The following is a 57,671-nucleotide window of genomic DNA, read 5'->3' as shown; positions in this document are numbered from 1 at the left end:
GGAGCCGGGACACTGGTATTCGAGCCAGATCAAAGTCAGGGGTGGCGCTCCGGAAAAGCCCGACTTCGTCACGCCCCTGATCCTGACGAAATGGACGCAAACCAGTGAAAATGCCCTGAAAAAAACCATGGATGACTTTGTGAGGACCTACAACCTGCACCCCGACGCATTCAGGCAGTTTGTACATACCGGCGACAACCTGACGAGTCGTGGGCGCACGATGCCGGACCGAGCAGGCACCGCGCGCACGGAAGTCACCTTTGATCATCTGGAGAGTTGGCGCACGACCTCCCAGAAAAACCGCAACACGCTCACCCTGGAGGGATTCGCCGCCGACCACAACCTGGACCCGAGGGCCTTTGCAGAGTATGTAAACCTGGATGGCAGCTATCGGGCAGCCGGAAAGGTACTCGCCCGGCATGCCAGCGGCGGGCAGTTCACCCCGGTGAACCACACCCATCTGCAAGCGTGGCACACCCTCTACAACTCCAATAATTCAAGCTCTTCCATGGCCACCTTTGTTGAAGCAAACGATCTCAACCCGTTGATCTGGCGCACCTATGTCAACGACAACGGCAGCCTGACCCGTGCGGGAAGAGAAATGCGGGTTTTCGGCTCAGGAGACATCGTCGACGAGCAGATCGCCAGGAAACGCCCTGCCCCGCCCGAGCCCCGGCCGGGCGGTTCGAAGCGGCCGCGCCTGGAAAACGATACGCCCCCCTTACGGCGCCGATCCACGTCTATCACCGCTTCCTACGATCACAGAATCAACAATAACGCGCCGATCCTTCAGGACCCGAACGATGTCCGGCACAGCCTGACCCGGGAACTCGAAGGCGCACCCGAGAAAATCAAGATCACCGATGCCAATCATTTTTTTGATGAGTTCATGGGCCACCAACATATGGAGGTCAAGAGCGCTGCAACCAAAAGCATTCGCGACTGGATCGCCAGGGAAGGCAGTCACCATCGCACGCTGGATCGATTGCTTGAGGTCAAGAAGCTCGGTGAGGGCCCGGAACGGGGTCTGTCGGTGGTCGCCAGGACCGATATCAAACGCTTCGACGTCCTCGGCCCCTACACCGGCAAGTTGCACTTGAATAAGGTGTCGATGGATGCCGAGATAATGGAAAAAAGTAAAGAGGCCGTCGGTACTTATCTATTCAGGACAAACACCAACGGCGCGTTTATCAGCGGTCACGGCAACAGCAATATCCTTAGCCTGGTTAACGCGGTCAATGTACCGGGCATCCCCAACGTCGGTATCGAGAACGTGGGTTCCTTGCATGTAGGAAAGTACATGGTGTTCCTGCTCGCGTGGAGGGATATTCCTGCCGGGACGGAGTTGCTGATGGACTATGGGAAAGATTACTGGAAGTACATAAAGCCCTGAGACCGTCCCCCCCTTGCCCGTACAGCAGGTCACTCCGGCAGGCCCAGCGGGATTGTTCACCGCATCACTCCTTTTTCCCTGGGAAACCGTTGATTCCGGGGGCGCGTCAACTCTCACATCCAGCGCTTTGAAGGGATTCATGGCGCGCGACGCTCTCCCTGTCCCCTACATCAGCGTTCCTGAACACCTCACGAGGTTTTAATGAACCGTACCCTCTCCCAACTTCTGTCCAGAACCGCACCGAGGCGGCCATCGGACATTGATCATCTACTCGATTTCGTAACAAAACTGATGTTCGACGTTCCCGGCGCAACGGCGTCCACCGCCTATTATCGGCCCCCGGTGGACTCCGAATTAGGCCGCGAATGCAAAGACGCCTTTCGCGTTCTCGGCCTCCTTGAGGCCGATGAAGATTTCCTGGCGTTTGTGAATCAAACACCGAAAACCAACAACTCTCCACTCGGTGACTTCCCTTACGACTTTCTATCCCAACTGCTGAGTTCGAGCAGGTCGCCCATTCCCTCGCTGCCCGAAGTGTTCGACATCGGCGGCAAGCCGGTGGTGCTACGTCACGCCCCGCTGTATTTCGCCAACCAGATTGATGTGTTGCTGGCGATCCACCAAACCGTCGGGAACGGGATCAAAAGCGATGGCACCGTACGGGTGGATCTGGTCCTTGCGTATTACTCGATCACCCCCTTCACACCCACCACCGAGGCGCACTGGAAGGCCGTTGAAAATAACCTGCGAGAACATCGGGCGCTGTATGCCCTGGGGCATGATGGGCATGTCAGTGACCTGGAGCACTTGCTGGACCCCGAAGATGACAAGAGCATCCTGAGCGTCATACGGCAAATAGAGAGTGAGGCGCAACAGGCGCTGTTCGCCCGGGTAATGCCCAAACTGCTCACGCCTGCACAGCAAACCGACCTCGACAGCCGGCCCACTGTGCTGCTGGAGTGGATTCTCAGTCGGCCAAGGAATTTGGCGCTGGGCCAACGTATCGCCACGGCGCTGGACTGGTATGGCGCCGAAGACGGCGAAGAGTGCCCGAGCGAGGTCAAGGTAAAGCTTCTATTGCGGGCGCTCTGGTTGACGATCACGCCCGATCCCCACTCCTACAACGATAATGAACTCAAAGCGTTCATACCTCCTGCGGTCGACTACCGGCGGATTCGTCAATCATTAATCAAGGACTACCAACGCACACTGGCGCTGAGCCCGCACGCCGCGCGTCTCGCCATGTGTGTGGCCAAGGCAAACGTTGCCAGCGAAGTGTGGGTTGAGGACGTTCCTGACGATTTGCCCTATGGCACCTCCAGTGCGTGGGTCAACTTCAAAAGCGGTTTTATCCTGGCCGAGGCCATTGCTCCCGGATCGTCTCGGCACCTGACGTTCGAGCAATTGCTCAACCTGCCGGCCGAGCTTTTACGCGTGCATGCTGACAGCCCGAGGCAGCAGGCGCTGGTGGCGGCCGCCAAAGTCACACCGACGCTGACCTGGGCAGTGGAAAACGGCGTACTTCCCGTGAGCCGCTCAGGCTATTCGCGCGGCGACATCGAAAAGGCACTGCACGCGCTGGAGCAACACGAAAGCGAAATGAAGACCGCCGTGCAGAACCTTGTACTCAAGCCGCCCAGCCGCTTTCGTTTCGCCTCGGATGTCGAGTTTGATCGGGCATTTGGTGAGTACCTGGAAACCCCCCGTGCAGCTTACAAAACCCTGATCAAGGGGTTGCTTGCGCAGTATTTACCCTTGTGGCAAGGCAACATCGACTGCGATGAAGTAACGATCTATACCCTGAGAGAGCCCTTGCATGACACGCAGCTTGAACACGAAAACAAACGCAACACCGATGCCGTACGCGGGCGCGCCGGGTTTATCATCCGCATGGAATGCCCGCTGCTTCCCGGCCCTCCCAAGTACATCGAAATGTTCCCCGGCATCGGCGCCGTTCGCCTGCGTGATGACATCAAAAACCTGCTGACAGGCGGAGAAATCAAAGTTGAACGGGTGGGTTCCAGCACCCGACCGGGCCGAGGCAGCTTCAGGAAAGGCACCGAAGTACCCTTTGACTGGAATGCTTATCGCCACGCCGCAAGACCTGCCCTCGACCAGACCGCTACCTTGATCATCGAGCAACTCGGCCAGCCTCTGCCCGGCGTCATCACCGCCCCACCCACACAGCCGCCGAGCGCATCCGGCCAGCCGGCACAGGTGCAGTCGTTTGCCCCCAACACGCTGCACTCGACGCGTGCCGAGGCGCTGGCGAGCATGATCGCGCGCGAACTGTTCTTCTGCGATGAACAAACATTGCTCGAGCAAACCCGCAAAGCCACCAGAGAGATGGATATCAGCCGCGACTTTGTGGAAGACATTTCGTTTTGGGGAAAAATGTTTGTGCCGTTCTGGGGATCAATTGATGAGCTGAGCTCCGGCGATCCACAGCGAATCGAGTCTGGAAGCCTTGGTCTTTTCACCGACATCGTGTCCTTTGGTGTGCCTGTCGGCAAATACATTGCAGGGTGCACGCGGTGGGTGGTCCACGCCGGCCAGTCGGGTATCCGTCTCGCTTTACCTCATCTGTCCAGTTTGACCAAAAAGCTGGTCATTTCCATTTTTCAGGAACTCAACCCTCTGGCGGCAGTATCCGCGATACTCAAACTGGGACGCTTCGGCCTCATCAGCCTGGGCAGCATTGCGCTGCGGCATGCTCGCCTGGGCATTGCGCAGTTGCGTGACGGAGCGGTTGCGGCCCGCCATATGGTTTCAGTCGACCCGGCGGTATGGACGCCGCGTCAGGTCGGTGATCAATTGTTTACAGTGGATGGTTTTGCGAACATCCCCATGCGCAACGTCGGCACCCTTGACGCCCCCGACTACCGGCTGATCAACGCTGACTCCAATAGCGTATTCGGCCCACGCTTTCGCGAGCCTGTGACAGTCATCAGCAACAATAACCCGCTGATCAAACAATACGCGGTCAAGCCACACTTGATCAGTGGCCTCAAGCCAGACATCCGCGGTGTGTTTTTCCGACCAGAATACAACCAGAAGTTTATCTGCAACGTCGATCACAAAGGCCGCATTGCGGTATACCAGATCAGAGAGCAGGGCTACGGTTACCTGGAGGAGATTGCAGAAGGCACGCAGAACAGTTTTTCGGTGGCCCTGGTAAACCGGCGCAACAACCTGACCCTGCCTGTCAATCTGACGTCGGTGAAATCTGGGCACTGGTACTCGGTCAGATTGCAAGGCGGGGCGCCAGACAAGGACAGCATCATCCCACCATCAGTGCTGACCAAATGGTCCGAAGAAAGTGAAAATACGCTGAATCGCGCGATGCGTGCATTCGAAAGAAAACACAAGCTGGACCCCTCTGTATTTCGACAATTCGTTCACGCTTCAGACCACTTGACACCCCTTGGGCGCAAGGTCCTCGACCGTGCAACCCATGCTCGCACGGAGGTGACCTACACCGACACAGAAAGCTGGCGCGCGCTGTCGCAAACAGAACGTAATGCACTGACCCTTTCAGGGTTCTGTGCCCAACGCAACCTGGACCCCAGACTCTTTGGCGAGTACATAAACCTGCAGGGTGTCTATAGCGCTCATGGAAAAGTCTTCGCCAAAAACGCCAAAAACGAGTCGTTCAACCTGCTGACCTACAAACACTTGAACGACTGGAACAACCTTCGAAACTCCAGGGACCTGAAGCCTTTGATGACGACGTTTGTCGAACAGCATGACCTCAACCCAGTGCAATGGAGTATCTATGTCAAAGAGAACGGCAGCCTGACCAGGGCTGGTAAAAACCTACTGCAGCTCTGGCCCAACACGCCGTCAGGGCCGTTGATCGCGCGCAAAGGTTCGCTACTTATCGACGGGCCAGGCAGTCCGAAGCGCCCGCGTACCGAAGACCCGGAAATAGCCGGCCAACTCCCCTCGACATCAGTTGCCCCGTCCTACGGTCATCAGATCAACAACAATGCTGCGATTCTCCAGGACCCCAACAACGTCGAACTCAGCTTGACGAGTCGTCTGGAAGGGCCGGTTGAAAACATCGAAATCGTTGCCGACCACAACCTGTTCAACAGCTTGCCTGCCCCGCGCCGTATGAAAGTGCGCAATGCGGTGACCAAGAGTATCCAGCAATGGGTCACCGAAGAAGGCCGGCATCATGACAGGCTCGACCGTACCCTGCAGGTGGCGAAGTTACCCTACGGCCCGGAACGAGGCCTCTCGGTAGTCGCCAGGGTGGACATTGAACCCTTTGAGGTCATTGGGCCCTATACCGGCAAACTGCATGTCAACCGGCACTCGCTGAATGAAGAAATAGTGGCGAAAGGTAAAGAGGGAGCGACAGCCGTCAGCACTTTTTTATTCGAGACGGCCACCCAGGGTGCGACCCTCAGCGGCCACGGCAACAGCAATGTGCTGAGCCTGATCAACGCGACCCGCGTGCCTAATGCTGTAAGCCAGGGGATCGAAAACGTAAGGTCCGTGAGGGTCGGCAACTATATGATTTTTCTCGTCGCCTCGAAGAAAATTCCTGCCGGGACAGAGTTGCTGATGGACTACGGCAAACACTACTGGAAATACATCGGCCAGTGATCCAGCGCCGCGCCAGCCACAACCGATTAGCCGACCGTATCAATAAACGTAGCTACAGGTTCTCATACCGGTTCATGTCCAATACGCCCTCTTCCTCGGGCGTGGTTTCGTGGATGTACCGTGACAGGTCGTGGAAGTAGTTCCAGAACTGCGGATGGCTGCGGCGCACGCCCCAGCGATCGACAATTTTCTCGAAGCGTTTGGCGCTCTTGGCCTGCTCCATCTGCGCCACAAACTCCGGCACTTGCTGGGTGGGAATGTTGAACATGAAGTTCGGGTAACTGCTCAATACGCCCGGGTAGATAGTCACAGTGTCCAGCCCCGGTTGATAGCGGTAGGCCTCGCCCAACAGAAACGCTACGTTACTGTGAGCCCGGTTGCGCAGCATGCTGTAGAACACCCGTTCGCCGCTGGGCGTTTCAATGCGCAGCATGGTGGCTTCAGGCAGTTGCTCGATAACCTTGAGACCCGCCGCCGGGCGCGATGTCAGGCGGCTCAGCGCCTGCTCCGCGTCCTGCAGGGCCGATGCGATACCGTCACGCGAGCAAAAGGCGCCGGCGCAGCGGTTGATCGGGTCCGGGCTGGCATTGAGGTTGCCGTAGCGGGCCAACAATTGGTTGGCGAAGTCGCGTTTCGGATCGGTTTCGTTGAGGTGCAAGCCGCTTGGCTTGTCGTCATCGATGGCTTCGTAGTCCAGCCACAGCTTGAGCTTGCCGCTGTTCTGGTACCAGTCATCGAGGAAATCCTCGCGGGTATCGGCCGGCATCAGGCGCAGGAAGTTCTGCTCGGCGCCGTTGCGGATCAGGTCAAAGTACAAGCGTGTCTGGGCCTGGTGCGACACATTGCCGAACACGTCGAAATTCACCGCCAACTGGTAATAGGTGCGCTCCAGCAGCGGATAGTCGAACAGCCACATTGTCTGCGGCACTGCGCCGATCAGGCCCTTGTTCACCGAGGCGCTGTCGAAATGGCGAAAGATGCTCAGCAAGGCGTTGTCATTGCCCGCCCATAGGGTCGACCAGCCTGGCGCCGGCAGGTCCGCATAGTTGTCACGGCGCAGGGCTTCGTATTGATTGCGCTTGTCGCGATAAGCCAACCACAGGTTCAGCACGCTGCCCACGTCATCGTTCTGCCCGGGCATGGCCAACAGCGGCGTGGCCTGGCCGCGATAGCGGGCGTCGGTGATGTACAGGTCGTGGTCCGGGTCCTGGAACAGGGTCCAGAAGTTGTCGCGAATTACGTCGGTCGCGATCTGCCCACGACACACCGGCCCGCGGATGAACGTGCGCACGAAGTACTCGGCATTATCCAGCATGAACTGGTAGCGGGCCTTGGCCGGGATCGCTTCGAAGGTGGCGAACGGGTTGGCACGGCTGCCGGGGCCATAGCCCGGAAGGGCTGTCACTTGCCAGTCACCGGCGTAGAACAGCGCCTTGATACGCGCCATTTTCGCGGCGCTGAACGGGTAAGTAATATGAGTTTTATGCACGATCACGCCCTGCACCGGCCACAGTCGGTAGTACACCTGGGTGCCGGGGTCGTCGTTGGGGCGCCGCGTGGCGATCAGATCGATAGGCTGGCCGCTCGGCGTGCGTGAGCGAACCCACTGGAAATAATGCCCCGGTTCACCGTTTTCGAAATAGAGGTGGGCGAGGAACAAATGCTCGAACAACCAGCGTGCCACCAGGCTTTCACGAGCGCCCGGCTGGTTGAACAGGTTTTCCCACTGCTGTACCTGCAGGGCTTCCCTGGCACTGGGGGCCAGGCCTTGCTCGTCGATCGGCGCACCGGAGGCCAGCCAGCGTTGCAGCGTCTGGTATTGCTGGTCGGTCAGGCCGGTGACCGCCAGCGGCATGCCTTCCCTGGGGTGACTACCGGCGTAGGCACTGAACTCACCCGGGGTCGCGCACATATTGGCGCGGTTCAAGCCCAGCACAATCTCGTCGGGAAGCTTGGCATTGGGTTGCAGCGGCGCGTTATGGCCCAGCTCCAGCAGGCGCGCCATCAAGGCGGCCTGGCTGCCCTGGGCATCCAGCACTGAATAGAAGCCCTTCTGCTGCCAGGCCTGTTTGCCGAACGCGTCATAAAACAAGCGCGTGGTCGGCGTGGCGGTGCTGCGCTCGCCGTCATACACCGGCATCTTGCTCGCGCCCCGCGTCGCACCCTCGGCACTGCCCAGGTTGAGCTGGCAGGCAGAGTCGTAGCAGGCATGGCACGCCACGCACTTCTCGGTGAAAATCGGTTGGATGTCGCGGGTATAGGAAATCGTCGAAGCGGGGTGATTTACCGGCACAGCCTCTGCCTGCACGGTACTGGCCATCAAAGCCAGAACGGCGCTGACAATTAAACGAAGTGACATGTATCCGGTCCCGATTCAAGGCGTGCAGTGAAAGTGGCGATGATTCTACCTAGCCATGACTGCCTGCAACATGAGCGATATTCATGCAGAACCCATCGTGCTTAAATCCGGCACAGGTTTGTTATCATTCACGCCCCCCGAAATGCCTGACCAGAGTAGTCCCATGTCCGATCGTAGCGTTCGTCTGCAAGCCCTTCACCACGCCCTCAAGGAACGTATCCTGATCCTGGACGGTGGCATGGGCACGATGATCCAGAGCTATAAGCTCGAGGAACAGGACTACCGTGGCAAACGCTTCGCCGACTGGCCGAGCGACGTCAAGGGTAATAACGACCTGCTGGTGCTCACCCGCCCGGATGTGATCGGCGGGATCGAAAAGGCCTACCTGGATGCCGGTGCGGACATTCTCGAAACCAACACCTTCAACGCCACCCGCATTTCCATGGCCGACTACGGCATGGAAGAACTGGCCTACGAACTGAACGTAGAAGGCGCACGCCTTGCGCGCAAGATCGCCGACGCCAAGACCCTCGATAACCCGGCCAAGCCGCGCTTCGTCGCCGGCGTGCTCGGCCCCACCAGCCGCACCTGCTCGCTGTCGCCGGACGTGAACAACCCCGGCTACCGCAACGTGACCTTCGATGAACTGGTGGAAAACTACACCGAGGCCACCAAGGGCCTGATCGAAGGCGGCGCCGACCTGATCCTGATCGAAACCATCTTCGATACGCTCAACGCCAAGGCCGCGATCTTCGCCGTGCAAGGCGTGTTCGAGGAACTGGGCGTCGAACTGCCGATCATGATCTCCGGCACCATCACCGATGCCTCCGGCCGCACCCTGTCGGGCCAGACCACCGAAGCGTTCTGGAACTCCGTGGCCCACGCCAAGCCGATTTCGGTGGGCCTGAACTGCGCCCTCGGTGCCAGCGAACTGCGTCCCTACCTGGAAGAGTTGTCGAACAAGGCCAACACCCACGTGTCCGCCCACCCGAACGCCGGTCTGCCCAATGAATTCGGCGAGTACGACGAACTGCCTTCGGAAACCGCCAAGGTCATCGAAGAATTCGCCCAGAGCGGCTTCCTGAATATCGTCGGCGGCTGCTGCGGCACCACGCCGGGCCATATCGAAGCCATCGCCAAGGCCGTGGCCGGTTACGCACCACGGCCGATCCCGGACATTCCCAAGGCCTGCCGCCTGTCCGGCCTGGAGCCTTTCACCATTGATCGCAGTTCGCTGTTCGTCAACGTCGGCGAGCGCACCAACATCACCGGCTCAGCCAAGTTCGCGCGCCTGATCCGTGAAGACAACTACACCGAAGCCCTCGAAGTCGCCCTGCAGCAGGTAGAAGCCGGCGCCCAGGTGATCGACATCAACATGGACGAGGGCATGCTCGATTCGAAGAAGGCCATGGTGACCTTCCTCAATCTGATTGCCGGCGAGCCGGACATCTCCCGCGTGCCGATCATGATCGACTCCTCCAAGTGGGAAGTGATCGAAGCCGGCCTCAAGTGCATCCAGGGCAAGGGCATCGTCAACTCCATCAGCATGAAGGAAGGCGTCGAGCAGTTCATTCACCACGCCAAACTGTGCAAGCGCTATGGCGCCGCCGTGGTGGTGATGGCGTTCGACGAAGCCGGCCAGGCCGACACCGAGGCGCGCAAGAAAGAAATCTGCAAGCGCTCCTACGACATCCTGGTCAATGAAGTCGGCTTCCCGCCGGAAGACATCATCTTCGACCCGAATATCTTCGCCGTCGCCACCGGCATCGAGGAGCACAACAACTATGCCGTCGATTTCATCAACGCCTGTGCCTATATCCGTGACGAGCTGCCGTATGCGCTGACCTCCGGTGGCGTGTCCAACGTGTCGTTCTCGTTCCGGGGCAACAACCCGGTGCGCGAGGCGATCCACTCGGTGTTCCTGCTGTATGCGATCCGCAACGGCCTGACCATGGGCATCGTCAACGCCGGCCAGTTGGAGATCTACGACCAGATCCCGGCCGAGTTGCGCGACGCGGTGGAAGACGTGGTGCTCAACCGCACCCCGGACGGCACCGACGCCCTGTTGGCGATTGCCGACAAGTACAAGGGCGACGGCAGTGTCAAGGAAGCCGAGACCGAAGAGTGGCGCGGCTGGGACGTCAACAAGCGCCTGGAACATGCGCTGGTCAAGGGCATCACCACCCATATCGTCGAAGACACCGAAGAGTCGCGCCTGTCGTTCGCGCGCCCGATCGAAGTGATCGAAGGCCCGCTGATGTCGGGCATGAACATCGTTGGCGACCTGTTCGGCGCCGGCAAGATGTTCCTGCCACAAGTGGTGAAATCGGCCCGGGTGATGAAACAGGCCGTGGCGCACCTGATCCCGTTCATCGAGCTGGAGAAAGGCGACAAGCCGGAAGCCAAGGGCAAGATCCTGATGGCCACGGTCAAGGGCGACGTGCATGACATCGGCAAGAACATCGTCGGCGTGGTACTCGGGTGCAACGGCTATGACATCGTCGACCTCGGCGTGATGGTGCCGGCGGAGAAGATCCTGCAGGTTGCCAAAGAGCAGAAGTGCGACATTATCGGCCTGTCCGGCCTGATCACGCCGTCCCTGGATGAGATGGTGCACGTGGCCCGTGAGATGCAGCGCCAGGACTTCCACCTGCCGCTGATGATCGGTGGCGCCACCACCTCCAAGGCGCATACGGCGGTGAAGATCGAGCCCAAGTACAGCAATGACGCGGTGATCTACGTCACCGACGCCTCCCGTGCCGTGGGCGTGGCCACCCAGTTGCTGTCCAAGGAACTGAAGGCCGGTTTCGTCGAGAAGACCCGCCTGGAATACATCGACGTGCGCGAGCGCACCTCCAACCGCAGCGCCCGCACCGAGCGCCTGAGCTACCCGGCGGCCATCGCCAAGAAGCCGCAGTTCGACTGGAGCAGCTACACCCCGGTGGTGCCGACCTTTACCGGCGCCAAAGTGCTGGACAATATCGACCTCAATGTCCTGGCCGAGTACATCGACTGGACACCGTTCTTCATCTCCTGGGACCTGGCCGGCAAATTCCCGCGCATTCTTGACGACGAAGTGGTGGGTGAAGCCGCCACCGCGCTGTACGCCGACGCCCGGGAAATGCTCAGGAAGCTGATCGATGAAAAACTCATCAGCGCCCGCGCGGTGTTCGGCTTCTGGCCGACCAACCAGGTGCAGGACGATGATCTGGAAGTCTACGGTGACGACGGCCAGCCGATTGCCAAATTGCATCACCTGCGCCAGCAGATCATCAAGACCGACGGCAAGCCGAACTTCTCCCTGGCCGACTTCGTCGCGCCTAAAGACAGTGGCGTGACCGACTACATCGGTGGCTTTATCACCACCGCCGGCATCGGCGCCGAGGAAGTGGCCAAGGCCTACCAGGACGCCGGCGACGACTACAACTCGATCATGGTCAAGGCCCTCGCCGACCGCCTCGCCGAAGCCTGCGCCGAATGGCTGCACCAGCAAGTGCGCAAGCATTATTGGGGCTACGCCAGGGACGAGCAACTGGACAACGACGCGCTGATCAAGGAGCAGTACAGCGGCATCCGCCCTGCCCCCGGCTACCCGGCGTGCCCGGATCACACTGAAAAAGCCCAGTTGTTCCAACTGCTCGACCCTGAGGCCCGTGAAATGCAGGCCGGCCGCAGCGGCGTATTCCTCACCGAGCACTACGCGATGTTCCCGGCGGCGGCGGTCAGCGGCTGGTACTTTGCCCACCCGCAGGCGCAGTACTTTGCGGTGGGCAAGGTCGACAAGGATCAGGTTGCCAGCTACACCGCACGCAAAGGCCAGGACCTCAGCGTGACGGAGCGCTGGCTGGCGCCGAACCTGGGCTATGACAACTGACGGCCTGCCCGGCTCGTCACTGCCGTGACGACGGACCCGGCTGTGGCGACGCCGGGCCTGACTGTGGTAACGCCGGGCCTGCCGCCTGCAACGCCTCGACCTCCCTGCGCGACAAATCCAGCAGCCGCTGCACCCGTGCGCTACTTCGCTCAACCTCCAGCTGGGTGATTGCCGCGTCGTAGCGCGCCTGGAGGTCGGTACCCGGCAGCCTGCCAACATATTCGTCCTCCACACCCTCATGGCGTGCGGCAGCTTCGTTGCTCAGGGTCTGAAACTCATCGGGGTAGCGTTCCTCCAGGTATTTGGCCCAATAGTCGCGGGCAACCAGGCTTTCATAGAACGCATCCGACGCTTCGGCCGCAAGCACCCGGGCACGGGTATCGATCACCAACTGCCCGCTGATCGGTCGACCAAATGCCATATGCTTGGGTTGACCCGGCAGCTCAAGCCCGTCGGGCCAGCCACGCGTCATGCCGATCCGGTATTGCAGCCTCACTTCGGCTCGGTCCCGCCCTACGGCATTGGTCTCGGCCAATCCATCGACCTGGTCCAGCCGGAACAATTGCCGGGACAGTTGCAGCAGACGTTGGCCCCTTGTCTGCAAATCGAGCGTCGCAACCCCGCTCAGCACATCCGATTCGAACACCAGCACTTCCATTGAGCTGAACGTGAGAATGCGTCCGTCGATACAGGTGCCGTGGGTTTCAGAGGCCACGAACAACAGCTCTCGCATCTGCGCATCGCCGGCAGCCGCGTCAATCACAGTCCATACCCGCCGGGTCAGGTCAGCCGCCACATACCGGTACTCATCGGTATCGCGCAGTCGTTCGAGCAGATGGAAAAACCGCTCATGCCCCGGTTCATCGACCAATTGCTGCCACAACTGCCGCCTGGAGACGGCCAGGTCCTGCGGCGAGTGCTCCAGCCACGACGCCAATACCGTCTCCCCCGTATCCCCGACTGGATCAAGAATGACTTCCAGCGGTTCGTAAGCATCGCCTTCGTCATCCTCACTGCGAGAACCCAGGCCGTCCTCATCGAACCCTGCAATCGATCCGTCGATCTCGCTCCTGCTCCACCCCATCACAGCCCCTGTGCCATACCCCCTTAGCAGTTCGAAACTTTCACGTGAAAGGGACTCGTTTTCGGACAGGTCGGTGCCCTGTACCAGTACGTCGTGGCTGCCATCGAGCAATTCCTCGGGAAATGTTTCCAGGTCGTTGCCGCACAGGTTCAGCGTGCGCAGACTCGGCGTGTTCAATGCGCCGCCTGGCCAGTTTGCAAGGCTATTGTAGCTAAGGTCCAGGTGCTCAAGCCGAGTGAAGGCCTGGGTGCTGAACTCACGCAGGTCATTTCTGGACAGGTCCAACCGGCGCAAGTGATCGCCCCCCAATTGGCGATACAAAGGCTGAGGATCGCTGATGGCATTGGAAGCCAGTTCCAGCTCCTCGAGCTGAGTCATGCGCGCCACCGCTTCAGGAACGGCGCCAAGGCTATTACCACTGAGCATCAGTTTGCGCAACGCGGGAAAACTATGCAGAAAACCTTCGGCGCCCGACACGGTGCACTGCACACCGGTTAAATTCAGCGTATGCACATTATTGAACTGCACCGTGAGTTCGGGCAGGTCACGGGCTTGCAGGCCGTGCAGGCTCAGCGCATAACCGTCCTCGGCTGAAACACCGGTTTGCCAGCACTCAACAATATTGAGCGCGATCCGTCGACGCTGGTCAGCCACCTGGCTGAAGTCTGCGAGATCGGTATCGGGCAATTCGCATTTATACAGCCAGCCGTTCAACTGGCGCGTCACAGACGTGTATTCCTCGTGCCAGGCAGTCAACAGGCTATCGATCTGTGAGTCACTCATGCCTCCCTCGCGCAGTTTCTCGATCCATTGCTGCGCGCTTTGTTCACTTACCGATGGGCTGATCTGCTGCAGTCGTGGGACAAACCCTTCAGCCCCTTCGGCCACTGCAATCGGCTCGGGCAATGGCAACAGATAACGGGCCATCGTCATGGCCGTTTCCCGCGGGGGAAATACCTGCGGTATATTTTGCGCTTCAAAACCTGCCAGTGCGCCCGCCGGTAAACCCTGGGCGCTCTCGACCCGCTGGCGCGCAGCCGCCAGCGCAGCCTCACCCGAGGTACTGAAGGGGTTACCCGACAGGTTGGTTTTCATCAGAATCGTTTCGTTGGCCAACACCTGAGGCGGCAAGGTCACCAGCCCATTGTCCCGCAGGTCCAGCCAAGCCAATTGCGGCAGACTCTCTGCGCCAATCGGCCAGGTCTGCAAGCTTGAACCGCGCATATTCAGCGCCTTGAGCTGCCTCAACGCGCTCACATCGATCCCTTCGAGCGGCGTGTTGCTACGGCTCAAATCCAGCAGTTCCAGGCTGCCCAGATCACTGAGTTGTGCCTGCAGTGCAGGCATCGCGAGGCTGTTATTAGCCAGGTCGAGCCGGGTCAAGCCGGGAAGATCGCCAGCACCAATGGGTATTTCAGTCAAGCCAACCCCGTTGAGTTCGAGGGATTGCACACCGCTGAATGTACCGATGAACGCGCGCGTCTGCTCGGGCGTTTCCCCCACCCAGCCCATGCGTAACGTGCGTACATGAGCAAAACTGGCTGCCGGTAACTGGGGCAGCTCAACGCTGCTCACTTGCCCCCCAGAGCTCATCACTGGATACACCGGTCCTGGTAATTCGAGTACTGACGCCTTGCCCACTATGCCATATCGCTCACCCACCGCCTCCCACCAATTGGCTTCAAGCTCGGTCACCACATGAGCACTGGGTCCCACCTGCCATGGCCTGGACCGTAACCTCAACTGCCGCACAGTGTTGACAGGCGGGTAGTAGAACGACTCAAAAAGGCTGGCGTACTGATCGCTTATGCCGTCAATCAGGGCCACCCGTGCCTCTGGGGTCTGCGCGGCGGCCATTATTTTTTCATTCAGTGCGTCAGCCAAAACCCTATTGCCACTCAGGGAGGCCAACTCTCCCTTGGCATAGCCACTGACCATCTGGTGCAAATCGACCAGGTGCCCGAGCTCGCGATAAGCGCTGGCATACTCAAAGGCCGGTCGGAAGGTTTCGCGGGTGAACTTCGACCAGTCCATCGACAGCCCCGCCCACAGTCGCTCATGCCCGCTATACAGCGTGTCAGGCAGCGCGCTAATTGCGGTACGGCTCAAATCGAGACGCTCCAGATGAGGCAGGTTCTCGACATTGGTCGGCCAGTGGGAAAGGCCTATAGGTGCGTCAATTTTCAGCCGGCGCAACTGCGTCAACGCGGACACGTCAAGGGGTTTGAGTGCATCCATGGAGAAGCCGCGATAATCGATATGCAACGCCTCCAGCGAAGTCAGGGTATTGAGCCTCGAGAGAAACTCCGGCGCCAGGTGCTCCGCTCCCGAGCCGAACGTCAAGCTTTTGAGACCGGTCATCCTGGAGACCGCAGGGGGCAGTGTCGTCAGCGACAATCGGGGCGTCTGGGAGAACGCCCCCCAAAATTGGGACGTATCGCCAATCGACAGCGTCTGCACTTCAGGAAAACGCACCAGGAAAGCGTCAATCGCAGCATCGTTCATCGTCCTTCCGAGTACCGTCAAATCACGAATATGGGAAAAATCGGTCGTCAAGGGCGGCAGATGCTCTTCGATATAGAGCTGCAAGCGATCGGCGCCAGCCACCTTTCCTGCCAACGGCTCCATCCGCCAGGCCTCCTTCAACTGATGTGCCAAGCGGGCTTTTTCATTGAAGAGGGCAGTGCCGGCAGCCGTGCCGCCCTGGGTACCGACCCACCCGTCGAGTGTCGACACCAGCGTGGTGTATTCACGCTCACGGGTTTGCAGATAGTTGAAGATTGTCCTGTTGTCCTTGCCCTGCGCTCGCAGGCGGCGGATATAGTCCGCGGCCGGCTCATCGCTCAAGCCATACAGCGCTTGCACGCGTGACTCAAGGCTCGGGCCCAGGCCCGCACCTCGTCCGCTGGCGTAATAGCCCAGCAACTTGTCCTTGACCCGTACGGGTGGTTTGAACCCTTTGCGCTGCGGCTCGAGCAGCCGTACTGTCTGGTTACGATAAAGGTCTGCGGACTCGATGATCTTGTCGCGCAGCAGCGCGTTTTGACTCACATCCGGCACACCCAGGCCCTGACGCACCTCATCGGGCATGGCATGCATGAGCGAGGCATAAAAGTTATCGCCCTGGGTGGGCAGGCTGTTGAGTTCTTCCCCACGCTCATTGAGCGCCTGGAAGCGCGGGCCTTTTTTCACCAGATACTTCTTGCTTCGGGCCGTATCACTGCCGATGCTGTCCAGTAACACGCCACTGTCAGTGTCTTCGCGTACTTCCAGGCGCAAGGTGTCCGGCCAACCGGGCAGTTTCTCGAGGGTGTGCAATGCCAGCCGACGGCTGTCCGCCGAGGCCATGGTTTCGCTGCGTAAACCGGCATACGCCCGCGTCTGTCGCCCTTGAAGCGCGTACCAGCGCGCCTCTTCGAGCATGGCCAAAGGCGCCCGGCGCGTCGCTTCCAGACGTTTGAGGTCAAGCGCGGAAGCGTGAGCCAGGGTGTCCTCGGCGGCAGCTTCGCTGAGCCCGGGACAGATACGTTGCAGCAGTTTGACCTGGCTGCCCGGCGGCTCGGTTCCCGCGTAAATACTGTCAAAAATATCCGGTTTGCGTGCCTGGGCATACTCGGCGATTTGCTTGCTGAACTCCTGTGGCCGCAGATCACGTACGCGAGCACCTTCGCCGCCCAGCAGACGGGTCACCTGAGCCTCATCCAGCGCGGCCAGAATCACCGAGGGCAGTTTCCCGCCCAGTACATCGGCGCGGGTGATCTGGATCGGCGCCTGCGCAACCGCTCCACGCGCCAAGCGACCAGAACCGTATTTCACCGAGTTGCCAACGAGTTCAGGCCCTTCGAATACCTCCAGTACCCGAGTCCTCGGCCAACGAGGCATCTCGGTGACCAGAGGCAGTGCAAATAAATAATGGTCGTCGATCGGTTGGCTGCCCCGCAACTGCGCGATCACCTGCGAACTGCCTGCGTCGGCCTTGAACAGACGCATGGCGTCCAGCAGTTCCGGCGGCGGAGCCGCGAGGTCCGTGTGCATCTTACGCAAAGCACTGTCGCTCACCCCGCTGACATCCGCGACCTTGAGCAACTCAGCATCGGAAAACGCTTCGGTTTCATGGCCCATGCGCCGCAACAGCGTCAGGCGATCCCACTCGGCAGGTCGCTCAAGGGTATGACGCCAAGCGCCCCGGGCGTTGCTTTGCAGAACCGGCTGGTACACCTCGGAGTTGGTTGGGTGCTTGATCCGCCACTGCTTGATCGACTCATCGAAAACCTGCTCATAAGCCTGACCGTCCTGGCGAACATAGGTCTTGCCATTGAGCGTGTATTGGCCCATCGCGTTGGGCCCTGACGCCGCCTCCAGCGTCACGGGGCTTTCATAGCCGGTCAAATCCGGCTTCCACAGGCGCATCTCACCATTGGGCAGGGTCACGGGACTGAGGTTTTCGATGACCGGTTCAGCCTTGACAGCCCGGAATTTGCTCACCGCCACTCCCACACCGGCCATGACGGCGATCTGGGCGAGATTTTCCGCCACATCCACCAGATGCGCCTTGGCCGCCCGTTTATCACCCTCGGCCCAGTCGGCCACACCTTCGATGGTCTCCGAGAGCAATTGCTCAGCCATCACTGCCAGCATGACTTCACCCAACACGGGCACGAACATGGAGACTGCGTTGAGCGCCAGCATGCCGATTTCGAACAGGTGCGCCAGCTTGGCCTCGCGCGCCTTTGCATCCACGTCAGCGGTGGGCACTGCATGGGCACGGGCGTCGGCCAGGACCTTGTCACGGTGCTTTTCGTACAGGAAGGGCCAAAGGTCGAGCAGCCCGGAAAAGGTGCCTGTACCGCGGTAAGGCATCAAGTTACCGGGCGCCAGGTAAGGGTCGCTTACCGACTCCATCTTCGCCGGCTTTTCAGGGGGCAGCTCTCTGATACGGGTGATCGGCGATAGCCCGAACACGAACTCCACGACCGATCGCCAAGGCGAGGTCAACGGGCCACTGGGAGAATCGGCAGACTTTTGCGTGAACTGGCTGAAATAGTAGGGCCTCTGATCATAGGGCAGGAACTGGCTGAAGAACTTCTGGTATGCCGTTGGCGCGGGGTCATCGGCCGCCATGCCCGCACGGTCAGTGAACTGGCGTTTGCACTCGTCGCGCATTTGTTGGCGGGAGGTATAGCGTTTGAGTGGGTGATCCGGGTGATTGGGGACGTAGAGGATCAACTCGTCGCTGTAGCGGTCACCGATTGAAAAATAGACGCAGCCCGTCAGCCTTTTTTTCATCAGGCTCATGTCGAGAAGCCAGACCCGCTTATTGCCGAGCGTGGGGTAAACGTTACCGTTGATCACCGACAGGATCATGGTGTAATCCGCAGGCTCGATATCTCCATTGACCACGGCGCTTTCAGCGGCGGCCTTCATGGCCGCTTTCTGGCTGGCGATGAAGTGTTGCTCAAGAGGCGGTTGAGGGCGCGTGTCGACCGGTGCGAAGAACGACTTCAGGTAAGTCTGATACTGCGCGCCGATATCAAGGCTGCGGCACAGGGTCATGAATTGGCTGACCGTCAGGCTCACGGTGGCCGGCTCAAAGGTGCCAGGCGTGGCGGTCTCCAGCACAAACGTTGAGTTCTTGTGGTAAGCGCCAGGTTTGCATTCCCAGGCCTCGAAATTGTGTTGAGCCGCCTGCAGCATCGACAGTTTCAGGACCTCGAACGAGGTGAGCTCCACTTCAGCGACACTGATCTCCAGTGGCTTGCGCAGGCACAGGAAGGTCTTGTCGACATCGGCCTGCACCTGGTACTGGTCTTTCAACGCCTTGAGCAGCAAAGGCCTGGCGAATGCGTCGACGTCCTTGAACGTCGCCATGGTGGTGTCCAATTGGACCTGGGCGATAGCGCTGGCTATGACGCTGGCGTTGACGCTGTTGCGCTGTGCGGGCGTGGCGTCCGTGTACCACTGCGGCACTGCCGCGACGGTGTCTTTAAGCGCCGACCGGCGCGCAGGTGTTGCCTCGACCAGCCATTGGGGCACGGCCTTTTCGAGAAAGTCGCCGTGAATGCTCTGCGTCGCTGCGAGCGGCTTGGCAACGGCGGAACCAGGGGATGAATCCGGCATGGTGTCACTCCTTTGAAATGGAATGACAGAACATCACGGGGCTCAAGGTGCCAGGTGGTGCATATATGGTCGGCACCGCACGCGAGCGGTCGCAACATCGGCCCTGCTCGCGGTATCCGAATACCGCACCGGCAATGGCGAAAGTCGATTTCCTAATGGTGTCTCCATCATCGACCTCAGGACAGGAAAGGACTTTGCCATGCCCCCTCCAAACACCCCCACGCCTCTGAGCCAATTACCTGCCCAGGCAGTCCATCAACGTTTCGCCACACGCCCGGCCTTGTACTCAGTGGTCTTCAATGCGCTGCGCAGCCGCATTCTGGAGCGCTACCCCTCCCTGGAGCTGGACTTGCTCAGGGTCAAGCTGGCCAGTCCAACCCCCTCCGGCACTTATACCTACCGACCGCTGATGGAGGTCGCTATCGCGCAGGTACTGGACCCGCAGCTGCTTGACTGGCGCTCAAAACGCGAGCTGCCGTACTACTTGACGCAACTGCCACCGGCAATCCTCAAGCCGGCAGCGCTGCCCCTCATCGACATGCAGGTCATCGCAGGCATCATCGACCAAGTGCGAGCTTCGCTCTACCTGCATTTTCAGCATGACCTGGCTGATTACTGGAGCGCCATCGACAGCCACGGCCGCAGTCGCTGGCAATGGCTGAGCGAGTTTCTCAACGGCCAGATGACTGCCGCAGCGGCCGGTCAATCAAGCCTGAACAAAGACCAACAGGACATGCTGACCGCCGTCGCCACCTGGCCGGTGCGCGTTGAACGCCTGCCCCACGCCACACCCACCACCCATGTCTATTTCATTGAAAGCACACTGTCCAAAGGCGCAGAAGAAACCCGCCTGCTGAGCCCGGACCTGCTGTTGATACGTGATCAAAACGTTCTGCTGCAAAGCGTGGACGGCGTGATCGAGGCGTTTGCCTCAATCGATGACTTCAGTGACGCCTGGGGCGCCAGGATGCAGCGCCAGTTCCAGTTCGACCAGCTCACCTGGAAACGCAACGAACCTGATGGCAACGTGTTCGAACAACAGGCCGGCCTGATCCTCAATCAGCAGTTGGAAGACCTCGCCACCCTGACGTTCCAGGGCCAGGACGAAAAAACCCTTGAGCGGCGCCTGGACACGCTCACGGACCCGGCGGTTCTCTTTACCCAGGTCAAGACACCTGCCGCCCCGTTGCTGCAGAAGATAATCGACCAATTGCCCGAATGGCTCACGCAAGCCAGCGCCGACGACCGTTTTGCCTACCATCGGCACCAACAGGACATGGCAAGGGTGCTGCGACAAAACCAGGGGCGCTCGTTCAACGAGGGCATTGAAAACATCCACAGCTTCAGCCGCGCTGCATTGCGCAAGCAGATGCAAACCGATCATGGCGACTTCGACCCCGACGAGGTGGTACTGGACTTCGCCGTGGCGGCCGGCTATCCAGGAGGCGCCGGCATTATCGACCATGTGCAAATGTCGCTGACGCAACTGGCGCTGAAGAACCTGGCCGGCAAACCCAAGGGCACCCTGAAGATCTCAGCCAAAGGCGCCGAGGCGCTGCCGACCTGGCTCGACGAAGATTACCTGTTGGGCAGTACCGGGTTGATCCAGCGTGTCGACATAGGCAGTACCTATCCACACACCATCAAAGACCTGCTGCTGTCCGACAGCGCCGACGCGCGGCGCCGGGAAACGCTGTTTACCCGCGAACTCAAGGTCAAGCTGCCGATGCAGGCGCTGGAATACAAGATCCGACAGCAGCACGGCGTCACCGTGACGGGTTATCGCTATGTGAAGGCATTGATGGGCGAGATGCCCTCGGACCGGCTCGTCGATGGACAGGAGATCGTCCTGCGCCCCTTGGCCTTGTGCCGCAAGAGCGGTGCCCAGCCCGATGAAGTCAACAACGTCTTTATTATCGAAACCAAAGGCGCCAGTGCGGGCCCGCACCTGCTGTATCGGCCGCTGTATATCGACTGCCTGCATGAATACCCGACACGTCCGGCGCTGCTGGACGCACTGGCCGCACCGGGCGAGCTGCAAGACAGCGTGCTGACCTGGCTGAGCGACAGGGCTCGCCCCATCTACGCCAACGGCGGTTTCAGAGAACCGCACATCATTCGCTTCCTGCCCGGGGATGAGTTCAGCCCTCCCCGGCAACCTGTGCCCGCAAGCCTGGCGGTCGATGAAGGCGCTGGAGAGTGGCTTCAATCACAGGTCAACGGCCAGTTGTTGAACCACCTGTACGGCAGCACCGCACGCGCACTGGTCGACCTGGCTGATCGCGAGTCGGTTTCCAACGGCGAGAGCCGCTGGGCCATCGTGATGGAAGGCGCGTGGCTGCTGTTCAATACATTGCTGTTGCCGCTGGTGCAGGGCCCCGCCATGTTGGTGGGTTGGTTCATGGTGCTGGTCGCCAGCCTGGAGCAGGACCTGGCAGGTTTGGACAGCGACGACCCAACGACCCGCGAACTGGCGTTGATCGACCTGTTGCTCAATACCGCAATGGTGCTGCTGCATGCCGCCACACCCGCCGGCAGGCCTCGACAGGCGCTGCCGGAACCCATCGCAGAAGACCGCGCCCGGCACCTGGCGCGCTGGCGTCGGCCTGCCGGCCTGCCCCTGCCGTCAGGCGCTGCGGTGGTTCGCCATGGCGCAGTGGCGATGCCAGGCGAACCGCCGGCAACGGGCCACACCACCCTGGACTTCACCCGTTCGCTGGCCAGCCCCCAGGCAAGCGCGAAGTTGCTCAAGGCGTTGCTCGACATACAGGTGCCCTGGCCCGAGTCACTGCCAACGGCTCAGGCAAGCGGCCCGCTCATGGGGCTCTACCGTATCGGCAATCTCTGGCACGCCAGCGTCGGCGGCCTGTTGTTCCAGGTCAGCGTGGTGCCCGGTTTCGGCGAGGTGTACCTGGTGCACCCACAGCATCCGCAACACCCCGGCTTCAAACTGATCAGCGACGGCCGAGGGCATTGGCGGCTGGATCGACACGCCAGGCTGGAAGGCGGTATGCCCAGAGAGCGGTTGAGTCAATGGCAAAGAAAACGCAACGAACAATTGGAGGCGCTGAACTCAGGATTGGCAGCCCTCAATATTGAAGCGAATGCATTGGCGCCACACGCGCAACAGTTCAACGACGCCGTGAAAAAAGCCCAGGATCAACTGACAATCCACAAGCAAGCCTTGAGAGAAGACTGGCAAAGGCTTGGCAGCCCCACATTACTTCCCGCACTGCGCCCAAGAATCGCCGACCGTCATCAGCAAAGGCAGAATTCGACGGCAAGCGCCACCACCGCTTGGCGCATCGCATTCGACAACTACCAGGAAAACACGCAAGCGTATATTTCCACGCAGGAAAAGTCCTTGAGCATGGCCAAAGAGCTGCTGGAACTGGACAGAACGCAGACTCAATACAAGTCGCTACGAGATATCGCGACCGAGAACATTCACAGTCACTTGTTGTTTTCTTATTCGTGCCTGCACCAAAAAATCAAAAACACGCTGGAAACCGCTCGCGGCGAAAGCCTCGCTGAACTACTGCTGCGGGTCGACAGAGAACTGCCCGACCACATCACAGGCGCCTACGAGGCGTTCATCAGCGGTGCGACGCAGCGACTGGAAGCGCTCAAGGAAATGTTCACAATCGCCGAAAAAGTTGAAGCCATACTGCAACAGGCCAGTCCGGTATTGAGAGATCAACTCACGGGCAAAATCACGTCCGGCAACACGATTTCTTCGGCCATCATTGAACAGCATATCCTGTTAGCGTTTGTCGAGTTGATAGTCGATCGCTCTCTTGACACCGGCAACCCGCAGGAGCGGCCTTTCCTCACAGTACTCACCGATCGCCAAGCGACTACCGCCATCCTCACTCACACCGAAATACAAGCCACAAGTGGTTACTCACCGACCGAACAAATTGACGTACTCAAGGGTGCACTCCAGCAGTACGGTCGACTGGAAAATGCCGTCAACTCGTTAGCTGAAATGAGTTCACGGCTTGTGCGAGAGCCGTATCGGGCCCCCTTTCTGGAACAGTTCGGCGTGGCCCGCACGGCAGTGGAAGCGCAACTGGCCCAGTTGATCCTGTCTGAAGAAGGCTTTGCCCCCAGGCAACCCCCCAACCGGGCGGTGCGGCAGAGACCCACCAGTCGAAGGGTTATCAAGACCCGTAACAGGGAGACACTGGTGGGTGACTTGCGCCCGAGTGAGCCCGGTGTAGAGGGCAACTTCATCGACATCAAGGACCCGCTCACCGGGCAAACCGTCGCCACTTACCATGAACACGTCAATGAAGGCGTCTGGAACGTCGTCGAGCAAGCGCTGCCGGCCCCGAGGCCCGCCGCACCTGCGAGCCGCACGTTAAAGGCGATCAAAGCGCAGGCAAAAATCGTCAGGGACGAGCGGGCAGGTATCGATTCAAGCATTCGCTTCCAACAACGCAAGCTTCAGGAGCCCGGCCGACGCGAGAGCCTCGACCCCTACGACTGGGATGTGATGCTGAGCCAGCATGCCGCGAAGTTTGAAACGCTTGCAGAGGAACTCCTGCGTGACCACGCCGCCAACGCAGAGGCTGTCACCCTGCGCGATGCTTATCTGGCGCAAGCCAATGCCGCCATGCTACAAGCCCGCGAGGCGTGCGCCGCAGGGTATAAATTGCAGCGCCCGAAAGCTGCCAATGTCGCCTATTTGTGGAAACACGGTTTTGTCGATATCAACCTGCGACGCGAGCGCTTTCGACTGCTGGCCGGTGACTATCTCACTGAGTACGCGATCCGCGACACGGACAAAATCCGCGCCGCAATGCCGCTCGAAGACGCCGACCTGTGGTACGCCCACTTCCATTACCCGGCCATCGACACATCGCCTCTGGAACCCACTTTCGGCCATCTGAAAACCAAGGCAGAGCGCCGGTTTACGCGCCGCGAACTGATCGAACAGGCGCGTGCCGACAACCGCGCAGTGGTCAATCTGGATAAAGCCGAGATCAAAGCCCCGTTGGACCGAGAGTTGTTCCTCGGACTGGAGGTCCTGGCGTGAGATAGCCAAGGGATTGTCTATGCTCTGTAGGACAACCTGACTGACGAGGGCGATATGGACGATCCCATCGATAACAAACCACCCACCTTCTGGCAGATGCTGCACAGCGTGGTCGCGGCGGCGTTCGGTGTGCAGAGCGGCAAGAACCGCGCCCGCGATTTCACCCACGGCAAGCCCAGCCATTTTGTAGGGCTGGGCATTCTGTTCACGCTGGTATTTGCCTTGACCTTGTTCGGTATCGTCAAGCTGGTGCTGCACTTCGCCGGGGTGTGATGCAGCGGCCACGTGCAGCGCGGTCAACGCCCCCTGTTCACTGGTGGCTGACCCAGAACACGGCGGTTCCGACCACCAGGATGATCAGGAACAAAATCGCCCACGCATCCACGGTACTGTCAGGTTTACGCACTTTGGTGGAATTGCTCATCGCATCGCCTCTTGTCGGTTTTATAGGTGATTGCATCACGGCTCAACGACAGTAAAGATCATGATTGCCCGCATGACAAATGTGGGTATCGTGATAACGGTTCTCATTAGTCAGTTTGGTTATTTACATATACCCAAACATCACTTTTGCGCATATACGCAAACTGGTATCGTGCGCCGGCTCCGTTGGGAGTGCGCGGCCGTGCGCGCAGATTTGCCGAGAACAGGACCTATATGTACGTATACGACGAATACGATCAGCGCATCATCGAGGACCGCGTCAAGCAGTTCCGTGATCAGACCCGACGCTACTTAGCAGGTGAACTGAGCGAAGAAGAGTTCCGCCCTCTGCGCCTGCAAAATGGCCTTTATGTTCAGCGCTTTGCGCCGATGCTACGGGTGGCCGTGCCCTATGGCCAACTGACTTCGCGCCAGGCGCGGATGATGGCCAAAATTGCCCGCGACTTCGACAAAGGCTATGCCCACATCAGTACCCGCCAGAACGTGCAGTTCAACTGGCCGGCCCTGGAAGACGTGCCGGACATCCTGGCTGAACTGGCCACCGTGCAGATGCACGCCATTCAGACCAGCGGTAACTGCCTGCGCAACGTGACCACCGACCAGTTTGCCGGCGTCGCCGCCGACGAGTTGATCGACCCACGGCCCTGGTGCGAAATCGTCCGCCAGTGGACCACCTTCCACCCGGAATTCGCCTACCTGCCGCGCAAGTTCAAGATCGCCATCAATGGCTCGACCTCGGACCGCGCCGCCATCGAAGTGCACGATATCGGCCTTGAGCCGGTGCACAACGCTGCCGGCGAGCTGGGTTTCCGCGTGCTGGTCGGCGGTGGCCTGGGCCGTACGCCGGTGGTCGGTGCGTTCATCAACGAGTTCCTGCCGTGGCAGGACCTGTTGAGCTACCTCGATGCCATCCTGCGGGTCTACAACCGCTATGGTCGTCGTGACAACAAATACAAGGCCCGGATCAAGATCCTGGTCAAGGCGCTGACCCCTGAGGTATTCGCCCAGAAGGTCGACGCCGAGATGGAACACCTGCGCGGCGGCCAGACCACCCTGACCGAAGCCGAAGTGCATCGCGTCGCCAAGCACTTCGTCGACCCTGAGTACAAGGCTTTGGCCAACCAGGACGCCGAGCTGGCGGCACTCGACCAACAGCATCCGGGCTTTGCCCGCTGGCGTACGCGCAACACCCTGGCGCACAAGAAGCCGGGCTATGTGGCGGTGACCCTGTCGCTCAAGCCCACCGGTGTGGCCCCTGGCGATATCACCGACAAGCAGTTGGATGCCGTCGCCGACCTGGCCGAGCGCTACAGCTTCGGCCAACTGCGCACGTCCCACGAGCAGAACATCATTCTTGCGGATGTCGAGCAGAGCCAGCTGTTCACCCTGTGGGGCGAGCTGCGCGAAGGTGGTTTTGCCACGCCGAACATCGGCCTGTTGACCGATATCATCTGCTGCCCGGGCGGCGATTTCTGCTCCCTGGCCAACGCCAAGTCGATCCCGATTGCCGAATCGATCCAGCGCCGTTTCGACGACCTGGACTACCTGTTCGACATCGGCGAGCTGGACCTGAACATTTCCGGTTGCATGAACGCCTGTGGTCACCACCACGTCGGCCACATCGGCATCCTGGGCGTGGACAAGAAAGGCGAAGAATTCTACCAAGTGTCCCTGGGTGGCAGCGCCAGCCGCGATGCGAGCCTGGGCAAGATCCTCGGCCCATCCTTCGCCCAGGAAGCCATGCCCGAGGTGATCGGCAAGCTGATCGACGTCTACATCGAACAGCGCACCGAAGATGAGCGTTTCATCGACACCTACCAGCGCATCGGCATCGACCTGTTCAAGGAGCGCGTCTATGCAGCGAATCATTAAGAACAACGAAGTCCTCGACGAAACCTGGCACCTGCTGCCCAAGGACGCGAGCTTCGACGGCATCTCCAACTGCGACGACCTGATCGTGCCGTTGGCCCTGTGGCGCGAACACGGCCACGCCCTCAAGGCCCGCGACGGCGGCCTGGGCGTGTGGCTGGATGCCGATGAAGAAGCCGAAGAAATCGGTGAAGACGTCGAGCATTTCCAGGTCATCGCCCTGAACTTCCCGGCCTTCACCGACGGGCGCAACTACTCCAACGCACGCCTGCTGCGTGAACGTTATGGGTACAAAGGCGAATTGCGCGCGATTGGCGATGTGCTGCGCGACCAGTTGTTCTACCTGCGCCGTTGCGGGTTCGATGCCTTCGCCTTGCGCGCCGACAAAGACCCGTACGAAGCGCTGGAAAGCCTCAAGGACTTTTCGGTGACCTACCAGGCGGCAACGGACGAGCCGCTACCGCTGTTCCGCCGCCGCTGAGTCCCAACTGTAGGAGCGAGCTTGCTCGCGAAAAACCTCAACGATAACGCGTGCGTCCTGAATGAACGCGGCGCCTGTGAGTTTTTCGCGAGCAAGCTCGCTCCTACAAGGATGGCAGCTTGATCGAGGCCAGCACCTGCTTCTGCCCCATGGAGCAAGGCACGCCTTCCGGCTGCGCCCGTACCGCCTCGATCACGCCCAATAATTGCGCCTTGTTGTGAGCCAACTGCGCCTGCATCACCTCGATCTGAGCCACCTTGCGCTCCAATGCCTCGATCAACTCATCACGCTTGTGCTCCCCCGGCGCGGGCATCAACGCTTTGAGTTCCTGCAAGGTAAAGCCGGCCTGCTGCGCACTCTGGATCAATTGCAGCGTCTGCAGCGCCTCAGGGGCATAGCGCCGATAACCATTGGCCTGGCGTCCGACCTGACTGATCAACCCCTCAGCCTCATAAAAGCGGATGCGTGACGCCGCCAACCCGCTCTGTTTTGCCAGTTCACCGATATTCATCGAAACGTCCGCTTGACATTAAAGTTAACTTTAAGCTTAGCCTGAGGCCTCCCCCGCTCAGGAGTCAACGCATGTCACCTTTTGAAGCTTTGCAACTGCCCAACGGCCAGGTTATTTCCAACCGCATCGCCAAGGCGGCGATGGAAGAAAACATGGCTGATCTGAATCAGGCACCCTCCCGCGAATTGAAGCAGTTGTACAAGACCTGGGCCGAGGGTGAACCCGGCCTGCTGCTCACCGGCAACGTCATGATCGACCGCCGCGCCATGACCGGCCCCGGTGGCGTTGCGCTGGAAAACGAGCAACACCTGGACAGCTTCCGCGAATGGGCCGATGTAGCGCGGGCCAAGGGCGTGCACTTCTGGGTGCAGCTCAGCCATCCGGGGCGCCAGACCATGGCCAACCTGGGCCAACAGGCACTGGCGCCGTCTGCCATCGCGCTGGACCTGGGCAGCTTTTCCAGGATGTTCGCCACGCCCAGGGCCATGACCGAAGACGACATCCAGGACGTGATCCAACGCTTCGCCACCAGCGCCCGCCTGGCCGAGAAAGCCGGGTTCACCGGGGTACAGATCCACGGTGCCCACGGTTACCTGCTGAGTCAGTTTCTCTCACCCTTGAGCAACCATCGCACCGACCGCTGGGGCGGTTCACTGGAGAACCGCGCACGCCTGCTGCTCGAGGTGATCCACGCCGTGCGCGCCAGCGTCAGCCCATCCTTTTGCGTGGCGGTAAAACTCAACTCCGCCGACTTCCAACGCGGCGGTTTCGATGCCGCCGACGCACGTGCCGTGGTCGAACTGCTCAACCCGCTGCCCATCGACCTGCTGGAATTGTCCGGCGGCAGCTACGAAGCGCCGGCCATGCAAGGCGAAGCACGGGACGGCCGTACCCTGGCCCGTGAGGCGTACTTCCTGGAGTTCGCCAAGGAACTGGCCACGATCGCCAGGATGCCGTTGATGGTCACCGGCGGTATTCGCCGCCTGCCCGTCGTGCAACACGTGCTCGACAGCGGCATTGCCATGGCCGGCATCGCCACCGCCCTGACCCTGGAGCCGCAACTGATCAAACACTGGCGCGAGGGCCGCGACCTCAACCCGCAGCTCAAACCCATCGACTGGAAACGCAAACCCTTGGCCGCCCTCGCCACCCTTGCCCTGGTGCGCGACCAGATGCGCCGCCTGAGCCGCGGGCGCCTGCCCAACGCCAAGGCCGCTCCGTGGCTGGCGCTGGTGTGTGACCAGTGGTTTACGGCCCGGCGTACGCGGCAGTACCGCGCGAGCATGACGCAATCTTCACATTAAACGCGGAGCATTCGCCGTGATTGAACTGTCCCCTACTGATCAGCAGTTTTTCAACCTCACTGACGATTGGAGTGCTTCATGGCGAAAATCAACCTGGCCCAGCAGTTGGCGACCACCCTTGAACAGGCGGGTATCAAGCGCATCTGGGGCCTGACCGGCGATAGTCTCAATGGGCTCACCGACGCCCTGCGCAGCATGGACAGCATCGAGTGGATGCATGTGCGCCACGAAGAAGTGGCCGCGTTCGCCGCCGGCGCCGAGGCCTCCGCCACCGGGGAGCTGACCGTGTGTGCCGGCAGTTGCGGGCCGGGCAACCTGCATTTGATCAATGGTCTGTTCGACTGCCATCGCAACCATGTGCCGGTACTGGCGATTGCTGCGCAGATTCCGTCCTCGGAGATCGGCCTGAATTATTTTCAGGAAACCCATCCCCAGGAACTGTTCAAGGAATGCAGCCATTTTATCGAGCTGGTGAGCAACCCCGAGCAGATGCCCCAGGTGCTGCATCGCGCCATGCGTTCGGCGATTCTCAATCGAGGCGTGGCGGTGGTGGTGATTCCGGGAGACGTGTCGTTGCTGGAGGTAGAAGACAAGCTCAAGCCATGGCCGGCGCTGCATGCACCGCGCACATTGCCGGCCGAGGCCGACTTGCAGCGCTTGAGCGATATGCTCCAGAGCAGCGAGAAAGTCACACTGCTGTGCGGCAGCGGTTGCGCCGGTGCCCATGACCAGGTAGTGGCGTTGGCCGACGCCCTCGGCGCGCCGGTGGTGCATGCGCTTCGCGGCAAGGAGCATGTGGAATGGGATAACCCATTCGATGTGGGCATGACCGGCCTGATCGGTTTCAGCTCCGGCTACCACGCGATGCTCGACTGCGACACGCTGATCATGCTCGGCACCGACTTTCCTTACCGTCAGTTCTATCCGACCGACGCCAGAATTATCCAGGTTGACCGTGACCCCCAGGCCCTGGGCCGACGCGCGACCCTGGACCTGGGCATCGCCGCCGATGTCAGTGAAACCATCGGCGCGCTGTTGCCGCGCCTGACCCGCAAGACCGATCGCAGCTTCCTCGAAACCTCCCTCAAGCATTACGAGAAAGCGCGCCAGGGCCTGGATGACCTGGCGCAACCGTCCAAGGCGGATCGACCGATCCACCCTCAATACGTAGCACGCCTGCTCAGCGAGCTGGCCGATGATGATGCGATTTTCACCGCCGATGTCGGTTCACCGACCGTATGGGCCGCGCGCTACCTGAAGATGAACGGCAAGCGCCGCCTGATCGGCTCGTTCAACCACGGCTCCATGGCCAACGCCATGCCCCAGGCCATCGGCGCGCAGGCGGCGTTCCCGGGTCGGCAGGTCATCTCGATGTCGGGTGACGGCGGTTTCACCATGTTGATGGGGGACTTCATTTCGCTGGCGCAATTGAACCTGCCCGTCAAAGTGATCGTGTTCAATAACGCATCACTGGGTTTCGTCGCCATGGAGATGAAGGCCGCAGGCTACCTGGACACGGGCACCGAGCTGAAAAACCCGGATTTCGCGGCCATGTCCAATGCCATGGGAATCCTGGGGATTCGCGTGGAGCAATCCGAAGACCTGGAGCCGGCCCTGCGCCAAGCGCTGGCCCACAACGGCCCGGTGCTGGTGGATGTAGTGACGGCCACCCAGGAGTTGGTGATGCCGCCGACGATCAAACTCGAACAGGCCAAGGGGTTCAGCCTGTATATGCTCAAGGCGGTAATGAGCGGGCGTGGCGATGAAGTGATCGAGCTGGCGCGCACCAACTGGCTGCGCTGATCCAACGGCGGGAGGGGCAAACCCCTCCCGCACCCGGACTCATGGTCCGATTCAGCCCTGTTGTTTTTCGACCCATTTGCCGAAGGCATCGATAAACGCCTGCAGGAACGGCCGGGTCTTTTCCGACAGCTTGCCGGCCTCATCGAACACGCTGCCCGCTCCGCCCAGGTAGGCTTCAGGCTGTTGCATGCACCACACATCAAGAAACACCAGGGACTGGCGCAGGTGATGGTTGGCACCAAAGCCACCAATGGCGCCTGGCGATACGCTGATGATCGCGCCGGGCTTGCCGCTCCAGGCACTCTGCCCATACGGACGGGACCCGACATCGATGGCATTCTTCAACGGCGCCGGCACGGAACGGTTGTATTCGGGCGTCACGAACAACACCGCGTCGGATGAACTCACCTGTTGACGGAAAGTGCTGTAGGCTTGCGGCGCGCCTGGCCCGTCTATGTCCTCGTTGTAGAGCGGCAAATCGCCAATTTCAACAATGTTCAGCTTCAGGTTGGCCGGCGCCAGCTCGGCCAGTGCCAAGGCGACTTTGCGGTTGATCGAGTCTTTTCTCAAGCTGCCAACCAGGACGGCAATCGTGTAGACCTTGCTCATTGAGGTTTCCCGACGTCTGACTAAAGGAGCCTGTAGTTATAAAGATTTCATCGCGCGTGCACCAGCGGGTTTTGAGAATGCCGCACACGTTGATGCGCAATCCCATGTGTGGGAAATATCTGAAACGTTAAACGAATAGTATTTTTTTCTTATAGGTAAACTACCCCGCTCCCTGACGGTCTACAGAACCGCAAATCGAGTGTTTATCTCCAGAGGTTCTAAACAGATGGCAGCAGTACTAGTCGGACAGTTTCATGCCAGAGACGCGGAAGGCCGCGTGTATTCGGTGCATGAGTTCCAGGAATCCAACCCGGCGCACGGCGACCTGGCTGGCTCGGCGCCTACCACCACCTACAAGCTGGCCATTGGCGACCGGATGGAGAAGCTGGAGGGTGATGAGTTCCGATTGGTTCAGTCGGGCACCATCCTCGTACGCGAATCGAAGACCACCCTCGCCTCATAAGACTAGGCCCTGACCTCCTGCCCGGTCCAGGCGACTGGGCCGGGGAAGCTACGGGCTATGGATTTGCGTCACCTCAATGCCCTGCTCACCTTGCTTGAGCGTTACCACCACCTGCCCCCTCTCCCCCTCAACCGCATACATCGAGCGCGTGTAGCCCGGCCGGTCGTAAGCGGGATAGGCCTGCACCTGCCTGATCAACGTGATACCCAGCACGGCGCCCACCTGCTCGCCGACCTGTTCCTGGGAGCGAATAAACGCTTCAAGTGCGAGGTCCTCCGGTGCGTATTCGGCGTGATTATTGAAGAAGTAAGCCGCCATGCACCCCACGGTCACCAGGACCAGGAGTTGCTTGGCCGTTACCCCGAAGAGCGTCGAGGGTAGAGGCATTTGAGACCAGACCTGTTTTTGTTGTAAGTACCGGGTCACCGGCATTGGTCGTTGCTGATCAGACACCGCATTCTAGTAGGGTCGTGGCGCAACGCCATAGACCGGGGCGACGCTCGCAGTCTTTTTTGCGCACAAAGGCCTGCGCCATTGAATCCCCAACGCGCTGCACATAGACTCCGGCCATGCGTTTACGTCATATCGAAGTGATTCAGGCCATCTTGCAGACCGGGCACCTCGGCACGGCCGCCGAGTGGCTGCAACTGCCCGTGGGCGAGGTAGACGCCACCCTCAGGGATGCCGAGCTGCAACTGGGCTTCATGCTGTTTGCCAGTGTCCGCGGGCGCCTGCAAGCCACCCGTGAAACCCTGGAGTTGCAGACGCAGATCGCGCCCCTCTACGACGCGCTTGAGCCGCTGCAGCGCCTGGCCAGCCGCTTGAAACACCATCACGCGCCGACCTTGCGTGTGCTGTGCACCCCGCCGCTGGCAAACCAGTTGTTGCCACAGAGCATCGCCCTGCTGCGCCGACGCTTCCAGGACACGCCGTGCAACCTGTCGAGCCAGCCGACCCGGGAAATCGTGCGCAGCCTGTTGCTGCATGAAACCGATGTGGGCCTGAGCCTGCACGATCCGGAGCACCCGCACATTCAAGGCAGCGTACTGGCCCAGGGCAAACTGCAATTGCTCGCCCCCCATGGCTGGCTCAAACCCAGGCAGAAGTACATCGCGCTGCAGGATCTGGCGGGGCAGTCGATGATTGGCCTGGAGGGCCAGGACCCGTTGAGCCGCCTGCTGGACGCCAAACTGCAAGCCCTGCGCCCGCTGCCGGTGGTGCAAACGCGGGTGCAGACGTACCAGATGATGCGCAGCATGGTCGAGGCAGGCGAAGGCCTGGCGGTGGTCGATCCGTTCACCGCCTTCGGTGCACGGGACGCGGGGCTGGATGTGTGCCCGATTTCACCACCGATCAGTGTCAACCTGTATGCACTGACCCTGCACGGCGCAGCCCCGTCACCGGCCCTGAGCGCATTGCTGGAGATCGTAACCGAGAAGGCCGAAAACCTGCTGTCCAACGACATGAAACCCGCGTAGACGCCGCCTCAGATCGAGCTGACTTCAGTCTTGAACAGCCGATACCAGAAAATCGCCACTTCACGGGTTTGCGGGTCGATCCCGCGATAGCGCAGTTGATCGATGCCCCCCATGACATACCCGCTACGCTCATACAGGCGACAGGCACCAAGGTTGTTGTTCTGGGTTTCAAGCATCATGCCCGGCAGGTTTTTCTTGCGTGCCCAGAACTGCGCCACATCCAACAGCGCCTTGGCGACGCCGTGACGCCGTGCAGGCAGCGCCACCGCCAGCTCGTCAACGTGGGCGAAGCCGTTCCAGTTGGTACTGACCACGACGTGCCCGACGGCGCGATCATCCAGATAGGCCATGAAGATCGCGCTGTCGGGCGCGTTGCGAAAGCTGGCGAATTCTTCCGGGTCGATGCCGTAGCACTTGCGGTACGGCAGGATGCGCTCCAGCGGCCACTGATCGACGCGCTTGTCCATCTGCGGCACACCATAGGCACTGACCTCGAAACTGAAGTCATTGCCCCATACATAAGCGTCGAAGCCTTCATCGGCGACGCGCACACTGAGCCCTGGATACTTCGGGTTCATGACAGCTTGCATAACGTTCCTTAACCTTTGATGCAGTCGACGGTGTAACAACGACCACTGCCGTCATCTTCATGTTGCAGCCCATGCACATCAGCGACAAAGCCGGGGAAACTGCTATCGAACGTGCGGGCGAACGCCAGGTAATCGACGATCGAACGCGTTGACTCGGTAAAGCGCTCGCCCGGCATGATCAACGGGATGCCCGGCGGATAGGGCACCAGCATCACGGCTGCGATGCGTCCTGGCAAGGCATCGATGGAAACGGCTTCCACTTCCCCCCTGACCAACTGATCGTAGGCGTCGGCCGGCTTCATCGCGATCTGCGGCAACACCGTGTACATACGCTTGAGGTGCCGGGCTGTCGCATTGCTGCGATAGCAACTGTGCAACTGGTTGCACAGATCGCGCAACCCCAGGCCTTGATAACGGACCGGACCCTGGGCATAGACCGAAGGCAGGCAACTGGCCAGGCTGGTATTCCCATCATAGCTGCGCTTGAACTCCAGCAACTCGGTGAGCAAAGTACTCCACTTGCCTTTGGTGATGCCCATCGAAAACAACACCAGGAAAGAATACAGCCCGGTCTTCTCCACCACCAGGCCGCGCTCCCAGAGGAACTTGCTGACCACGGCGGCGGGAATCCCGCAATCGCTCAAGGCGCCACCGGCGTTGAGGCCGGGCATCACCAGCGTGACCTTGATCGGGTCCAGCAACACATAATCTTCAGCCACGTCGCCGAAACCATGCCAGTCGTCCTGGGGGTGCAGCAGCCAGTCAGCCGTGGCGACCCGGTCGATACCGGCCACCGAGGGTGGCTGCCAGATGGAAAACCACCAATCATCGGCGGCGATATGCTGACGCAGATTGGCCAGTGCACGGCGGAAACTCAGGGCCTCGTCGAACATTTCCTGCAACAGCGAGCGACCCGCCGGCCCTTCCATCATCGCCGACGCAACGTCCAGCGAGGCGATGATGCTGTACTGCGGCGACGTGGAGATATGCATCATGAACGCTTCGTTGAAACGGTCGCGGTCCAGCTGCCGCGCACCGCCATCCTGCACATGGATCATCGATGCCTGACTGAAGGCCGCCAGCAATTTGTGGGTGGAGTGCGTGGTGAACACCAAGGGGCTGTCCGGCGTACGCAACGTGCCCATGCCATAGCGCCCGGCGAAAAACTCGTGGAACGCCGCATAGGCGTACCAGGCCTCATCGAAGTGCAGCACCTCCACACTGTTGCCCAATTGCTGCTTGATCAGTTCGGCGTTGTAGCACAGGCCGTCGTAGGTGGAATTGGTCACCACCGCCAGCTTGACCTTCGCCGGGCGGCCCCGGGCCAGCGGGCTGGCGTCGATCTTGGCGCGGATCGATTCGGGGCTGAACTCACTCAAGGGGATGGGGCCGATGATCCCCAGTTCGTTGCGCTCCGGGCACAGGTACAACGGGATCGCGCCGGTCATGATGATCGAATGCAGCACCGACTTGTGGCAGTTGCGGTCCACCAATACCAGATCGTCGCGGCCCACCATGGAATGCCAGACAATTTTGTTGGCGGTGGAGGTGCCGTTGATCACGAAGAACGTATGGTCGGCCCCAAAGTTGCGGGCGGCGCGGGCTTCGGCTTCGGCCAGCGGCCCGGTGTGATCGAGCAGCGAGCCCAGTTCCGGGACGGAAACAGACAGGTCCGAGCGCAGGGTGTTCTCCCCGAAGAACTGATGAAACGCCTGCCCCACCGGGCTTTTGCGATAGGCCACGCCACCGCCGTGGCCCGGGGTATGCCATGAGTAATTGGAGTCGGCGGTGTGTTGCACCAGGGCCTTGAAGAACGGCGGCAGCAGGCCATCGAGGTAGGTGCGCGCAGCGCGGGCGACCTGGCGCGCCAGAAACGGCACGGTGTCTTCGAACAGATACAGAATGCCGCGCAACTGGTTGAGTTCGCTCATGGCGTCAGCCGGGGCGTTTTCCAGGGTGACTTGTTCGCCCAAGGCGAAGATCGGCAGGTTGGGCGCCCTCACCCGCGCCAGGCGGATCAGCTCGACCATGTTTTGCAGCAAGTGGGTGTTTTCCCCGGCGCCTTCCGCCGCGATCAGCATGCAAGCCAGGCCATGGTGGGTGGACGCTACCAACCGCCCTTCGGCGTAGTCCACGGCAGAAAAGATACTGAAGCCCTCCTGCTCCAACTCCCTGGCGATGCCTCGAACCCGGTCACCGGCAACGGTGTCGGCCTTGATGTCACGGTGCACGATAAGGACGGGAAACTTCAGGTCTTTGTACATGAGCGCGCCTACTCCTGAGGGCTTGCACTCAGGGTAGAGGCTGGAAGCGAATGTGGCGAATGAAGATTTCGAAGACAGTGGGGATCAACTGTTGATGCCGTCAAGAGCGGACGCAGAGCGTCCAAGGCGGCATTCCCACGCAGAGCGTGGGAACGATCGTAGGGTGCCAGGATTACTGTTGCGTCAGTTGGGTCCACAATGCTGGTGCGCCGGCCGCCTTGGCAATCGCTTCCAACCGCGCGACGTGCTCGGCCAGATCCTGCTCGCTGGCTCGGATGACAGGCGTGGGCCTGCGGTCTGCCGGCAGGCGACGGATCTCCGAGGGGCGATTGCCCGAGCCTTCCGCCGAACCGCTGCCATCGGTTGCATTACCGGCCAGCGACAGGCTGGTCTGCCCACCGGTCATGGTCAGGTAAACGTCAGCCAGGATCTCGGAGTCGAGCAAGGCGCCGTGCAGTTCACGCCCGGAGTTGTCGACACCATAACGCTTGCACAAGGCATCAAGGCTGTTGCGTTGGCCGGGGTGACGCTCGCGGGCCATCATCAAGGTGTCGAGGATCGAGCAGTGCCGGGAAATATCCGCTCGGTCCATTTGCCCCATCAGGGCAAATTCATTATTGATGAAGCCGACGTCGAACGCCGCGTTATGGATGATCAGTTGGGCGCCGTTGATGAACTCGAAAAACTCATCGGCCACTTCGGCAAAGCGCGGCTTGCCCTTGAGGAATTCGTCGGTGATGCCGTGGACGCCGATCGCGCCTTCGTCACTGTCGCGGTCCGGTTGCAGGTAGACGTGGAAGTGACGACCGGTCAGGCGGCGCCCCATCAGTTCGACACAACCGATTTCGATGATCCGGTGACCATCGGTCACCGGCATGCCGGTGGTTTCGGTATCGAGTACAACGGATCGGATGGCCATCAGGGTTCAGCTCTCAACGGTGTGTAGATCAAAGGGCGCGATGTTAACACGTCAGCCGGCATCAGCTCTGCTTGTAGCCGCGCACTTCATCCACGCCACGGTTGGCCAGTTGGTCGGCACGCTCGTTGCCTGGATGGCCGATATGCCCGCGCACCCATTTCCAGGTGATGTCATGGCGGTTGCATTGCTCATCGAGCAATTGCCACAGGTCGGCATTCTTGACCGGCTCCTTGGACGCCGTTTTCCAACCGCGCTTCTTCCAGTTGACCATCCACTCGTTGATGCCCTTCATCACATACTGCGAGTCGGTCACCAGCAGGACGTTGCAGCGCCGCTTGAGCTCTTCGAGGCCGCGAATGGCGCCCATCAGCTCCATGCGGTTGTTGGTGGTATTGGCTTCGCCGCCCCACAACTCCTTCTCCACGCCCTTGCACACCAGCAATGCGCCCCAGCCGCCGGGGCCGGGGTTGCCCTTGCAGGCGCCATCGGTGAAGAGTTCTACACTATCGGTCATCGGTTATTCGGCCTGAATCAAAATGAGGTTTTACGGTTGACGTTGTTCGCGGTTGACCTTGGCCAGCGGCATTGGCACCAGCTTGCCGAGCGGTTCGCGGCGCACTTGCTGCACCGGGCGCAGGCCGACCACGATCTTGCGTGCCACCAATAAATAGAAGCCGCCACCCGACAGTTGCCAGGCGCCTGCGCGGCGTTCCCAGCCAGCGAGGCGGCCCTGCCACTTGGCGGACGCAAGCGGCGGACGATAGCACCCGAAGCGGCGTTTCTCCAGCGCGAAGCCCAGCAGGTTCAACCAGTCGCCGACCCGCGAAGGCGCAATGCAACGCGCCTGGCGCAAACCGTCATGGGCGAACAGGTGGCGCAGGCCCCAACTGCTCCAGGGGTTGATGCCAATAATCAGCAAATGGCCACCCGGGCGCACGCTGCTCGCGGCTTCGCGCAACAAACCGTGGGGAGACAGGCAGAAATCCAGGCCGTGCTGCAACACCACCACATCGGCGGCGTGTTCGCTCAACGGCCAGGCCTGCTCCTCGCAGACGATTTCCACGCCCGGCAACGGCGCCCCCAGGCGTACATTGCGTTGTACCTGCGGGGCGCTCGGTGGCGAATCGGCCGAGGGGCCGTAATGCACCAGGTAGCCGCCGAAGAACCGGCCCAGCTCGTCTTCGAGCATGCGCCGCTCTTCATCCAGCAGCAATTGCCCCAGCGGCCCGGACAGCCATTCGCGGGCGGCACCGATCAGAGCCAGCCACTCGGGATCGGCCTGGGCGAACGCTTTATCAGTCATTGCATTCTCCAATTCGCCTAGACGTTCTAAGATGCACCAATGTGTTCAGCTTGGCGAATCGAAGAATGATACAGATCAGTGCCCTGCCCGCCTTCACCGATAACTACATCTGGTTGTTACAGGATGAGCAAACCCGACGTTGCGCCGTGGTCGATCCCGGTGACGCCGCGCCGGTCATCGCCTGGCTTGAGCAGAACCCTTCCTGGGTACTCGGCGACATCCTGGTCACTCACCATCACCATGATCATGTCGGCGGTGTCGAGCAACTCAAAAAACTCACCGGCGCCAAGGTCTACGGCCCCGCGAACGAAAACATCCCGGCCAGGGACGTCGACTTGCAGGACAACGACCGCATCACCGTGCTCGGCCTGGACTTCGCCGTATACGCAGTGCCCGGCCACACCCTCGGCCACATCGCTTATTACCATCAAGGCGTGTTGTTGTGTGGCGACACGCTGTTTGCCGCCGGTTGCGGTCGCCTGTTCGAAGGCACGCCGGAGCAGATGCATACCTCGCTTGAGCGCCTGGCCGCCCTGCCCGCTGACACCCTGGTGTACTGCACCCACGAATACACACAAAGTAACCTCAAGTTTGCCCAAGCCGTGGAACCGCATAACACCGACATCGCTGAGCGGGTTGCGCAAGTCGCTCAGTTGCGGGCGCGTGGCGAGATGACGCTGCCGTCCAACCTGGCGCTTGAAAAACGCACTAACCCTTTCCTGCGCACCTCTGAAACATCCGTTAAACAAAAAGCGGACGAACGGAATGGACGCGACAACCGCTCTGGGGCCGAGGTGTTTGCTAGCTTGAGGGCCTGGAAAGATAAGTTCTAAGCCGAAGCGATCTGATACGAAATTTCTGAATGGTTGACCGGAACCAAAGCGCTTTCTAGAATCGCCCGACATTTTTGCCCGGAACTTACTTCCAGCCAATGTCGTCATCTATTCGTAAATCCATTTCTTCAGACGCATTGACCCGCCTGGCTCAAGCCGTGGCGGTGGCCGTTTCCGCAACTCTGGCGGGCTGCCAATCGACTCATTACGCTGCACAATCCACCGTGCAACCCAAACCCAATCTTGCTGCCAAGATCAAGCAAAAACCTATCTGGCTTTCAGAGAAGCCCAGCCCCGAAGTGCCCCAGGATGTCTGGGAACGCATGCGTCGGGGCTTTCAATTGCAGGACGGCGTCGGCGTCAACCCGCGCATCGAGCAACAGCGCCTGTGGTTCGCCAGCAACCCGTCCTTCCTGGAGAACGCCGGGGAACGCGGCAGCCTCTACATTCATTACATCGTCGAGCGCCTTGAAGAGCGCAACATGCCGCTGGAACTGGCGCTGCTGCCGGTGATTGAAAGTGCCTACAACCCAATGGCCTATTCGCGCAGCGATGCGGTCGGCCTGTGGCAGTTCATCCCTTCCACCGGGCGCTACTTCAACCTGCGCCAGACCCGCGCCTACGATGGCCGCCGCGATATCACCGCCTCCACTACCGCCGCCCTGGACTACCTGACCCGTCTGCATGACATGTTCAACGGTGACTGGCTGCTGGCCCTGGCGGCCTACAATGCCGGTGAAGGTACGGTCAGTCGGGCCATCGAGCGCAACGAGAAGCTTGGCCTGCCGACAGACTACTGGAACCTGCCCCTGCCCCAGGAAACCAAGGACTACGTGCCCAAATTCCTGGCGCTGTCCCAGGTGGTGCTGGCCCCCGAGGCCTATGGCGTCAACCTGAACCCGATCGCCAACACGCCGTATTTCGAAGTGGTTGAAGTCAAGCAAAGCATGGACCTGTCCCGGGTCGCCGCGCTGGCGGAAATCGATGAAGACGAGCTGTTCCAGCTCAACCCGGCCCTGAAACAACGCACCACCCTGGACGGTCCCCAGCATCTGCTGGTGCCCACCTCCAAGGCGCAACTGCTCACCAGCACCCTGTCGATGATGAAGCCCGAAGAGTTGTTGAGCATGCGCCCGAAAAAGCCGGTGTTCGACGAAGTCGAGACCAAGACGGTTGCCGGGCGTACCCGCAGCTACAAAGTGCGCAACGGCGACAACCTCACGCTGATCGCCAAGGCCAACAAGGTCGATGTGCACGACCTGCAGCGTTGGAACAAGCTCAACGGCCAGGCGCTCAAGGTCGGCCAGACCCTGGTGATGCAGGACACGCGCAAAGCCGCCGCGAAAAAGCCGGTGCAGTACAAGGTCAAGAAAGGCGACTCGCTGTACATGGTCGCCAAGCGCTTCAATGTCGAGATGCAACACCTCAAGCGCTGGAACCCGCGTACCGGCCAGGCATTGAAGCCCGGGCAGATGCTGGTGGTGTCGGGGCCGCGCTGAGGCCTCAGAAACACCGAGGAACTCATGTGGGAGGGGGCTTGCCCCCGATTGCGGTGGGTCAGCTTACACATCGCTGTCTGGCTGCCTGCTATCGGGGCATAGGTATCTACACAACGTTTCAGACCGTAGCAGCCGACGGTAACCACGATGCGAAGCGAGTCGCTCTTGATCTGGCTTTTGATCTTGATCTCAGGCGCCCCGTTAAACCACGCTGGCCGAACGCAGGCTTGAATCCGTGGGCAACCCGGCAGGACGCCGGGTTAGCCGCACTGGGCCAGGGATGGCCCATTGCGGCGGCCCACGGATTCAAGCCGGAGAGAGGGCACACCGAGCCTAAGCGAGGTGCCGAGTGGTGGGGCAAGAGCGTTTTGCTTACTTTTGCGCTTTTCAAAAGTGAGCCGCTGTAAAAGCGGAACCCTAAGCAGCCGTTACCGCAGAAACGGATATGTACTCGGTCTGATCCAGCATCTTGGTCGGCCCTATGGTCGCCATCGGGGGCAAGCCCCCTCCCACATTGATCTCCATCGTCCCAACTGGCTTTTTCCAACCGGAACAAGCTGTTACTGTACCGATCATAAAGCCCAAGCCGCCCGGATCGGATCTCTGACTTGAAGCGTCCCCTCCTTCTACTAATAAGTCTGGCCTTGAGCTTTGCGGCGAACGCGACGATTACCGAGAGCCACGGTTACGCGCAGTTCGGCACGCTCAAGTACCCGGCCAAATTCACCCATTACGATTGGGTAAACCCTGCAGCGCCCAAAGGCGGCACACTGCGGGTAATGGCCTTTGGCACGTTCGACACCCTCAACCCCTACACCTTCAAGGGCTCCAGCCCGGTTTCCACCCCCAACTTCCTGCAGTACGGCGTCAACGAGCTCAACGAGCCGCTGATGGTCGGCACCGGCCAGTACGCGCCGTCCGGTGACGAGCCGACTTCCAGCTACGGCCTGATTGCCCAATCGGTGGAATACAGCGAAGACCGCAGCTGGGTGGTGTTCAACCTGCGCCACGAGGCGCGTTTTCACGACGGCACGCCGATTACCGCCGATGACGTGGCATTTTCCTATCGCACCCTGTTGACCGAAGGCCACCCGCAGTACCGTACCAACCTGCAGGAAGTGGCGCGGGTCGATGTGCTCAATCGCCATCGCATCCGCTTTGTATTCAAGCGCGCCGGCAACCCGCTGCTGATCCTGCGCCTGGGCGAGCTGCCCGTGCTGCCCCAGCATTACTGGAAGCATCGCGACTTCAAGGCCACCACCTTCGAACCGCCACTGGGCAGCGGGCCGTACCGCATCAGCAAGGTCACTCCTGGTCGCCAACTGGTGTTCGAACGGGTCAAGGATTACTGGGGCAAGGACCTGCCGGTCAATCAGGGGTTGTATAACTACAACAAGGTCGAGGTGGAGTTCTACCGCGACAGCGACGTCGCCTTTGAAGCCTTCAAAGCAGGCGAATTCGACATTTATATCGAACACCAGGCCAAGAACTGGACCACCGGCTACAACTTCCCGGCGGTGAATCGCGGCGAGGTCATCAAGGCGCAGATCGCCCACCGGATTCCTACCCAGAGCCAGGGCCTGTTCATCAACACCCGGCGACCGGCCTTCAGCCAGACCAGGGTGCGCGAAGCCCTGGGGCTGATGTTCGACTTCGAATGGACCAACCGCACCCTGTTCAGCAGCGCCTACAAACGCGCCTTGAGCTACTACCCCAACAGCGAGTTCTCGGCCACGGGCGTGCCGGTCGGGCACGAGTGGCTGATGCTTTCGCCCTACCGCGAGCAACTGCCGGCCAATCTGTTCACCCAGGCCTTCAGCCTGCCGCAGACCGACGGTCGCGGCATCCCGCGTGGAACCCTGCGTCGTGCCCTGGCCCTGCTTGGCGAGGCCGGGTGGAAGCTGTCCGGCCAACGCCTGCTGAACAGGGACGGGCAACCGCTGCGCCTGGAAATCCTGCTGGTCAATCCGAACCTGGAGCGCATCCTGCAGCCCTATGTCGAGAACCTGATCAGCATCGGCATCGACGCGCGCCTGCGCACCGTTGACCGCGCACAGTACAAGCAGCGCCTGGATCAGTTCGACTTCGACATGGTCCTGGTCACCCTCAACCAGACCCTCAGCCCAGGGCTGGAACAATGGCAGTATTTTCATTCCAGCCAGGCCACCATCAAGGGCAGCAAGAATTACGCGGGCATCGCCAACCCCGTGGTCGATCACCTGCTCGAACAACTGCTCGCGGCACAGACCCGCGAAGAACAACTGGCTGCAGGTCGCGCCCTGGACCGGGTGCTGCTCTGGCAGCACTACAGCATTCCCAACTGGTACCTCAACTATCATCGCCTGGCGTACCGCAATCGGTTCGCCTTTGTCACCACGCCGCCCTACAGCCTGGGCTTGAGCGCGTGGTGGCTGAAAGCTTCGGAGAAAGCCCAATGATGTCCTTGCGCAGTACTGTATTGGCCGGCCTGTTGCTGTGCGGCGCGGCCCAGGCCGCCCCGCAACATGCGTTGACGCTCTATAACGAGCCCCCCAAGTACCCCGCCGACTTCAAGCATTTCGACTACGTGAATCCCGACGCCCCCAAAGGCGGTACCTTCCGCGAATCGGCCATGGGTGGCTTCGACAGTCTCAACCCGTATATCAGCAAGGGCGTGCCCGCGGACAATCTGACGCTGATCTACGACACGCTGGCGATGCAGAGCCTGGACGAGCCCATTACCGAATACGGCCTGGTGGCCGGAAAAATCGAGAAGGCCCCCGACAACAGCTGGGTGCGCTTCTACCTGCGCCCCGAGGCACGCTTCCATGACGGCCACCCGATCCGCGCCGAAGACGTAGTGTTCACCTTCCAGACTCTGATCAAGGACGGCACCCCGCTCTACCGCACCTACTACGCCGACGTGGATGAAGTGGTCGCCGAAGACCCGCTGCGGGTGCTGTTCAAATTCAAGCGCACCAACAACCGCGAGCTGCCACTGATCCTCGGGCAATTGCCGGTGCTGCCCAAGCACTGGTGGGCCAACCGCGACTTTTCCAAAGGCAATCTGGAAATACCGCTGGGCAGTGGCCCGTACAAGGTGGCCGAGGTCAAGGCCGGGCGCATGATTCGCTACGAGCGGGTCAAGGACTACTGGGCCAGGGACCTGCCGGTGGCCAAGGGTTTCTATAACTTCGATAACCGCATCACCGATTATTACCGCGACAGCACGGTGTCCCTGGAAGCCCTGAAAGCCGGGCAGTTCGACTATTGGCTGGAGTTCAGCGCGAAAAACTGGGCCAACGCCTACAACATTCCGGCCGTGACCCAGGGTCGTTTGATCAAGGAAGAAATCCCCAACGGCAACCCCACCGGCATGCAGGGTTTCGTGTTCAACACGCGCAAGCCGATGTTCCAGGACGTGCGGGTACGCAAGGCCATCAGCCTGTTGCTGGATTTCGAATGGAGCAACAAACAGCTGTTCAACGGCGCCTACACGCGCACCCGCAGTTACTTCGAGAACTCGGAAATGGCCGCCACCGGCCTGCCCGGCCCGGATGAACTGGCCATTCTCGAACCGCTGCGCGACAAGATCCCCGCCGAGGTCTTCACCCAGGCGTTCGAACCGCCCAAAACCGACGGCAGCGGCATGATCCGCGCGCAGCAGCGCCAGGCGTACCAGTTGCTGCAGGAAGCCGGCTGGAAGATCGTCGATGACAAGATGGTCGACACCACCGGCAAACCGGTGACCATCGAATTCCTACTGGCCCAGACCGAGTTCGAGCGCATCCTGTTGCCGTTCAAGCGCAACCTGGCCGACCTGGGTATCGACCTGGTGATTCGCCGGGTCGACGTGTCGCAGTTCATCAACCGCCTGCGCTCAAGGGATTTCGACATGCTGGTCGGCAGCTTTCCGCAATCCACTTCACCGGGTAATGAGCAGCGTGAGTTCTGGAAGTCGTCCAGCGCCGACAAACCGGGCAGCCGCAACTACATGGGGCTCAAGGACCCCGCCGTCGATCAGTTGGTCGAGCAACTGATCGATGCCGACTCGCGCAAAAGCCTGATCGCCCACGCCATGGCACTGGACCGCGTGCTGCAGTTTGGCTACTACGTGATTCCCAACTGGCACATCAAGACGTTCCGTGTGGCGTACTGGGATCACCTCGGCCACCCGAAAGTCTCGCCGCGCTATGACGTCGGCACCGCCACCTGGTGGGCCAAACCCGACGTCAAACCGGCTGTTCCCCTGGACACTACGCACAGCGCCGAAGCGGCGAGCGGAGGCGATTGAATGCTGGCCTATATTGTTCGTCGCCTGTTGCTGATCATCCCCACGCTGTTCGGGATCCTGCTGATCAACTTCGTCATCATCCAGGCCGCCCCGGGCGGCCCGGTGGAGCAGATGATCGCCAAGCTCGAAGGCTTTGACGGTGCCACCAGCCGCATTGCCGGTGGCGGCGCCGAAGTTTCGGTGGCCGGCTCCAGCAGCTACCGTGGCGCCCAGGGCCTGGACCCGGCGCTGATCAAGGAAATCGAGAAAATGTACGGTTTCGACAAGTCGGCGCCGGAACGCTTGTGGATCATGGTCAAGAACTACGCCCGGCTGGACTTCGGCGACAGCTTCTTCCGTGACGCCAAGGTCATCGACCTGATCAAGGAAAAGATGCCGGTGTCGATTTCCCTCGGGTTGTGGAGCACCCTGATCATGTACCTGGTGTCGATCCCCCTGGGCATCGCCAAGGCCACGCGTCACGGCAGCCACTTCGATGTGTGGACCAGCTCGGCAATCATCGTCGGCTATGCGATCCCGGCGTTCCTGTTCGCCATCCTGCTGATCGTGGTGTTTGCCGGCGGCAGTTACCTGGACTGGTTCCCCTTGCGCGGGCTCACGTCGAACAACTTCGACGAATTGAGTTGGAGCGGCAAAATTCTCGATTACTTCTGGCACCTGGCCCTGCCCGTGACCGCCCTGGTGATCGGCAACTTCGCCACCATGACCCTGCTGACCAAGAACAGCTTTCTCGACGAGATCAACAAACAGTACGTGGTCACCGCCAAGGCCAAGGGCCTGACCAACCACCGCGTGCTCTACGGCCATGTGTTTCGCAACGCGATGCTGCTGGTGATCGCCGGTTTCCCCTCGGCCTTTATCGGTATCTTCTTTACCGGCTCGTTGCTGGTGGAAGTGATCTTCTCCCTCGATGGCCTGGGCCTGATGAGCTTTGAAGCGGCGATCAACCGCGACTATCCGGTGGTGTTCGGTACGCTGTTTATCTTTACCCTGCTGGGGCTGATCGTGAAACTGATCGGCGACCTCACCTACACCCTGGTCGATCCGCGGATCGACTTCGCCAGCCGGGAGCATTGAGATGAACCTGTCCCCCCTCAATCGCCGCCGGTTCGAGCGGTTCAAGGCGAACAAGCGTGGCTGGTGGTCGCTGTGGCTGTTCCTGATCGTGTTCGTGCTGAGCCTGGGCGCCGAATTGATTGCCAACGACAAGCCCCTGGCCGTGCACTTTGACGGCGACTGGTATTTCCCGGCGCTCAAGCGCTACCCGGAAACCACCTTCGGCGGCGAGTTCCCCCTGGAAGCCAACTATAAGAGCCCGTATATCCAGGAACTGCTCAAGGCCAAGGATGCCTGGACCTTGTGGGCACCGATCCCGTTCAGCTACCAGAGCATCAACTACGACCTGAAAGTGCCGGCCCCCGCGCCGCCGTCGAGCGTCAACCTGCTGGGCACCGATGACCAGGGCCGCGATGTCCTGGCGCGGGTCATCTACGGGTTTCGCGTATCGGTGCTGTTCGCGTTGACGCTGACCGTGCTCAGCTCGATCATCGGCGTGATCGCCGGCGCCCTGCAGGGTTTCTATGGCGGCTGGGTGGACCTGGCCGGGCAACGCTTCCTGGAGATCTGGTCCGGGTTGCCGGTGCTGTACCTGCTGATCATTCTCGCCAGCTTCGTGCAGCCCAACTTCTGGTGGTTGCTGGGCATCATGCTGTTGTTCTCGTGGATGAGCCTGGTGGACGTGGTGCGTGCCGAGTTCCTGCGCGGGCGCAACCTCGAATACGTGCGCGCGGCCCGCGCGCTGGGCATGCAGAACGGCGCGATCATGTTCCGCCATATCCTGCCCAATGCGATGGTCTCGACCATGACGTTCATGCCGTTCATCCTCACCGGCGCCATCGGCACCCTCACCGCCCTGGACTTCCTGGGTTTCGGCCTGCCGGCCGGCTCACCGTCACTGGGCGAACTGGTGGCCCAGGGCAAATCCAACCTGCAGGCGCCGTGGCTGGGCATGAGCGCGTTCGCCGTGCTGGCGATCATGTTGAGCCTGCTGGTGTTTATCGGCGAGTCCGCTCGCGACGCCTTCGACCCGAGGAAATGAGATGAATCAGGACAATCTGATCGAAATCCGCGACCTCAGTGTCGAGTTCGTCACGGGCGAGCATCAGCATCGCGTGGTCAATCACGTCAGCTTCGATATCAAACGCGGCGAAACCCTGGCCCTGGTCGGCGAAAGCGGCTCGGGCAAATCGGTGACGGCGCATTCGATCCTGCGCCTCTTGCCCTACCCTCTGGCCCGGCACCCCTCCGGTACCATCAACTACGCCGGGCAAGACCTGCTGACGCTCAAGGAAAAGACCCTGCGGCACATTCGCGGCAACCGCATCGCGATGATCTTCCAGGAGCCGATGACCTCGTTGAACCCGCTGCACTGCATCGAAAAACAGATCAATGAAGTGCTCGGCCTGCACAAAGGCCTCACCGGCAAGGTCGCCACCCGGCGCACCCTGGAACTGCTGGAACTGGTGGGCATTCCCGAACCGCACAAACGCCTCAAGGCGCTGCCCCACGAACTCTCCGGAGGCCAGCGTCAGCGCGTGATGATCGCCATGGCCCTGGCCAACGAGCCGGAACTGCTGATTGCCGATGAGCCGACCACGGCCCTCGACGTGACGGTGCAATTGAAAATCCTGGAACTGCTCAAGGAACTGCAGGCGCGCCTGGGCATGGCGTTGCTGTTGATCAGCCACGACCTGAACCTGGTCCGCCGGATCGCTCACCGTGTGTGCGTGATGCAACAGGGCTGCATCGTCGAACAGGCCGACTGCGAGACGCTGTTCCAGGCGCCGCAACACCCTTACACCCAGGAACTGCTGGCGGCCGAGCCCAGTGGCGGGCCGGCCGGCAACGCCGTGGGGCCAACGCTGCTGGAAGTGGACGACCTGAAAGTCTGGTTCCCGATCAAAAAAGGCTTTTTGCGCAACACCGTCGATTACGTCAAGGCCGTGGACGGCATCAACTTCAGCCTGCCCCAGGGGCAGACCCTGGGCATCGTCGGCGAAAGCGGCTCGGGCAAATCCACCTTGGGCCTGGCGATCCTGCGCTTGATTGGCAGCCAGGGCGGGATTCGCTTCGAAGGCCAGCAGCTTGATCGCCTCACCCAGCAACAGGTACGCCCGCTGCGCCGGGAAATGCAGGTGGTGTTCCAGGACCCCTTCGGTAGCCTGAGCCCGCGCATGTGCGTCAGCGAGATCGTCGGCGAAGGGTTGCGCATTCACAAGATGGGCACGCCGGCCGAGCAGGAAGCCGCGATCATCGCCGCGCTCAAGGAGGTCGGCCTGGACCCGCAATCGCGGCATCGCTACCCCCATGAGTTTTCCGGTGGCCAGCGCCAGCGCATCGCCATTGCCCGCGCCCTGGTGCTCAAGCCGCGCCTGATCCTGCTGGACGAACCGACGTCGGCGCTGGACCGTACGGTGCAACGCCAGGTGGTGGAACTGCTGCGCAGCTTGCAGGCCAAGTACAACCTGACCTACCTGTTCATCAGCCATGACCTGGCGGTGGTCAAGGCGCTGACTCATCAGTTGATGGTGGTCAAGCAGGGCCAGGTCGTGGAGCAAGGGGATGCCGCGACGATTTTCGCCAACCCGCAACATGCCTATACTCGGCAATTGCTGGAAGCGGCCTTTCTGGTGCCCGCATAACAGGCAGGAGCCCTCGCCATGTCGTTGAACAGCCCCGCTCACCCTGCGCACTCGCCGCGTTTCTGGCGCGACGAGCGTCTGCCGTTCATCGAGGCGCGCACCATTGCCGATGGGCGCAAGGTCACCTACACCCGCCACGCCCATGAGCATTTTTCCATTGGCGCTATCACCGCCGGGCGCAGCTATTACCACTATGGCGAACAGACCTTCGTGATCAGCGCCGGCACCGTGGTGTTGATGAACCCCGGCGACGTGCATGCGTGCAATCCCATCGAAAACGAGCATTGGTCCTACCATATGCTCTACCTCGACACGCCCTGGCTGACCGACCTGCAGCATCAGTTGGGTTTCAGCACCGACCAGGGTTACCGTGCGTTCAACACGCCCCATACGCGGGACACCGCGTTGTACAACGGCTTGCTGGCGCTGTACCGGCTGTTGGTGGATGAACGGGCCGAACTGCTGCACAAGCAGAGCGCGCTGGTGGGCTACTTCAGCGAAGTGCAGCAACGCCTGAACCCTTCCCTCACCCCCATGCGCGAGGTCAATCACAAGCTGGAGCGGGCCGCCGACTACATCCGTGAACACTGTACCGAGGCCTTGAAGCTCGAGGACATTTGCCTCGCGGCCGAGCTGTCGCCGTCCTACCTGATCCGCGCCTTCAAGCACTATTACGGGCTGACGCCCCATGCGTTCCTGGTCAACCACCGCATCCAGTTCGCCCGCACTCAACTGCGCAATGGCGCGCTGATCGCCGATGTCGCCCTGGCCGCAGGCTTTGCCGACCAGGCGCATTTCCAGCGTGCGTTCAAGCAGCATTTCGCCGCCACGCCCGGGCAATACCGCGAAACGCTCAAGCCATCAGCAAATAACCCACACTGGCCACCAGCAACGCGGCCATGGAGCGGTTGAAGACTCTGACCCCCTTGGGATTGTGCAGGTAGCGCCGCAGAAAGGTTCCGGCGTAGGCCCAGCACGCCACCGACAGGTAGCAGATCACCAGATAGAGGCTGGCAAACAGCCAGACTTGCCTGGCCTCGCCGTCCGCCGCAAACAACCCCATCCCCGCCACACAGGCCAGCCAGGCTTTGGGGTTGAGCCACTGCATGATCGCGCCATACAGCATCGAGGGCGCAGTGGCGGCGCCATGGGCGTGCAACTGCCCATCATCCACGGCAAGCTTCCAGGCCATGTACAACAAGAATGCCACCCCGCCCCACTGGATCAGTTGGGTCAGGATCGGCCAGCGCAGCAGCACTTCGTGCAAGCCCAGGCCGATCAACACCAGCAGCAATGTGAAGCCGACAGCCGCGCCAAGCACGTGCTTCTGGCTCGCGGCAAACCCGAAGCGCGCGCCGGCACTCAAGGCGACCACATTGACCGGTCCCGGCGTGATGGACGTGGCCAGGGCGAAGGCGGCCATGGAAAGAGTCAAGCTCATTGCAGCTCCTTATGTGATGCCAAACGAAGTCGGGTTCACGATAAGGGGATAGACGTTCAGCGTATTGAACAAAATGACCTTTTTGCCTCGTAGCGCCGCGCCCTCGGCGACAGTGACATGAAATTAACGCGTCAAGCGTCTCGCACCTTTTCAGGTTACGGAAGATACTGTGCGTCGAACCGATTGGGAATGACTGAATGAGAAACGACACCCGGCTTTCGCGCATGCTGCACGTATTGATCCATATGGGACGCCATGAAGAACGAGCCACGTCGCAGACCATTGCCCGGATGCTGGGCACTAACCCTGTGGTGGTGCGGCGCACGCTCGGCCTGCTCAAGGAAAAGGGCTACGTATGCTCGGAAAAGGGTCACCAGGGGGGTTGGACCCTGGGCAAGCCCTTGAGTGAAATCACCTTGCTGGAGATTCACAATGCCCTGGGTACGCCGTCGATCTTTGCCATCGGCCTGTCCACCGATCACCCCCAATGCCTGGTCGAACAGGCCGTCAACGCGGCATTGACGGACGCCTTCGCCCAGGCCCAGGCCGTGCTTTTGAAGCGCCTGGGCGACGTGACCCTTGCGCAGTTGGCAGACGATTTCGATGAGCGCTATCGGGTGGCGATGCAGCCATGAAAAACGCCGCAGCCCTTGATCTGGCTCAACACTGCTCAGCGCTGGGCGGGGATGCGGATATCGCCATCCCGGCACTGGCTTTTCACACTGCGTGGGCAGCCGGCGAAGGCCAGGTCCTTGGTCAGGCATACCCGCACCTCAGACAACACCTTGCCTTTGCAGATGACGGCCATGCCGTGGTTGCCCATGCGCGGGTTGCTGTCGCGAAACAATGCCTCGATCTCGCCGGACGACAACGACGGTGGCGTGTTGAACGGCTGCAGTTGTTGCGGAATGACCACCGCGCCCAACGCCGTGTCGGACTTTTCCAAATACTCCATCGGCTCAAGCCCGCTGCAGGTCCCATGTTTGGCCCATTCGTGCTTGAGCAACGCACGCGAAGGGAACAGCGTGGCGCCTTTTTCCAGCGCTTCATCGCTCAACCGCGATTGCGTCGCGCAGGACGCCGGCCACCCGCCTTTGGCATATTGCGGCCACAGTCCATGCAGTACAAAGCCGTAGCCTTTGCCCGAACATTGCTCATTGTTCGGGTGCGTCAGGCAAAACGTCGGCGACCATGACAGCGACAACACATAAAAATCAAATTCCCCCGCCTGCCCCTGACTGCTCGGCGCCGCCGTCGCGCCAGTCACGATAAACAGCCACAACAGCATCGAGTATTTCATCGCGATAACCTTCTCAATAAAAGTGAAGCACCACGCTATCGCGACGGCTAAGGGTGTTGGGAGTAACGTTGTAGCACTTTGTCCAGGATGCGATCGGTCTTCAACGCCTCGATCGCCAGCGAAGGGTGTTTGGCATCGCCCCGGATATGGGCATTCATCGCCAGGACGTGGTGCCATTGGATATGCGCGTGGCAAGGCACCTCCAGCACCTCGTCGGTCTCCCCTTCGAGGCGCAGCGGCTGGTCTTCGAATACCGCAAACGTGATGCGCCCACGACTGCCGATCAGCTCGACCCGGTCTTCGCGGCGGTCAGCGACAAAGTTCCAGCAGCCCATGCCCAATGCGCCACTGGCGAAGGTCCAGCAGGCCGTCACTGCGTCCTCCGCCGCATAGCGTCCGGCCTGCCGCGCGGTAAAGCCCGAGACTTCGACGATATCGCCCGCCAGGTACTGGAACAGGTCAAAGCCGTGGCTGGCCAGGTCGGCAAAGTAACCACCGCCGGCAATCGCAGGATCCGTGCGCCAGTTGGCCGGGTGGGTGTCTGCCGGCGCTGCGGGCTTGCACAGGGTCCAGGTCAGGTGGCGCAACTCGCCGATACGGCCTTCCTGCAACCAGGTGCGCACCTGCTGGAAGCGCGGCAATGAGCGCCGATAGTAGGAGACGAACAGATGCAACCCGGCGCGCTCGAAGGTGCGCTGCATCAGCGCACTTTGTTCGGCGTTCAACGCCATGGGCTTTTCGACGCAGCAATGCTTGCCCGCCGCCGCCACCATCAAGCTGTACTCAAGGTGGCTGTCGGGTGGCGTGGCGATGTACACCGCGTCCACCTCGGGGTCGTCGATCAGGGCTTGGGCATCGGTGTAGAAGCGGGCAATGCCATGGCGTGTCGCATAATCGCGCACGGCTTCCTCACGGCGTCCCATCACGGCCACCAGGGCCGAACCTGGCGCTTTGTAGAAAGCCGGTCCACTCTTCAGTTCGGTCACACTGCCACAGCCGATCATGCCCCAACGTACGGTGCTCATCTGCTCTCCTCGTTCGTTCAAGTCAGTCGGGCAGTATCCACATACACGACCCGACGCGCCATAACCACTTAGCATGACAATTGCATTACACTTTTATGACAACTATCCCGTAGCAGGTATAAACGATGAAAATACGGGCCACCGTCATCTGCGAACACGAAGGGCACATCCTCTTTGTGCGCAAGGCCAGATCGAAATGGGCATTGCCGGGCGGCAAGGTAGAGCGTGGTGAACGCCCGGTAGGCGCGGCGCAACGCGAGCTGGAAGAAGAGACGGGGTTGAACGTGGACGGCTTGCTGTACCTGCAGGAGCTCAAGGCCCGCGACACCGTGCATCATGTGTTTGAAGCGTCGGTCGTGAATATCGACGAGGCACGGCCGTGCAACGAGATCGTCGAATGCCAGTGGTACGCCTACGGCACCCTCGACGAATTGGACACTACCGACGCCACCCGACACATCGTCAAGTCCTTTCTGCGCCGCCTCTGATACGGCGCTCTGACGGGCGAGTTGTGTCGGCACAGGGGGGCGAAGATCAAATTCCGGGCAAAAAAAATCCCAAGTAGCTGATGGAAACTTGGGATTTAAAAATGCATAAACCGTGGGAGGTGAACGCCCGGCTATAGTAGCGACTGCAAAATCGGCTCACAAGATTATTTTATTCCTTTCGTCGGATTAAACCGTTGTAAGTCATTCAATAACCACATGTTTTTTAAGGTGAGAGGCCTGTTTTTGCCACTTTTTGGTGCAAGTTAGCGAGCGATACCGAACTTAATCCATCTTATAAAATAAGGTTATTACTTATTCCACTTTTACGCGGTTTAAAAACTCTACGTTCAATTGCCTGCATGCCTGGCCAAGTTCGACATGGGTTGAGGCGTTCGCACCGGCGACCCGCTTCAGACGAACGCACAACGCCAACTGCTCGGCGGCGGCTTCACGCTGGCGGTCCGCCTCGGCATTGAGTTGTACAAAATAGAACCCCAGCAGCGCCGCAACCCCCAGCACGCCCACCACGAAGTTGCGCAAGCTGTTGGCTGACTGGGAGACCGAAGCGCTCATGAGTCAGCGCGCCCTGCGCTTTCTGTAGCGAACGTCGGCATCGTCAGCCATCTGTTCGACACTCAGGTGGTTTTGCACCACAGACGTACGGATTGTAATGAGCGTGTCGACGTCATCGACGGTCGCCGCTCGAATAAGCACATGCATACACGCCTCCCGATCAAGGAGGTGATTGTATGCAAATACTTACACGGCATTTGTCGTGGATTTGTAAACCGCTGCGCAGGAACCTGCGACAGGCGCTTATTTGCGCGCCACTTTATAGCGCAGGCAATCCTGGTAGAAACTCTGGCGAATCGCCTCGGGCTTGAGCCGTGAGCGGCTGTCATAGGTCTGCTCGGTAATGCCCATGGCCATCATGCGCATCCACGATTTGTTGAACTTGAGGGTCTGGATCTTCTGCCGCGCGGCGTACAGCGACACCCCCGAGAGCTTCAATTCCTGGGCCCTGGCGGCTGTGCCCGCGCCCCAGCTGCACATATATTTGTCGCCCTCGCGCAGCTCTCGTGCCTGCACGGCTGCCGCGCCGCCGGCCAGTGAACAAGCAACCAGCATGATTCCCACAGTGCGCATTGGCTTCCTCACCTAACCACCTGAAATAAAAGCGATTCTGGCGAGAATTTTGTTACAGAGGGGCCATCAGATTGCCTTATCTCAGGCCCATGCCACTACCAACAGGCCAGCGCCCAGCACCAGGCACAGCGGCGAATAAAAATAGGTGTCCAGCCTGGCGAACCTTGAGCCCACCACCTTTTTGAAGAACCCCACCAACTCCGAATCGCCGATTGCCCTGGCAAACATCACCACGGCAATCGCACTGATCCCCCATTGCAGCGCCCCATGGGACACCGGCGAAAAATACAGTCCGGCGCGCAGGCAGACCAGCAGCGCAATCGCCACCAATCCCATTGCCACCAGGAATGTACCCAGCGTCGAGGGCTTGAAAGCCGGTCTTGGCCCGCCGGCGAATTCGCCGGGTAATTGCGGTATGGCGGCCAGGCTGCCGAATTTTCCGCCGGCGGCCCAGTACAAATGCACCATGCTGATGCAGGTGAAAATCCCGACGATCCAGCGCGCAACGACGAAGCTCATGGCGGGCGTCCCCAGAAATGGTGGGAATGAGCATAGACGCCCTGATATTTTTTGCAGGTATTTCGTCGGCAGCTGATGTTAAAGTGCCGCCCTATGAAACTTGCCCGAACCGACCGCTCGCTCATTGCCTGGATGCTGTATGGCTGCGTCCTGTTCAATGTGTTCGCCTGCAGCATCGGGCACGGGCAAATGGTCGGGATGCAGCTCAACGGCATCAGCGGTCAGTTCTGTACGGTCGACCCGCGCACCCAGGCGCCCGTGCAATCAAACTCTACCGATGAGAGCCTGCCAACACTGTCCAAGGCGTTCGGTTGCCCCCTGTGCTCCACCGGCGGCATGGGCCCTGCGCTCAGCAGTCACCTGAATGTAGCGGTGTTGCCACAGCCGCACGCCCCGCCTGCGGCCGTGGTACTTGCCGCCGACATCCCCGCCCGTCTCACCTGGCCCACGGCCCACCCGCGCGCGCCGCCCGCCTTCGCCTGATCCCTGCGCTGTCCCTCTGCACTGCCCCTGTTTCCATGCGGAAATACGCGCGGTCGTGTGTTGTTTTCACGCCAAGTTTTCAGGATTCAACCATGAAACATTTACCCTTGCTGGCGGGCCTGTGCGGCTGCCTGCCTGTTTGCGCCCCAGCCCTTGAGCTGGCCCCGACCACCATTGAAGGCGAGCAAACCGTCGATCCCGGCCTGGCCCTGGATCAACCCAGCGGCATGGCGTCGCGGCTGGGATTGAGCATGCGTGAAGCCCCGGCGTCGGTGGCCATTGCCACGCGCAACGACATCGAGCGCCATGGCGCCAAGACCTTTCGCGATGCAGCCAATACCCTGCCCGGCGTCAACGCCAGCGCGCCACCGGGCTTTGGCGGGTTCGTCTCATACCGCGGGTTCACCAGCAGCCAGATCACCCAGATGTTCAACGGTATCAACGTCGCCACCGGCCTGGCGCGGCCGGTGGACGCGTGGATCTACGACCGTGTCGAACTGGTCGGCGGTCCCTCCTCCCTGATCAATGGCGCAGGCTCCGTAGGCGGTTCGCTGAACTACGTGACCAGGCTGGCCAGCCGTGAGGAACACGCCGTCGAAAGCCAGTTGACCTATGGCAGCCATGACACCGCCGGCCTGGCGCTGGGCCTCAACCATGCGCTCACCGAGCCCGGCGCCGAGGTGCAGCATTACGCACGCCTGGATGTGAGCCGCAACACCCAGCACAGCTATATCGACCGCGACCAGCGCGAGGCCTGGAGCGTGGCGTTTTCCCTGCTCAGCGACCTGACCCCGGACCTGTCCCACACCCTGGCGCTGGAATATCAGGACGAGCATGAAGACAGCCCCTACTGGGGCACCCCGGTGCTCAACCCCAAGGCCGGCGAGCTGAAGATCGACCGGCACAACCGCTTCAACAACTACAACGTCGCGGACGGTCGCTATGAGCAGCGCACACGCTGGGCACGCTCGATCATTGACTACCGGATCAACGACAGCACCACCCTGAAAAACACCCTCTACCACCTCGACAGCCAGCGCGATTACCGCAACCTGGAAACCTACCAGTACAACGCCGACAACAGCGCGGTGAACCGCTCCACTGCCTATCAGGTGCGGCATCAGGGTGAGCAGAACGGCAACCAGTTCGAGCTGCGCCATGAGGACGCCGTCTTCGGCCTGGCCACCACCTGGTCCGCAGGCTTCGAATACAAGGTCAACAGCACCACCAACAGCCCGTTGAACGTGCCGGGCAACAGCACCGTCGAGCCGAACGGCTATCAGCCCGGCCATTTCTACGACATACCGGGCACCCGACCCGGTTTTGTCAAAGACAAGACCAGTGCAGTGACTACAAAAGCGCTGTTCGTGGAAAACCGCCTGGGCTTGACCGACACCTTGTCGCTGCTCACCGGCCTGCGCTACGACGCCATCGACCTGGACGTGACCAACCACAGGACGGTGACAGCCGCCAACCCCAGGCACCTCCAGCGCAGTTGGGAACCGGTGACCGGGCGCGTGGGTTTGACCTACCAGTTCATGCCCTCCGCCAACGTCTACGTGCAATACAGCACCGCCGCCGAACAGCCGAGCACCACGACTCAGGTGTTCGACGTATCGACCGGCAAGCAATGGGAAATAGGCAGCAAGTTCGACTACCTCGAAGGCCGTGGCGCCGCCACGCTTGCCGTGTACAGGATCGAGCGCAAGGACTTTGCGGTAACCGACCCACTGGACCCCACCCGCAGCATTCCCGTGGGTGCGCAGTCATCCAGGGGCATCGAACTGGCCAGTTCGCTGCGCATCACCCCCCGATTGCTGGCTGAAGGCAACATCGCCTGGGTCGACGCGCAATACGACGACTTCAACGAGAAAACCGCCAGCGGCTCCGTGGTGTCGCGTCAAGGCAATACACCGACCAACGTGCCCAAGCGCGTGGGCAATCTATGGCTGACCTATGACTTTTCAGAAAATTGGCAAGGCGGCGTCGACGCGCGCCATGTCGCCCAGGTGTATGCCGACAATGCCAACACCCAGACGGTACCGGCCTACACGCTGTTTGGCAGTTTTCTGCGCTATAAAGTGGACACACATACCTCGATAACCGGCCGGGTGCGCAACCTGACCAATGAGGTGTATGCCGAATTCGCCCACGTATCACCGGCGTATTACCTCGGCTCACCGCGAACGTTCGAGGTGGCTGTACAAACCCGATTCTAACGCTGGAATACAAACAATGTGGGAGGGGGCTTGCCCCCGATTGCAGTGTGTCAGCTTGCACATCGGTATCTGGCTGACTGCTATCGGAGCATAGGTACCTACACAACGTTCCAGACCGTAGCAGCCAACGGTAACCACGATGCGAAGCGAGTCGCTCTTGATCTGCTTTTGATCTCAGGCGCCCCGTTAAACCACGCTGGCCGAACGCAGGCTTGAATCCGTGG

The 57,671-nt window shown here is 60.5% G+C and carries 39 protein-coding genes and 1 pseudogene (1 of these 40 cut by a window edge); 23 read left to right on the top strand and 17 right to left on the bottom strand.

The window, feature by feature from the left end:
- Window positions 1-1,393, top strand: the end of a protein-coding gene (locus BFP93_RS25480; RefSeq protein WP_065895383.1) for an SET domain-containing protein-lysine N-methyltransferase. 3,026 nt of this gene lie to the left of the window's left edge; only the last 1,393 of its 4,419 coding nucleotides appear in the window; its start codon lies beyond the left edge, outside the window; it ends in the stop codon at window positions 1,391-1,393.
- 201 nt (window positions 1,394-1,594) lie between these two features.
- A complete protein-coding gene (locus BFP93_RS25475; protein ID WP_065895382.1) occupies window positions 1,595-6,007 on the top strand; it encodes an SET domain-containing protein in 4,413 nt (1,470 codons plus the stop codon).
- A 52-nt stretch (window positions 6,008-6,059) separates the two neighbouring features.
- Here BFP93_RS25475 and BFP93_RS25470 read toward each other — a convergent pair whose 3' ends face one another.
- Entirely contained in the window at window positions 6,060-8,366 is a 2,307-nt protein-coding gene (locus tag BFP93_RS25470) for a fatty acid cis/trans isomerase (RefSeq protein ID WP_065895381.1), read from the bottom strand.
- Window positions 8,367-8,529: 163 nt separating this feature from the next.
- Between BFP93_RS25470 and metH the strand changes: the two genes are divergently transcribed.
- On the top strand, window positions 8,530-12,240 hold the full coding sequence (gene metH, locus BFP93_RS25465; protein ID WP_065895380.1) for a methionine synthase: 3,711 nt from the start codon (window positions 8,530-8,532) through the stop codon (window positions 12,238-12,240).
- Window positions 12,241-12,256: 16 nt separating this feature from the next.
- Here the strand turns inward: metH and BFP93_RS25460 are convergent, their stop codons facing one another.
- Window positions 12,257-19,441 (bottom strand): NEL-type E3 ubiquitin ligase domain-containing protein, encoded by a 7,185-nt coding sequence (locus BFP93_RS25460; protein WP_065895379.1) that lies wholly within the window; start codon window positions 19,439-19,441, stop codon window positions 12,257-12,259.
- Between the two features lie 199 nt (window positions 19,442-19,640).
- Here BFP93_RS25460 and BFP93_RS25455 point away from each other — a divergent pair, with 199 nt between their 5' ends.
- The 4 genes from BFP93_RS25455 to BFP93_RS25440 all read left to right on the top strand — a co-directional run bounded on the left by BFP93_RS25455 (window position 19,641) and on the right by BFP93_RS25440 (window position 27,276).
- Window positions 19,641-24,482, top strand: coding sequence for a hypothetical protein (locus BFP93_RS25455; protein ID WP_065895378.1), 4,842 nt, complete (start codon window positions 19,641-19,643; stop codon window positions 24,480-24,482).
- Window positions 24,483-24,536: 54 nt separating this feature from the next.
- On the top strand, window positions 24,537-24,755 hold the full coding sequence (locus BFP93_RS25450; RefSeq protein WP_065885258.1) for a DUF2970 domain-containing protein: 219 nt from the start codon (window positions 24,537-24,539) through the stop codon (window positions 24,753-24,755).
- Window positions 24,756-25,139: 384 nt separating this feature from the next.
- Window positions 25,140-26,798 carry a nitrite/sulfite reductase gene (locus BFP93_RS25445; RefSeq protein ID WP_046072328.1) on the top strand — a complete coding sequence of 553 codons (1,659 nt, stop codon included), beginning with the start codon at window positions 25,140-25,142 and terminating at the stop codon, window positions 26,796-26,798.
- Window positions 26,782-27,276: a DUF934 domain-containing protein gene (locus BFP93_RS25440; protein ID WP_065885257.1), complete on the top strand. Its 495-nt coding sequence runs from the start codon at window positions 26,782-26,784 to the stop codon at window positions 27,274-27,276. The genes BFP93_RS25445 and BFP93_RS25440 overlap by 17 nt, the downstream gene beginning before the upstream one ends.
- A gap of 103 nt (window positions 27,277-27,379) precedes the next feature.
- Here BFP93_RS25440 and BFP93_RS25435 read toward each other — a convergent pair whose 3' ends face one another.
- Window positions 27,380-27,787: a MerR family transcriptional regulator gene (locus BFP93_RS25435; protein ID WP_065895377.1), complete on the bottom strand. Its 408-nt coding sequence runs from the start codon at window positions 27,785-27,787 to the stop codon at window positions 27,380-27,382.
- A 71-nt stretch (window positions 27,788-27,858) separates the two neighbouring features.
- Here BFP93_RS25435 and BFP93_RS25430 point away from each other — a divergent pair, with 71 nt between their 5' ends.
- On the top strand, window positions 27,859-29,091 hold the full coding sequence (locus tag BFP93_RS25430) for an NADH:flavin oxidoreductase/NADH oxidase family protein (protein ID WP_065895376.1): 1,233 nt from the start codon (window positions 27,859-27,861) through the stop codon (window positions 29,089-29,091).
- Between the two features lie 78 nt (window positions 29,092-29,169).
- Entirely contained in the window at window positions 29,170-30,894 is a 1,725-nt protein-coding gene (gene poxB, locus BFP93_RS25425; protein WP_065895375.1) for a ubiquinone-dependent pyruvate dehydrogenase, read from the top strand.
- A 51-nt stretch (window positions 30,895-30,945) separates the two neighbouring features.
- On the opposite strand, the gene BFP93_RS25420 is transcribed toward poxB, so the two are convergent.
- Window positions 30,946-31,503 (bottom strand): NADPH-dependent FMN reductase, encoded by a 558-nt coding sequence (locus BFP93_RS25420; protein ID WP_065885255.1) that lies wholly within the window; start codon window positions 31,501-31,503, stop codon window positions 30,946-30,948.
- Window positions 31,504-31,729: 226 nt separating this feature from the next.
- Between BFP93_RS25420 and BFP93_RS25415 the strand changes: the two genes are divergently transcribed.
- Window positions 31,730-31,966: a hypothetical protein gene (locus BFP93_RS25415; protein ID WP_065885254.1), complete on the top strand. Its 237-nt coding sequence runs from the start codon at window positions 31,730-31,732 to the stop codon at window positions 31,964-31,966.
- 48 nt (window positions 31,967-32,014) lie between these two features.
- Here BFP93_RS25415 and BFP93_RS25410 read toward each other — a convergent pair whose 3' ends face one another.
- Window positions 32,015-32,353, bottom strand: a complete 339-nt coding sequence (locus BFP93_RS25410; RefSeq protein WP_065895440.1) for a hypothetical protein — start codon at window positions 32,351-32,353, stop codon at window positions 32,015-32,017.
- 182 nt (window positions 32,354-32,535) lie between these two features.
- On the opposite strand from BFP93_RS25410, the gene BFP93_RS25405 reads away from it, so the two are divergent.
- A complete protein-coding gene (locus BFP93_RS25405) occupies window positions 32,536-33,444 on the top strand; it encodes a LysR substrate-binding domain-containing protein (RefSeq protein ID WP_065895374.1) in 909 nt (302 codons plus the stop codon).
- 8 nt (window positions 33,445-33,452) lie between these two features.
- Here the strand turns inward: BFP93_RS25405 and BFP93_RS25400 are convergent, their stop codons facing one another.
- The 5 genes from BFP93_RS25400 to BFP93_RS25380 all read right to left on the bottom strand — a co-directional run bounded on the left by BFP93_RS25400 (window position 33,453) and on the right by BFP93_RS25380 (window position 38,520).
- Entirely contained in the window at window positions 33,453-34,034 is a 582-nt protein-coding gene (locus BFP93_RS25400) for a GNAT family N-acetyltransferase (RefSeq protein ID WP_065885252.1), read from the bottom strand.
- Window positions 34,035-34,042: 8 nt separating this feature from the next.
- Window positions 34,043-36,298, bottom strand: coding sequence for an Orn/Lys/Arg family decarboxylase (locus tag BFP93_RS25395; RefSeq protein ID WP_065895373.1), 2,256 nt, complete (start codon window positions 36,296-36,298; stop codon window positions 34,043-34,045).
- A 172-nt stretch (window positions 36,299-36,470) separates the two neighbouring features.
- Window positions 36,471-37,211, bottom strand: a complete 741-nt coding sequence (gene dnaQ, locus BFP93_RS25390) for a DNA polymerase III subunit epsilon (protein WP_163001637.1) — start codon at window positions 37,209-37,211, stop codon at window positions 36,471-36,473.
- 67 nt (window positions 37,212-37,278) lie between these two features.
- Window positions 37,279-37,731: a ribonuclease HI gene (gene rnhA, locus BFP93_RS25385; protein WP_057725161.1), complete on the bottom strand. Its 453-nt coding sequence runs from the start codon at window positions 37,729-37,731 to the stop codon at window positions 37,279-37,281.
- Window positions 37,732-37,761: 30 nt separating this feature from the next.
- Entirely contained in the window at window positions 37,762-38,520 is a 759-nt protein-coding gene (locus BFP93_RS25380) for a class I SAM-dependent methyltransferase (protein WP_065885249.1), read from the bottom strand.
- 65 nt (window positions 38,521-38,585) lie between these two features.
- Here BFP93_RS25380 and gloB point away from each other — a divergent pair, with 65 nt between their 5' ends.
- The 8 genes from gloB (at window position 38,586) to BFP93_RS25330 (ending at window position 49,738) form a co-directional block, all read left to right on the top strand.
- Complete coding sequence (gene gloB / locus BFP93_RS25375; RefSeq protein ID WP_065895370.1) at window positions 38,586-39,353, top strand: hydroxyacylglutathione hydrolase; 768 nt, start codon at window positions 38,586-38,588, stop codon at window positions 39,351-39,353.
- A 98-nt stretch (window positions 39,354-39,451) separates the two neighbouring features.
- Window positions 39,452-40,852, top strand: coding sequence for a transglycosylase SLT domain-containing protein (locus BFP93_RS25370; RefSeq protein WP_065895368.1), 1,401 nt, complete (start codon window positions 39,452-39,454; stop codon window positions 40,850-40,852).
- Window positions 40,853-41,460: 608 nt separating this feature from the next.
- Window positions 41,461-43,290 (top strand): extracellular solute-binding protein, encoded by a 1,830-nt coding sequence (locus BFP93_RS25355; RefSeq protein ID WP_065895365.1) that lies wholly within the window; start codon window positions 41,461-41,463, stop codon window positions 43,288-43,290.
- The gene (locus BFP93_RS25350; protein ID WP_065895363.1) at window positions 43,287-45,125 is read left to right on the top strand and encodes an extracellular solute-binding protein; all 1,839 of its coding nucleotides are present in this window, start codon (window positions 43,287-43,289) and stop codon (window positions 45,123-45,125) included. The genes BFP93_RS25355 and BFP93_RS25350 overlap by 4 nt, the downstream gene beginning before the upstream one ends.
- On the top strand, window positions 45,126-46,202 hold the full coding sequence (locus tag BFP93_RS25345; protein ID WP_065895361.1) for a microcin C ABC transporter permease YejB: 1,077 nt from the start codon (window positions 45,126-45,128) through the stop codon (window positions 46,200-46,202).
- A gap of 1 nt (window position 46,203) precedes the next feature.
- A complete protein-coding gene (locus tag BFP93_RS25340; RefSeq protein ID WP_065895359.1) occupies window positions 46,204-47,223 on the top strand; it encodes an ABC transporter permease in 1,020 nt (339 codons plus the stop codon).
- Between the two features lies 1 nt (window position 47,224).
- Entirely contained in the window at window positions 47,225-48,826 is a 1,602-nt protein-coding gene (locus BFP93_RS25335) for an ABC transporter ATP-binding protein (protein WP_065895357.1), read from the top strand.
- An 18-nt stretch (window positions 48,827-48,844) separates the two neighbouring features.
- Entirely contained in the window at window positions 48,845-49,738 is an 894-nt protein-coding gene (locus BFP93_RS25330; protein WP_065885242.1) for an AraC family transcriptional regulator, read from the top strand.
- Here BFP93_RS25330 and BFP93_RS25325 read toward each other — a convergent pair.
- Window positions 49,680-50,267: a LysE family translocator gene (locus BFP93_RS25325; protein ID WP_065895355.1), complete on the bottom strand. Its 588-nt coding sequence runs from the start codon at window positions 50,265-50,267 to the stop codon at window positions 49,680-49,682. The two genes, BFP93_RS25330 and BFP93_RS25325, sit on opposite strands and share 59 nt — an antisense overlap.
- A gap of 197 nt (window positions 50,268-50,464) precedes the next feature.
- Between BFP93_RS25325 and BFP93_RS25320 the strand changes: the two genes are divergently transcribed.
- A complete protein-coding gene (locus BFP93_RS25320; RefSeq protein WP_065895354.1) occupies window positions 50,465-50,902 on the top strand; it encodes an RrF2 family transcriptional regulator in 438 nt (145 codons plus the stop codon).
- Between the two features lie 35 nt (window positions 50,903-50,937).
- On the opposite strand, the gene BFP93_RS25315 is transcribed toward BFP93_RS25320, so the two are convergent.
- Together BFP93_RS25315 and BFP93_RS25310 are read right to left on the bottom strand one after the other, a co-directional pair.
- Complete coding sequence (locus BFP93_RS25315; RefSeq protein ID WP_065895353.1) at window positions 50,938-51,567, bottom strand: ribonuclease T2 family protein; 630 nt, start codon at window positions 51,565-51,567, stop codon at window positions 50,938-50,940.
- Between the two features lie 47 nt (window positions 51,568-51,614).
- Window positions 51,615-52,592, bottom strand: a complete 978-nt coding sequence (locus tag BFP93_RS25310; RefSeq protein WP_065895352.1) for a Gfo/Idh/MocA family protein — start codon at window positions 52,590-52,592, stop codon at window positions 51,615-51,617.
- Between the two features lie 125 nt (window positions 52,593-52,717).
- Here BFP93_RS25310 and BFP93_RS25305 point away from each other — a divergent pair, with 125 nt between their 5' ends.
- Complete coding sequence (locus BFP93_RS25305; RefSeq protein WP_065895351.1) at window positions 52,718-53,080, top strand: NUDIX hydrolase; 363 nt, start codon at window positions 52,718-52,720, stop codon at window positions 53,078-53,080.
- 312 nt (window positions 53,081-53,392) lie between these two features.
- Here BFP93_RS25305 and BFP93_RS25300 read toward each other — a convergent pair whose 3' ends face one another.
- The 4 genes and pseudogenes from BFP93_RS25300 to BFP93_RS25290 all read right to left on the bottom strand — a co-directional run bounded on the left by BFP93_RS25300 (window position 53,393) and on the right by BFP93_RS25290 (window position 54,745).
- Window positions 53,393-53,653, bottom strand: a complete 261-nt coding sequence (locus tag BFP93_RS25300) for a hypothetical protein (RefSeq protein WP_065895350.1) — start codon at window positions 53,651-53,653, stop codon at window positions 53,393-53,395.
- 42 nt (window positions 53,654-53,695) lie between these two features.
- Window positions 53,696-53,800, bottom strand: a pseudogene (locus tag BFP93_RS29780) (GNAT family N-acetyltransferase); the annotation flags it as partial.
- 96 nt (window positions 53,801-53,896) lie between these two features.
- Complete coding sequence (locus tag BFP93_RS25295) at window positions 53,897-54,226, bottom strand: hypothetical protein (protein WP_065895349.1); 330 nt, start codon at window positions 54,224-54,226, stop codon at window positions 53,897-53,899.
- Window positions 54,227-54,307: 81 nt separating this feature from the next.
- Complete coding sequence (locus BFP93_RS25290; RefSeq protein ID WP_065885234.1) at window positions 54,308-54,745, bottom strand: DUF3995 domain-containing protein; 438 nt, start codon at window positions 54,743-54,745, stop codon at window positions 54,308-54,310.
- Window positions 54,746-54,838: 93 nt separating this feature from the next.
- Between BFP93_RS25290 and BFP93_RS25285 the strand changes: the two genes are divergently transcribed.
- Entirely contained in the window at window positions 54,839-55,228 is a 390-nt protein-coding gene (locus BFP93_RS25285) for a DUF2946 domain-containing protein (protein ID WP_065895348.1), read from the top strand.
- A gap of 92 nt (window positions 55,229-55,320) precedes the next feature.
- Window positions 55,321-57,447, top strand: a complete 2,127-nt coding sequence (locus tag BFP93_RS25280; RefSeq protein ID WP_065895347.1) for a TonB-dependent receptor — start codon at window positions 55,321-55,323, stop codon at window positions 57,445-57,447.
- Window positions 57,448-57,671: the final 224 nt, after the last annotated feature.

Source organism: Pseudomonas sp. 44 R 15, from assembly GCF_900004965.1.
Classification (GTDB): Bacteria; Pseudomonadota; Gammaproteobacteria; order Pseudomonadales; family Pseudomonadaceae; genus Aquipseudomonas; species Aquipseudomonas orientalis_A.
The sequence above is the reverse complement of the archived record's forward strand: the minus strand, read 5'-3'. Positions and strand labels throughout refer to the sequence as shown.

What these genes read in the sequence shown, in the direction of transcription:
- BFP93_RS25475 (WP_065895382.1), top strand. Translation starts at nt 1,595, where the DNA reads ATGAACCGTACCCTCTCCCAACTTCTGTCCAGAACCGCACCGAGGCGG.
- BFP93_RS25470 (WP_065895381.1), bottom strand. Translation starts at nt 8,366, where the DNA reads ATGTCACTTCGTTTAATTGTCAGCGCCGTTCTGGCTTTGATGGCCAGT.
- metH (WP_065895380.1), top strand. Translation starts at nt 8,530, where the DNA reads ATGTCCGATCGTAGCGTTCGTCTGCAAGCCCTTCACCACGCCCTCAAG.
- BFP93_RS25460 (WP_065895379.1), bottom strand. Translation starts at nt 19,441, where the DNA reads ATGCCGGATTCATCCCCTGGTTCCGCCGTTGCCAAGCCGCTCGCAGCG.
- BFP93_RS25455 (WP_065895378.1), top strand. Translation starts at nt 19,641, where the DNA reads ATGCCCCCTCCAAACACCCCCACGCCTCTGAGCCAATTACCTGCCCAG.
- BFP93_RS25450 (WP_065885258.1), top strand. Translation starts at nt 24,537, where the DNA reads ATGGACGATCCCATCGATAACAAACCACCCACCTTCTGGCAGATGCTG.
- BFP93_RS25445 (WP_046072328.1), top strand. Translation starts at nt 25,140, where the DNA reads ATGTACGTATACGACGAATACGATCAGCGCATCATCGAGGACCGCGTC.
- BFP93_RS25440 (WP_065885257.1), top strand. Translation starts at nt 26,782, where the DNA reads ATGCAGCGAATCATTAAGAACAACGAAGTCCTCGACGAAACCTGGCAC.
- BFP93_RS25435 (WP_065895377.1), bottom strand. Translation starts at nt 27,787, where the DNA reads ATGAATATCGGTGAACTGGCAAAACAGAGCGGGTTGGCGGCGTCACGC.
- BFP93_RS25430 (WP_065895376.1), top strand. Translation starts at nt 27,859, where the DNA reads ATGTCACCTTTTGAAGCTTTGCAACTGCCCAACGGCCAGGTTATTTCC.
- poxB (WP_065895375.1), top strand. Translation starts at nt 29,170, where the DNA reads ATGGCGAAAATCAACCTGGCCCAGCAGTTGGCGACCACCCTTGAACAG.
- BFP93_RS25420 (WP_065885255.1), bottom strand. Translation starts at nt 31,503, where the DNA reads ATGAGCAAGGTCTACACGATTGCCGTCCTGGTTGGCAGCTTGAGAAAA.
- BFP93_RS25415 (WP_065885254.1), top strand. Translation starts at nt 31,730, where the DNA reads ATGGCAGCAGTACTAGTCGGACAGTTTCATGCCAGAGACGCGGAAGGC.
- BFP93_RS25410 (WP_065895440.1), bottom strand. Translation starts at nt 32,353, where the DNA reads ATGCCTCTACCCTCGACGCTCTTCGGGGTAACGGCCAAGCAACTCCTG.
- BFP93_RS25405 (WP_065895374.1), top strand. Translation starts at nt 32,536, where the DNA reads ATGCGTTTACGTCATATCGAAGTGATTCAGGCCATCTTGCAGACCGGG.
- BFP93_RS25400 (WP_065885252.1), bottom strand. Translation starts at nt 34,034, where the DNA reads ATGCAAGCTGTCATGAACCCGAAGTATCCAGGGCTCAGTGTGCGCGTC.
- BFP93_RS25395 (WP_065895373.1), bottom strand. Translation starts at nt 36,298, where the DNA reads ATGTACAAAGACCTGAAGTTTCCCGTCCTTATCGTGCACCGTGACATC.
- rnhA (WP_057725161.1), bottom strand. Translation starts at nt 37,731, where the DNA reads ATGACCGATAGTGTAGAACTCTTCACCGATGGCGCCTGCAAGGGCAAC.
- BFP93_RS25380 (WP_065885249.1), bottom strand. Translation starts at nt 38,520, where the DNA reads ATGACTGATAAAGCGTTCGCCCAGGCCGATCCCGAGTGGCTGGCTCTG.
- gloB (WP_065895370.1), top strand. Translation starts at nt 38,586, where the DNA reads ATGATACAGATCAGTGCCCTGCCCGCCTTCACCGATAACTACATCTGG.
- BFP93_RS25370 (WP_065895368.1), top strand. Translation starts at nt 39,452, where the DNA reads ATGTCGTCATCTATTCGTAAATCCATTTCTTCAGACGCATTGACCCGC.
- BFP93_RS25350 (WP_065895363.1), top strand. Translation starts at nt 43,287, where the DNA reads ATGATGTCCTTGCGCAGTACTGTATTGGCCGGCCTGTTGCTGTGCGGC.
- BFP93_RS25345 (WP_065895361.1), top strand. Translation starts at nt 45,126, where the DNA reads ATGCTGGCCTATATTGTTCGTCGCCTGTTGCTGATCATCCCCACGCTG.
- BFP93_RS25340 (WP_065895359.1), top strand. Translation starts at nt 46,204, where the DNA reads ATGAACCTGTCCCCCCTCAATCGCCGCCGGTTCGAGCGGTTCAAGGCG.
- BFP93_RS25335 (WP_065895357.1), top strand. Translation starts at nt 47,225, where the DNA reads ATGAATCAGGACAATCTGATCGAAATCCGCGACCTCAGTGTCGAGTTC.
- BFP93_RS25330 (WP_065885242.1), top strand. Translation starts at nt 48,845, where the DNA reads ATGTCGTTGAACAGCCCCGCTCACCCTGCGCACTCGCCGCGTTTCTGG.
- BFP93_RS25325 (WP_065895355.1), bottom strand. Translation starts at nt 50,267, where the DNA reads ATGAGCTTGACTCTTTCCATGGCCGCCTTCGCCCTGGCCACGTCCATC.
- BFP93_RS25320 (WP_065895354.1), top strand. Translation starts at nt 50,465, where the DNA reads ATGAGAAACGACACCCGGCTTTCGCGCATGCTGCACGTATTGATCCAT.
- BFP93_RS25315 (WP_065895353.1), bottom strand. Translation starts at nt 51,567, where the DNA reads ATGAAATACTCGATGCTGTTGTGGCTGTTTATCGTGACTGGCGCGACG.
- BFP93_RS25310 (WP_065895352.1), bottom strand. Translation starts at nt 52,592, where the DNA reads ATGAGCACCGTACGTTGGGGCATGATCGGCTGTGGCAGTGTGACCGAA.
- BFP93_RS25305 (WP_065895351.1), top strand. Translation starts at nt 52,718, where the DNA reads ATGAAAATACGGGCCACCGTCATCTGCGAACACGAAGGGCACATCCTC.
- BFP93_RS25300 (WP_065895350.1), bottom strand. Translation starts at nt 53,653, where the DNA reads ATGAGCGCTTCGGTCTCCCAGTCAGCCAACAGCTTGCGCAACTTCGTG.
- BFP93_RS25295 (WP_065895349.1), bottom strand. Translation starts at nt 54,226, where the DNA reads ATGCGCACTGTGGGAATCATGCTGGTTGCTTGTTCACTGGCCGGCGGC.
- BFP93_RS25290 (WP_065885234.1), bottom strand. Translation starts at nt 54,745, where the DNA reads ATGAGCTTCGTCGTTGCGCGCTGGATCGTCGGGATTTTCACCTGCATC.
- BFP93_RS25285 (WP_065895348.1), top strand. Translation starts at nt 54,839, where the DNA reads ATGAAACTTGCCCGAACCGACCGCTCGCTCATTGCCTGGATGCTGTAT.
- BFP93_RS25280 (WP_065895347.1), top strand. Translation starts at nt 55,321, where the DNA reads ATGAAACATTTACCCTTGCTGGCGGGCCTGTGCGGCTGCCTGCCTGTT.